We start from the raw sequence: 57,671 nt of genomic DNA on the forward strand, positions 1-57,671 counted from the left end.
ATCCACGGTTAGCTTGGAGCCGGGAGCGATGGTGCCGTCTGCCTTGATGGTGATGCTGCCGGTAACGCCGGTCGTGGTTCCGACGGCCTCATTGCTGAAGGCAACGCCGACAAACTGCTCGGTGACGCGATAGGTGGCCGAAGAGCCATCGGGGACGATGTCCAGCTTGGCGCCGGCAGTCGGCGGCGGTGGCGGCTGCTGCGGTCCGCCGGGACCGCCCGGGCCGGGCATCTGGGCATAGGCAGAGACGCTGGCAAGGGTCAGCAGACCGGCCAGCAGCAGGGTGGGCTTGCGAAACATACAACCTCCAAAAGAGGGACAGCAGATGTTTGGTGCGTGTGGAGGTATGACGGATGGAACGAAAAAAAGCCGCAGGAAAAACGGTAACTTCCCCTGCGGCTCTTCGTTGTGTGCTGCGGATTACTGTTGAGAATGTCCCTTGTAGTCCACGAACAGGTCAGGGAACTGCTGCTTGAGCGCCTCGATCTTCGGCAGGTCGCAGACCTGGATGTAGGGATTGTTCGGGTTCTTCAGGGCGTAGTCCTGGTGGTAGTCCTCGCCGGCGTAGAAGGCTTTGAGTGTAGCCACCTGGGTCACGATCTTCGCATGGAAAGCGTGCACGGCGTCGAGTTGCGCAATGTACTCGGTGGCCAGCTTATGCTGTTCCTCGTTCTGGTAGAAGATGGCAGAACGGTAGGAATAGCCGACGTCGTTACCCTGACGGTTGAGCTGCGTAGGGTCATGCGCGACCGAGAAGAAGATGCGCAGCAGCGTGCCGTAGGTGATCTTCGCGGGGTCGTAGACCACCTCGACGGACTCGGCGTGCTCGGTCGTTTCGGTGATCACCTGCTGATAGCTGGCGGTTTCTTTGGTGCCGCCGGCGTAACCGGCGGTGGTGTGCAGAACGCCTTTCAGGCGCTGGAAGACTGCCTGCGTGCCCCAGAAACATCCGCCGGCAAAGACGGCTTTCTGCTCGCCATGGGTGGAGGCCAGGGCCACATCGTGTACCGGTGCTGGAAGTGGTTGTTTGGTCACGGCTCCTCCTGAGAGTGGAAGTAGGCTCAACATCGCTGCAAACATACGCGTCATCGTGCGCATAAGGGGTCACCTTTCGAGCATAGGACGTCGGTAGAACGGCGAACGTTACAGAGCTTATGGATGCGGCAAAACCGGTACACGCGTTATTTGGTTGCTTCTTTTACGGGAAAGCTGACCGTGAACTCGGTTTTTCCGGGGGCGGAGGTAAAGCTGATCAGGCCTCCGGCCTGCTCTGCGATGCGTTGTGCGATGCCCAGGCCGAGACCTGTGCCAACGCCCATGGGCTTGGTCGTAAAGAAGGTCTCGAAGATCTTGTCTTGGTCCTCGGGGGCAATGCCCGTGCCGTTGTCGCCGATGGTGACGAAGATGCGGCTATCCTTGATGCCGGTCGTAACGGTGAGCTGTCCTCCATCGGAGGGAGCGGCATCGATGGCATTGTCCAGCAGGTTGGTCCAGATCTGATTCAGGCCGGCGGCATTGACGGCGAGAGGCGGCAGACCGCCGCCGAAGTTCTTCTTGATGCTGAGCTGTTTCTCGTAGATCTTGTGCTTCAAAAGAATGAGCGTGGCATGCACGCTCTCGTTCAGATCAATCGATTGGCCGCTCTTGCCTTCGTAGGTATAGGTCTTGACTGCTTTGACGAGGCCGGTAATGCGGGTAATGCTCTCTTCTACGGTGCCAACCAGTTGCATGGAGCTGACCATGGAGGCCAGCCACTCCAGAATGTTGCTGAGAGAGTGTTTCCCGTCCTGCAGAGCCTCAGCCTTCAGGCATTCCAGGTCAAAGGTCGTAATTCCGATGGAGGCGAGAATCGGCGCCAGCTTCCAGGCATTGGTCTGGTTGTTGCTTTCCAGCCACTCGGCCAGTTCTTCCTCGCGGTCTGCCTCTTCCAGCGAGCTCATGCACTGCGGCCGTTCGGTGGCAAAGGCACGTTCCTGCAGGGCCCAGACGCATTGCAACTCGGGCTTCTCGTTGTCTTCGCTGGAAAACGCCTTGGTGAGCTCGTGCATGCGGGCCAGGTTGGCGCGGAGCTGGCTGGCGGCGCGGCTGGCAGCTGCTCCGGGGTTATTCAGTTCATGCATCAGGCCGGCGGTCAGCGTGCCTAGAGCGGCCAGCTTCTCCTCCTGGATGTCGCGGTGCTGGGCTCCGCGCAGACGCTCATTCAACTGGCCCAGGATGAAGTTACGCATGGCGGGGCAGCGCGCCATCAAGCCCCAGAACTCTTCCTCGGTGTAGCTGAGGATCATGCAGTCTTCCACCGCTTCGGCTGTGACCGGGATCGCTTGCCGGGTCAGAAGGGCGTACTCGCCCATCACGGCACCGGCCTCGATGGTGGCCACTGTCTGTGCCTGCTTGGCGCCGTACTGGTAGAAGCTACGGACCTTGCCTTCCAGCAGAATGCCGAAGAGCGTGAGCTTCTCTCCCTGCTGGGCAAGAATCTGCCCGGCGGAGACATGAACGACAGGAGCTGAAGCGATGCACTCGAGCTCCTGGTCGGACAGCGTGGAGAAGACAGGCAGAGCACGAAGGCGCTGGGCGACTTCGGAAGGGGACAGAGAGACGGTCTGGGTTAGGTCAATCATCATCGGGACATGTTTGCTAGGTATTGGTGTACAAACTGCACTGCAATGGAGCCTTCACCTACGGCGGAGGCGCAACGTTTGACGGAACCATGACGGACATCGCCCGCCACAAAGATTCCGGGGACGCTGCTTTCCAGAAGGAACGGGTCGCGGTCCATCTTGAGCTTGCCGCGAAGGTCTGCCGGAAGATCAGGGCCGGCCAGGATGAAGCCGCGCTCGTCTTTCAACACGGTGGAGGGCAGCCAGTCCGTCTTCGGGGCAGCCCCGATAAAGATGAAGACCGACGAGGTGGAACGCTTGTGCTCGCCCTCTTTGCAGCGGACCGTGATGCTCTCCAGGTGACCATCGCCGTCAAAGCCGATGATCTCGGTGCAGGTCTCTACAACGATGTTGGGGCGGGAAGCGATCTGGTCAATCAGGTACTTGGACATCGACTTCTCAAGCCCATCGCCACGGACGATCATGCGGACCGAGGCAGCATAGTTGGAGAAGTGCATGGCCGCCTGTCCGGCGGAATTGGCTCCGCCGACGATATAGACCTCTTCGTTAGCGCAGGCCATCGCCTCGCTCATGGAAGCGCCGTAATAGACGCCGGCGCCGGTAAAGCGGTCGGCACCGGGGACTTCCAGCTTGCAATAGGAGACACCAGTGGCCACCAGGCAGACGTTGCAGGTGACTTCATTGCCGTCGGCCATGGTGATGATGTGGTAGTTGTTCTCGTTGCGCACGCAGGTGGCGCGCTGGGTCAGGAACTCCGCTCCAAGGCGGGTGGCCTGCAGGGTCGCGCGCTTGGCCAGTTCTTCGCCGGAGAGCCCCTGCGGGAAGCCGAGATAATTTTCGATGCGCGAGGAGGAACCAGCCTGTCCGCCGGGAGCGTCGGGTTCCACGATCAGGGTACGCAGCCCCTCGGAGGCGCCATAAACGCCCGCAGCCAATCCGGCCGGACCGGCACCGATAACCACCAGGTCATAAAACTGCTGCTCGGCCTGGGTGCGGAGGCCGATCTTCTGGGCCAGTTCCAGCAGGGTCGGCTGGACGAGAACGTCGCCATTGCCGAAGCAGACGACCGGAAGGTTCTTGGCGTCGAGCTTGTGATCTTCCAGCAGCTTTCCGGCTTCCGGATTCTGCTCCAGGTTAAGCCACTGATACTGCACGTGGTTACGGCCCAGGAACTCGCGAGTGGCGTGATCCTGCGGCGACCAGCGGGTGCCGATGACACGGAGGCCTTCAAAGGAAGGCTTGTAACCCTGCTGCCAGGCCATGAGAAGGTCGTCGAGGACGGGGTACAGCTTCTCCTCGGGCGGATCCCAGGGCTTGTTCAGGTAATAGTGAATTCTTGCGGAATTGATGGCCCGGATGGCGGCTTCAGTGTCCGCGTAGGCGGTCAGAAGCGCTCGCTTGGCCTCCGGGTAAAGGGGGATGACCTGTTCGAGCAGATCAACGCCGGTCATGCCGGGCATACGCTGATCCGAGAGAAAGAGGGCAACCTGTTCGCCGCGCTCCTTAAGCTGCTCAGCGGTATCGAGCGCGGCCTTGCCAGAGGCTGCGCGGAGAATGCGGTATTGCTGCCCGTAATGGCGGCGAAGATCCTGGACTACTGCTTCCAGAACGCTGGTATCGTCGTCGACTGCGAGGATAATTGGTTTGGGCATACCGTAGAGTCTAGCTTCGCGACAGCATTTTGATTCCTTCCACAGGGGCGAAGACTCAAAAATTCCTATTGCATCCCAGGTTCTGCAGGCGCAAGATGTGTGCCATTTTCAGACACTCCTCACGGAGGGCGCGAATTGCGCCGATAAACCGTGTCGAGAGAAGTTTCAGGGGTGTTGAGGTATGGTTCGCGTGATTCTTGGGGACAACGAAGCAATTTTTCGCGCGGGTATGGCGCGGGTTCTGGTACGGGACGACAATCTGCGCATCGTGGCACAGTGTGGCGACCAGCAGCGGCTGCTGGAGGCGGTCCGGGCCTACCGGTCTTCCGTTGTGCTGGCCGGCCGGTCCATGTTCACCGATCTTCCCCAATTGTTTGACGTGGTTGCCGAGGCAGGCAGCCGGCTGATCCTGGTGCTGGAAAAGGGCGAGCGGCCCACGCCGGAGGTGGCAGCCAGGCTTTTTGGGGTTGTCCATAGAAACGTAGATGGCCAGACGCTGGTGGAACGGGTCCGCCAGGTGGCTCGCGGCCAGCGCGCATCGCTCAGCACGGCGGCGGAGCCGTCAAAGCCGGAGAACATCGGTCAACGTATCCGCCAGAAGCTGACGCCCCGCGAGATGCAGGTGGTGAGCCTGATTGTGCAGGGATGCCGCAACAAGGAGATTGCCACACAGCTAGGCACCAAGGAGCAGGTGGTAAAGAACTACCTGCGCAGTGTCTATGGCAAGGTGGGCGTATCTGACCGGCTGGAGCTGGCCTTGTTCGCCATCCATCACCAGGTGGTACCGGAAGAGGCTGCTGCTTCCTAGCTTGCGATGGGGGCGGCACTGGCAGGACGAAGCAGGGTCTCGAGGATCGTTACCAGCTCCGAGGGGTCGACCGGCTTTTCCAGGTAGATATCCGCCGTGGGTTCCGACGACTGGTACGCGCGGGAGACATACCCGGAAACAACAATCACCGGAGCGTTTGAGAGCTGTTTGATCTGCTGAAGCAGGGGATGGCCGTCCTCTGCGCCAAGCTGCCAGTCCATCACAATGGCATCGAACGGCGTGGCGCGGAGGTAGGCAAGGGCTTCCCCGGTGGAGGGCGCAGGCGTCGTCAGATGCCCGGCACGGTTGAGGATGACGCACTTCAGACGCAGTGCATCCGGCTCATCATCAACGCACAGAATACGTGCCACGGACCGCCCTCCTCACTGGGGATTTTGCGTTAGACAGCGGTGAGTGTCAATGTCGCTTAGCGGACTTTTTCGGCAATCGATTTTGCCTGCGTGAAGAGTAGCAGATAGTCCGGGCCGCCAGCCTTGGAGTCTGTACCGCTCATATTGAAACCGCCAAAGGGATGTGCTCCCACCATGGCGCCAGTGCATTTGCGGTTGAAGTACAGGTTCCCCACCTGAAAATCGACACGTGCGCGATCCAGCTTGGCTGCCGAACCGGTATAGAGCGCGCCGGTCAGGCCATACTCCGTGTTGTTGGCGATTGCCAGGGCGTCGTCGAAGTTCTTCGACTTGATGACGGCCAGGACCGGTCCGAAGATCTCCTCCTGCGCGATGCGCGCGGTGGGGGCGACGTCGGCGAAGATCGTGGGCTGGATGTAGAAGCCCTTCTCCTCGTTCGGGATAGCTTCACCGCCCAACAGCAGACGGCCCTCGGTCTTGCCCACTTCTAGGTAGCCCATCACGCGGTCAAAGGCGCGCTGGCTGCTGACCGGGCCAGTGTAGATGTTCTCGGACGGATCGCCGGTCTTGATGGCCGCAACCTTCTCGCGCAACTTGTCGAGGAAGACATCGTAGATGGCTTCATTCACGATGGCGCGGGAGCAGGCCGAGCACTTCTGGCCGTTGAAGCCGAAGGCGGAGGCGATGACACCGTCGACGGCAGAGTCCAGATCAGCATCGGCCTCGACAATGATCGAGTCCTTGCCGCCGAGTTCCAGAACCGTGCGCTTGATGAACTTCTGTCCCGGCTGGGTCTTCGCGGCGCGCTCGTGGATCTCAAGACCGACCGCTTTTGATCCGGTGAAAGAGATGAAACGGGTCTGCGGATGATCCACCAGTGCGCGGCCGACCTCGGCGCCTTCGCCCTGCAGCAGGTTCACTACTCCATCGGGAACCCCGGCCTCTTCCAGAAGCTCCACAAAGCGGGCGGCGATGGTCGGAGCGTCGGCGGAAGGCTTCAGAACAACGGTGTTGCCGCAGACGATGGCGGCGCAGGTCATGCCGGCCATGATGGCCAGCGGAAAGTTCCACGGCGGAATGACAGCGCCCACGCCCAGCGGCATGTAGCGGAGCTGATTGCGCTCGCCGGTGTACTGGATGGGCGTGGTGGCCAGGTCGAGCTTCAGGGCTTCGCGCGCGTAGAACTCCAGGAAGTCAATGGTCTCGCCCACGTCGGCGTCTGCCTCGGCGAAGTTCTTGCCGACCTCCAGGGTGAGCCACGCGCAGAACTCGAACTTGCGCTCGCGTACCAGCGATGCGGCTTTGAGCAGCAGTTCGGCGCGGGTCTCGACGGAGGTTTTGGACCAGGTGGTAAAAGCAGCCTGTGCGGCCTGTATCGCCTGCTCGGCGTGTTCTTCAGTTGCCTTCTGGTGAATGCCGACCACCTGCGCGGTGCGCGCGGGGTTGGTGGAGGTGATCTTGCCGGCGGTTTTGATACGCTTGCCGCCGATGATCAGGTCATACTCTTTGCCGAGGGCGGAGCCTACCTGCTGGAGCGCCTGCTGCATGGCCTGGAGGGTGGCAGAGTCGCTGAAATTTTCAAAGGGCTCGTTCGTAAAGGGAGGCAGGGTAGAAATCGGCATATCAATTTCAAGTTTATCGCTTTTAGGGGTTTGGGAAGGAGACGGGCCAGCGCTGGGCGCCGTGCTGTACGGGGAGGATCGCTACTGCCGCCTTTTCAGTCCGGTGTGACAGCAGGTAAGAGGTTCCGGGAACAAGAAACTCACGTATTCCTGAAACGCGTCCTTCTCGTCCCATCAAGGGAAACCACGGCAGCATCTCCGCGGCTGTTTGGATACGGTGGACCTGCCCGTCGGCAGCTTGAGGACTGTGCTGCGAGATGTACTTGTGAAGAGCAGCGATGTCGAACTGAGAGCGCCGGGTCCACCGAAGCATCATCGCGAGTGAGCTTCTTGAGGAATTCTTTCATCTCGTCATGCGAGACGGTCTCCCCTGCATCTGCCTGCCGTATCCCTTCCCCGACCTTGTCGGCGTCAATTCGGAAGCTGTTGGTGCGCGTTTCCATAACTACGTCTTGGTCAACTGCTCGGTTTCGACCGACATCTGCGCCGTTCTCTCCAGCTTGTCCCAGTTGAAGGGCTTGCCGTCGATGGCCCGCTTGATGGTCTTCAGCAGCACAATGGAGAAGACCTGGCGGTAGCTGAAGCGCTGGATCCAGATGTGGGCCAGCAGCCAGGCGTCTCCCTTGCTGGCCGGGTGTTTGCGTTCCAGCGCGAAGGCCAGCGCGGAGGCGGCGAAGTCCACCACCATGAAGGTGACGAAGAACATCAGCAACTTCAGGAAACTGGCGTTCGAGGCGGCCTCAGGATGGAAGTGCTTATCCAGCAGGTAGTGCACCACGCTGGCGATGAACATCAGGTCGATGAGCGGCGACAGCAGCGGCAGAATGATCTGGAAGATGATGATATTCGGCAGCGCGAACAGACCCATGGCGCGATGACGCTTCACCGCTCCAATGTGCTTGAAGACCGCCTGCAGGATGCCGAAGGACCAGCGGAAGCGCTGCCGCATCAGTCCGCGTATATTCTCCGGAGCTTCTGTAAAGGCCAGCGCCTGGTCCTCATAGATGACCGAGTAGCCCTGCTCCAGCAGGTTCATGGTCAGGTCAGCGTCCTCGGCGACCGTGTTGGCGTGGTAGCCGCCCAGGTCTTGCACAGCGCGTGTGCGCCACGCGCCGATGGCTCCGGGAACGACCATCACAACGTCGAATAGATCCAGAGCGCGGCGCTCGAAGTTCTGGCTGGTGATGTACTCCAGCGCCTGCCAGCGGGTCCACAGGTTCACACGGTTGCCCACCTTGGCATTGCCGGCCACAGCGCCGATCTTCGGATTGGCAAAGTGCGGCACAAGGCGCGCGATTGCGTCGTGTGCAATGACGCCGTCGGCGTCGATGCCGACATAGATCTCTTCTTCGATGGTCTTCAGGGCGTAGTTCAGCGCTTCGGCCTTACCGGCGTTGGGCTTGGTCAGCAGGGTCAGGCGTCCGCTCTCCAGCTCCTTCGGGTAGGTCTCACGCACCACGGCCGCGGTGCGGTCCTTGGAGCCATCATCGATGACGACGATGTTCAGGTTCTTGTAGTTGGACATCATCACCGAGCGGATGGTGCGGGCGATGACTTTCTCCTCGTTGTAGGCGGGGATCAGCACGGCGACGCGCGGCTGATAGCTCTCAGTCGCCATGGACTTGCGCTTACGGAAACGGTCGATGACGGCGAACAGGCCGATGATGATGAGCCGTGCCGTCATCAGCACATCGCCGACAAAGAAGACCGCGACGACGAAGTGGTTGAAGAAGCCGAAGAGCGAGAACATCACCGAATCGACAAAAGCCTGCCATTTGGCGCGGAAGCCAACAATGGGTGGCATCACCTGGTCGCGCGATTTGCCCAGCAGCTGCGAAACGGGAACGATCTCATAGCCGCGCTGCAGCAGCGCCTTGATCAGGATTGGAAGGGCATCGACGGTGGGCTGGCGGTTGCCACCGCCATCGTGCATCAGGATGATGGAGCCGCGCATCCACGGCTTCTGGTCCATCAGGTTGATCTGGTCCCAAACGCTTTGCGTAATCTCTTCCGGCGTTTTGCGCGGGTGCTCGTCCCAGTCGTTGGTATCGATCTTATTGCCGACGATAACGTAGCCAAGCTCCTGCACATGCTCGACGGGAGCTGCCTGGTCGTTGGTGTCAGGCTCCTGGTCAATGGAGTAGGGCGGACGGAAGTAGAGCGGCTGCACACCTACCTTGCTGGCGAACAGGCGCGTCGTCAGCGTCATTTCCAGGTCAAGCTGGTTCCTGGAGATTTCGCTGATGTCCGGGTGGGTGAAGGTGTGGTTGCCGATCTCGTGGCCTTCGCGGTAGATGCGTTTGACCAGGCCGACATTGTCCTGCGCTTCTTCTCCGATCAGGAAGAAGGTGGCGGAGACGTGATTCTCCTTCAGGATGTCGAGAATACGCGGCGTCCAATCGGCATCCGGGCCATCATCAAAGGTGATGGCCACGCGCTTCGGGTGATAGCCATACTGTTGCACGGTGTAGGAGAGCGGATATTTCGAGAAGCTTTCTTCGGCGACGAACTTGTTGTCGTCATCCATCTTCACCAGGCGCCTGCCGTTCTGCATGCCGCGCGTGACCTTCAGCACATCGCCATCGCCTTCCGTGTCCACGGCATTTCCGGGGGGAACATCGGCCAGATCTTTTACCGGGTTGGCGCGGTTGGGCTGGTCCCAGATCTTCCACAACGACTGGTCTTCCGAGCCCAGACGCCACAGGGCAAAGGTCTGCAGACCAAGCTCACGGGCGGCTCGCATCTCGTTCAGAACAGTGACCGCGTCCAGGAACCATACCTGGTGCCGCACCTTCGCATCCTCGTCATCATAGGCAAAGTGCGGGTTCAGCGTGTCAGGGTCGAGCACGACACTTGCATCGGAGTCGACCGCAGCCTGCCAGGCCTCCTGCGTGGCCAGGTTCAGGGAGTTGACCACCTTTGGCGGCGCGGGCTTGCGATGCGGATGCCGTTTGTCCTCAGGCTCCGGCATGGTGGTGGTCCAGTCGTAGCCATAGGACCCGAGAGCGCAGATGATCTTTTCCTTGGGCACCTGCTTGAGAATCTGCTGCAGATTTTCGACAAACCAGTCCTGCGAGGCGATGGGGCCGGGGTCGCTCTCGGTCTGGTGCTCGTCATAGTTCATCAGCAGCAGGCCGTCCGAGTGGGCGGCCAGGTACGCCATGTCGAAGTCGTTATTGCCGACCGGAACATTGATATAAAGCCGCAGGTTGCGCGGATGGAAGTCGTTGTAGAGCGCGGCGACCAGGTTGCGGAAACCTGCCTGCGCGTCAGAAGGAATCTCTTCAAAGTCCAGCGAAATGCCCCGGTAGCGAGGATTGGCCGCGAGGAAGGTGTGAATCTGCCGCACCAGGTTGGCGGAGCCGTCAGGACTATTGAGAAGCTGACCGATCTCCGGTACAAAATTGCCGCGGCGCACATCGTAGTTATTCAGCAGGGGGAAGACTTCCGTATCTTCCCGGGCCTGCGTGATAGTGCGGATGACCTTGTTCTCACGGTCGACGCCGTGGACGGTACCGTTTTTGTCGACCACGGAAAACGGCCGGTTGTCGATGCTGTACGCCGACAGGGTTCCGTCGGGCGAAAGCGCATGCAGCCACTCGGGGAAGAGCAGGTCAATCTGGTGAACATGCTGCTTCAGCGAGGAGTAGCTGGCCGGGTCGTCGTCCACGTAATAGGCTGCCCGCAGACCTTCGCCGGTGTTGAAGGCGATCTCCGAGGGCTTGCGGCGGGTGCGGCGGTGGGCGTTGAGCTGGGCACGTTCCTTCGGCGACATCTCCGGGACTGGCGGGGTCGAAAGCGATTTATAGTTGCGCTTCGGCGCCTCGATCAGAAGCTGTGGCAGGGGGCGAATCCGCACCAGGCCGATGACGAAAAAAATGAGCAGGATGCTGCCCAGGACCGCACAGATATCAAAGATGCGGCGCAACCGCTTCCAGCGGCGGCGTTGCGGATCGTAAAAAACAGGTTTCGTCATCGTAAGTGAGTGCTATGTCCCATCTTAAGGCCGAACCGGGAACCTTACATCACAGTATGATGCGATTCATGGCAAAGCCAGCGGCACGCATCCTTATTTGGTCCACTGTGGCCATCTTAGCCGGGGCTCTGCTGCGGATGTACTGTATCCGGCATTACCCGCAACTGCAGGGCGACCCCCAGCTCTATTCGGAGTTCATCCGCAACTGGATGACGACCGGCGTCTACGGGTTTACCCAGGGCGCGGGAGTCCGGCCAACGTTGATCCGGTTGCCGGGGTACCCCCTCTTTCTTGGTCTTTGCTTTCGTCTGTTCGGTATGGATAACCTGCAGCCTGTGCTGTGGGTGCAGATGCTGGTGGACCTGTGCACCTGTGGTCTGCTGTCGCTGCTGGCTCGCCGTATGGCCGGACAAAGGGCAGCGCTGGTGGCGTTGTGGATGGCGGCTCTGTGCCCCTTCCTGGCGGAGTTCACAGCCGCCGGTCTGACGGAGACGCTGACCCTCTTCTGTACTGTGCTGGCCTTCTGGGCGCTGCAGCGCTGGTTGGACGACCCACACTGGCGCTGGGTGATGGTTCTGGCAGCGGCCCTGGCGTATGCCATCCTTCTGCGTCCGGACCAAGGGCTGCTGGCAGCGGCCATTCTTCCGGCTATGCTGCTGGGGAAAGGCAGAGCGGTGCGCCGATCCTTGTTTCCGGTCATTGCCTGCGCCGTCCTGGCGGTACTGCCGCTGGTCCCGTGGGCCGTGCGGAACTATCGTGTCTTTCACGTTATCCAGCCGCTGGCGCCGCGCTATGCCAATGACCCGGGGGAGCCCAATCCTTATGGCTTTCAGCGCTGGTACCGGACATGGGCCGTCGATTACGCCTCGACCGAAGAGATTTACTGGGACTACGACGGAGATCCGATGGACTTCGCCTCGCTCCCCGGGCGAGCCTTCGATTCGCCGGAGCAGTTCCGTGAGACCGCCGAAGTATTTGCACTCTACAACCAGACAACGCGGCACTCGGCTGCCGTGGACGCCCGTTTTGCGGTGATCGCGCAGCAGCGTGTGCAGGCTCACCCTTTCCGCTATTACATATGGCTGCCTGTTGCGCGTGTGGCAAACATGCTGTTGCGTCCACGGGCGGACTGGCTTCCCGGGCCGTTGCGCTGGTGGCGCTGGCGGGAGTCTTCGCCGCTGGCCTTCGGCCGTGCTCTGTTCTTCGGAGCGGTGAACCTTGCGCTGATGGCCCTGGCGGCGATGGGCCTATGGACGCTGCGTCACCAGCGGGATCTTTGTGCACTGCAGGTGGCCATGCTGGCCTATGGCCTGCTGCGCTGTGCCTTGTTGCTGACGGTCGATAACTCGGAGCCGCGCTATACGGTGGAGTTTGTGCCGCTGTGGATTGTGCTGGCTGCAATTGCCATCACCGCCCCGCCAGCGGCCTCAGACTCAGTACAGGGTTAGGTTGTCGAGCTGCAGCCAGAGCTTGGTTCCGGGGGCACAACTGCCTCCCACTTCAATTTGGGTCACGTCGTTTCCTGTCCACTCTTTCGGATGACGGCGGCCTTGCGGCTGGAGCGATGTGAAAGGAATCTCGACGGTTTTCCATGTGAAGGAAACCGTCAGCGGAGCCGTCCAGGCGCCCGTGACGCCGTTGATGGTAAGCCTGTCTGTGCACGCATTGCCACGGATATCCAGGCGCACCCCATGGAACGCACGTACATCCGCCGGTTGTACAGAGCCACGCGTGAGCGGAACCGCCACACCGGCATAGGGATCTTTCTTCGTCGCCATGCGGGCAGAGATCAGCAGGGCGTGGCCGCCCTCCTCGCGTGGCACCACTTCGCTGATTTCAACGGTGCGGTCCAGGCCGCCATCGGGCGTGTCCACGCGCAAGGTATCAAGAGAAGAGCGTCCGTCGGCGCGCTCGAAGTCATCGACCTGCGCGGCGATGGCGACCGAGGGCATAGTGGTGGCGCTGTTGGTTGCAGGGAACTGCGGCGCCTGCATGCCCCATACCGGTTTGCCGTCGATCATCGTCATGGCCAGCGTGTGGATATCCGCGATGTTCTCCCAGGGCCTGCCTTCGAACAGGTCAAGGTCCGCGCGTTTGCCCACGGCGATGGTGCCGCGGTCGTCGTCCTGCCCGATGACACGCGCGCTTTCCAGCGTGGCCGCGGTCAGGGCCTGCGAGGGGGTAAGTCCGGACTGGACCAGCAGTTCCAGCTCATGCAGGGTGGAGCTGCCATGCGGCGTCATCGGCATCCCGGCGTCGGTGCCAACGGCAATGCGCACGCCTGCGTCGTAGAGCATCTTCACGTTCTTCTCGGCGTTGGCAAACTTATTCAGCCGCTGCGCGTCCTTCGGGTCGGACGGATTCATGGGATGCTTCGGATCTTTGTTCGGGTCATAGACAGCCAGTGTTGGAATCTCCGCCATGCCGGACTTCTTAATCGCGGCCACTTCTTCTGAGGTCAACAGGCGGTCCTGCATACCGTGCGCCAGCGAGTCCACACCGGAGCGTGCGGCCAGCACGCCACGGTCGACTGTCACCGTATGTGTCACTACCTTCCAGTGCTGCTGATGCGCGGCCTCCGTCAGTGCGGAGAGAGTCCAGCCATCCATGCTGGTGTTGTCAGGCGAAGCTCCATAGCGCCAGCCATCGGTAAAGGCCTTGATGAGGTCGGGCTTGTAGCGGACAAGGTCTTCAATGGCCGCGCGTGCCAGTTCCGGTGTATTCACCCAGCGCGTTGTTGCCTGGTCAGCCCAGTCGGCTCCGTGGCCGCCGGGTGTGGAAATGCGGGCCGCGAAGTTCACATGAGGTGTAGCCAATGTGCCGAGCCACGTGCGGAGAGGTGCGAAGGCCTCCGGCGCTTCATTGAAGTCATTGACTGTTGTCACTCCGGACTTCACATACTCGGTCGCGATCTGTGGCACGGTAGCCGGCTCGCCGCCGGGTGTCCAGTGCGTATGCAGGTCATAAAGCCCCGGCGTTAGCGCTTTTCCGTGAGCATCGATGATCGTTGCCCCGGCGGGCGGCTTTACCGTTTCACCGACGGCAACAATACGGCCGTTCTGAATGAGCACCGTTTCCACCTTCGGCGCGGCACCCGTGCCATCGAAGACCATCGCGCCGGTGATGGCCGTGGTCTGCGGGGAAGGGGAAGGTGCAGACACTGCTCCAAGCGCGCCGATCGCGGCAAGCGCAACAAAAAATTGCTTTGTCATGTGAGGAGAGACTCCGTGTGCCGATCGTATCACCGCATTCGGATGCGCCAGAACGGATGGGAAGAATTGGCGTGCATTGCAGCAACAGCGAAATCAGGGATCCCCGCTTCAATCAAGGAAATGAATGACCTTATTTAGAAAACAGTAAGTAGCCGGCCTACCTATCTATAAGAGGCTTTTCTGCTTTACAGCATTTTTTACCTAACCTATGATCCATTCACCGGACAACAGGATTTTTCCTATGCGGGCCTTTTACCGCATCTCGCCATCGTGTACTTGCTGGGGCTGTATCCAGTGGTATGAATGTCAACTCACCTGAATTCTTCTCTGGCAGAAGTGCTTACTTCCATAAGTTCGTAAAACATACAGAAGCTTTTTGTAAGCACCGCAGGTTCGTAGTGAACGTCTACCTCTTTCTGTTGCCCGTCATGTGATGTTGCAGTCCAGGGATACCGCGCTGGCCGCCCGTTCTAACGGTGTGGCCTGAACCATCCCGCACGCCTTTCTTTGCCCACAATCAGTTTTTCTGGAGGAAGCATGTTGTCGCTTTTCAGGCGTATCAGTGTATCCACCCTTCTCCTGTGTCTTCTTATGCTGTATGGACCTGCCCCGAGTGCCGAAGGACAGGCCATTACCGGCACCCTCGAGGGAACCGTTACGGATGTACAGGGCGCGGCTCTCAAAGGCGCAAAGGTAACGATCCGCAACACCGGCACCGGAATTACCTATCAACTGGTCACCGATGAGGGTGGCCGCTATCACCAGGCAGAGCTTTCGCCGGGCGTGTATGACGTTACCGCGGCTGCGGAAAACTTCAGCACCGTAAACCTGACGAGCCTGAAGCTGGATATTGCGCAGGTGCGCCGCAGCGACATCAGCATGCCGGTCGGCGGTGCATCCGACTCGGTCAGCGTCGAAGCAGAGGCCTTGACCACCGAGACGGAGACATCGTCCAACGGACAGGTTATCGACAACAAGAAGGTCGTCGAGCTGCCACTGGCGAACCGCCAGTTCTACGCACTCGCGCAGCTTGCTCCGGGTGTACTTCCTCCGGCGCAGAACTCAAGCCTCGGCTTTCGCGGAGGCTTCAACGTCAACGGTGCTCCGGAGACCAACAACCAGTTCCTGGTCAATGGCACCTTCAACAATGACATGGGTACCAACCAGCCTTCGTTCCGTCCTTCGGTAGAAACCATTGCGGAGTTCAAGGTGCTCTCCGGTGTCTACTCGGCGGAGTACGGACGCTTCTCCGGCGGCCAGATCGTGATGGTCACCAAGCAGGGAACCAACCGCTTTCATGGTTCTGCGTATGAGTTCATCCGGAACGGCGCCATCGAAGCCAAAGCCTGGGGAGACACCAGCACCAAGCCGCCTGCGTTCAAGCAGAATACCTTTGGCGCAACCATCGGCGGTCCGGTCATTCGCGACAAGGCGTTCTTCTTCTTTGGATACGAGGGGCAGCGCATCCGGCAGCAGTTCGCCTTGAAGTCAACGGTGCCAACCTCGTGGGCGCAGAACGGCTGCCTGCCAACCGGCACACAGCTCTATAACCCTTACACGGGAACTGCTCTGACCATGTCGACGACCGGCGCCTGCGCCGGTGTCCCCGGCGGCGGCTATGACATTACCAGGATGACGGATGGCAGCGGTGTTGTTCTGTGGAACACACAGGCGGCAACGCTGGGCCGCCTGATGGCGAAACTTTCGTATCCGCTTCCAAACACCAACCAGCCTGTAACCAACGCTGGTGTTCCGGGCAACGACTATCTGTACACCCCGGTGCGCCGCGAAACGATGGATGAGTACAACGTTCGTGGCGATTACAAGTACTCCGAGAAAGATGCTTTCTATGGCACGTGGAACTACTTCCACGATCCTTCCTACGAGCCCTATAACAGCCTTTGCAGTTCACGCACGCTGCCGAATTTCGGTTGCTTTACGGACCAGATGTCGACACTGGCGAACGTTGGATACATTCGCACCATTCGCCCGACGGTGCTGAACGATGTGCGCCTCGGCTTCAGCCGCCTGGTGCAGCCGCGTATCCAGGAGGACAACACAACGATCGGCAGCCAGTGGCCCGGCCTGAGCGGAGCCTTCCAGGGCACGGCACCGAACAACCTGGGTCTGCCTGCGATTACGTTGCAGAACTACACCTCCACCGGTGGACAAACCAACCTGCCGCAGAACCGCTGGACAAACCACTGGCAGTTCAGTGACACCCTTACCTGGAGTCACAGGGCGCACACCTTCAAGTTCGGATATGACATGACTGACGTGAAGTCAACCGAGTACGAGATCACCACGGGCCGTGGTTCCATCTCTTTCAGCGCCAGCACTCTGAACACTATCAACGGCAGCAATCACAAAGGCACCACCAACAACGCCTTCGGAGACATGCTGCTTGGCATTCCGTCTTCCACCAGCGCGACAGACACCGCGCCCATCACCTACAACCGTTTCCACTCGTTTGATTTCTTCGCCATGGACGATTGGAAGATCACACCCTATCTCACGCTGAACCTTGGTCTGCGCTATGAGCTGAATACGCCTGTCAGCGAGAAGTACGGGCAGATTTCCAGCTTCAGCCCCGTCACGCAGACCTTCCAGGTGGCAGCGTGGAACGGCACAAAGACGGTGTACCAGACGGACCGGAACAACTTTGCGCCGCGTCTTGGCTTTGCATGGCAGCCGTTCAAGAATGACAAGACGGTGGTGAAGTCCGGCTTCGGCGTCTTCTACCAGGAGCCGATTCTGTATAACGAGTTCCTCAGCTACAGCCTGCAGTATCCCATCCGCTATCCCAAGACGTTTACACCGGCGGCGATCAGTTCTTCGACCGCTTCGGCCAACTCCAACTACACGCTGGATGCGCCGTTCGGAACGGCAAGCAACCTGCCAACTCCGGGTACGCCCTACTGCCCGGCGACTCCGGTGTCAGGATGCACCAACCTGATCTCCATCGTCAGTGGAACGTCGGTGGATCCTCACTATGCCACGCCGTACTGGGACGAGTGGTCGCTCGGAGTTCAGCGCCAGGTCTCCAAGAGCGCCGTTGCCGAAGTACTTTATTACGGCTCAAAAGGTACTCGTTTGAATGGCAACAGCGTCCTGAATTACAACTCGCGCGGCGCTGAAAGTGCGGCCACGGCAACCACGCAGGCGCATCGTGTGTATCCGCAGTGGGGGGCGATCAGCAACCATAAAACCGGTTTCAACTCTGAGTTCAATTCGCTGCAGGGAAGAATCCAGCAAAGCACCAAGGGAGGCATCACGCTGTTGCTGTCCTATACCTATGGCAAGTCGCTGGACGGACTGGCCAGTGCTCAGAATCCCAATCCTGCGTATGTCGCCAATGGAAAGCCCGGAAGCCAGTCGGGCGACAAGGAGCTTTCTGCCTTCGATGTGCGCCATCGTATTGCCTTCAGCCCGGTGGTCGCGTTGCCGTTTGGCCGCGGACACAGCTTGTTGAACTCGGGGCTTGGTTCGGCAATCGCCGGTGGATGGCAGGTCTCGGGCATCTGGCAGTGGATGACAGGCCGCCCCATCAGCATCACCGATGGCAGCGTTTCCAGCGGCAGCTACGGCGGTGGCGATCGTCCGAACCTGGTGGCCGATATCAACGCAGGCACCGACACAACCACCGGCGCAAAAACACGCACCGCGGCCGAGTGGTTCAACATCCACGCGATTGGCACACGCGCTGCCGGCACCTTTGGGAATGCCGCGCCGAATCCGATCACCGGCCCCGGCTTCAACCAGATTGACCTTACCGTGGCGCGCACCTTTGCCATTCGTGAATATGCGAAGATGCAGTTCCGTGTGGAGGGCTTCAACATCGCCAACCATCCGAACTTCATGTCGCCGTCGGCTGCCTATACCGGGACCTCGCAGTTGAATGCGGGCAGCGGCTTCGGCGCGATTACTGCAGCGAACGGCATGCGGGAGATTCAGGGCAGTATCCGCATCACCTACTAACCAGCGGGTGGCCGGGGCATACACCGCGGCCACCTCTTTCAGCCACGGCCTGACTTTATTTAAGAGATTCCCCGCAGAGGAGAAACATATCGATATCTAGAACTGATGGATCAGGCGCAGGAGACGCTGCTGGCCTCTGGCATGGCACGCAGCGTTATTCATTCCCAATATCCGCTCAAAAAACGAGGACCTACAATCGTGACGATATTGCATGCGAACCGCACCCGCCCGAGAACTCATCCGGAGAGGGTGCATCAGTTTCTTAAGACACATCTGGCGAAGGAATACTGTGACGACTGCATTGGCGAGAACGCCGGTGTCAGCCGTCACGAAGTGAATGCCATAGCCTCGACCCTGGCGTTGTTTCCGGCGGAGTTCCTGCGGCTGCAGAACTATTGCTCGCGATGCAAATCCCGCAAAAAGCTGGTGACGAAGTGCCTGGGATGATCGCAGTGCCGCAACCGGTAACGATTTCGCGGGAGTGAAGGGGCTTTTGCTTCGTCACTCCTGATCGTCAGCATGGAACCGCCCTCCCCAGCCGGAGGAGCTAACCTGTTCAGCGCCTGCGCGATCTGCGGCGTCCGTCCCTCCTGCGTGGATGGGCCAGCCGCTTGCCAGAGCCTGCGCTCGGGAATAGGCTGTTGGTATGCGTCGATGTTGCTAATACCGTCCGGGTGTTTGCTCCGACGCTGACGTGTGCCTCACATCTGCACACCAGCATCCCTTCTTCCGGCTGGATCGCTATCGCATCCTGCCTCTTATCCCCAACGACATTCGTTCAGTTGCCCCGGGACGACTTCCGTACCCGCAAAGGAGAAAAGATGGCGCGCATCGCCGCTAACATTACCGAACTGATTGGCCACACCCCCCTGGTGCGGCTCAACCGTCTCTCTGCCGGACTGCCGGCCACCGTCGTGGTGAAGCTTGAGAGCCAGAACCCCCTTGCCAGCGTGAAGGATCGCCTCGGCATCGCGCTGATTGAAGACGCCGAGAAGTCCGGCCGCATCAAGCCCGGCGAAACCGTTTTGATTGAGCCCACCAGCGGCAACACCGGTATTGCCCTGGCCTTCATCGCCGCCGTCAAGGGCTACAAACTCATTCTCACCATGCCGGAGACGATGAGCGTGGAGCGTCGTGTCCTGGTCAAGGCCTTTGGCGCGGAGATCGTTCTTACCCCCGGCCCCAATGGCATGAAGGGTGCCATCGCCAAGGCCAATGAGATTCTGGCAAAGACGCCCAACGGCGTCATTCTGCAGCAATTCGACAACCCGTCGAACCCGGCCATTCACTACGCCACCACCGGCCCTGAAATCTGGGAAGACACCGACGGCAAGGCCGATATCCTGATCAGTGGCGTCGGCACCGGCGGAACCCTGACAGGTATCGCCAAGTACATCAAGGAGCGCAAGCCGGAGTTCAAGGCCATTGCGGTGGAACCGGCGGACAGCCCGGTACTGTCCGGCGGTAAGCCTGGCCCGCATAAGATTCAGGGCATCGGCGCCGGCTTTGTTCCTTCGGTTCTTGATACGCACCTGATCGATGAGGTTGTGCAGATCTCAAACGACGAGGCCGTTGAAACCGCCCGCCGCCTGCCAAAGGAAGAAGGTCTCTTCGTCGGTATCAGCTCTGGAGCTGCTGTTGCGGCCGCTCTCAAGGTGGCAGCCCGCCCGGAGAATGCCGGTAAGCTGATCGTCGCCATCCTTCCCAGCTTCGGCGAGCGTTACCTCTCCACCGTGCTGTTTGAGTCGCTGCGTCAGGAAGCCCTGGCGCTGCCCACCGAAACCGTCACGCTGTAATAAGCCAGCTCCCGGGAGTCCGCAGGCAAAGCCCCTTCTGCAGCGGACTTCCGGGAGCTATGAGCGAAGAACCTTCACCCATGTTCGACCATATCCGTGAAGACATTGCTTCTGTCCTTGAACGCGACCCCGCCGCGCGCTCAGGGCTTGAAGTGCTGCTCTGCTATCCCGGCCTCTGGGCCGTCTGGCTCCACCGCATGGCCAACCGTCTGTGGCACGCGCATCTGCGTCTGCCTGCGCGCGTTCTATCGCAGGTGGCCCGCTTTCTCACGGGTGTGGAGATCCATCCTGCCGCGACGCTTGGCCGCCGCCTCTTCATCGACCATGCCACCGGCGTCGTCATCGGGGAAACGGCAATCGTGGGCAATGATGTAACGCTCTACCAGGGCGTAACACTTGGTGGCACCGGCAAAGGACACGGCAAGCGTCACCCCACGCTGTGTGACCGCGTTTTCGTTGGTAACAATGCGAATGTTCTCGGCAACATCACCATTGGCCAGAATTCGCGTGTGGGAGCGGGCTCGGTTGTTCTCAGCGATGTTCCGCCTAATTCCACGGTGGTTGGCGTGCCCGCACACATCGTCTATCTTGCCGGTCAGCGTGTTCTCATCACCGACCCGCACGATATCAAGGATCCTCTTTCGGACGCGCTGATTGCGCTTGCAGACCGCGTTAAGGGGCTTGAGCAGCAGCTTGGCGGACAGCGCGCGGAAGCGACTCCCTTTGCCGCCGAAGAAGCCGAGCGTTCCGCGTATCGCGAGGAGCTCGACCGCCTGCGCGACTACGTTTCCATGGGCGAAGGCATCTGAGACGGCTTGAACGTCTTAACGACGAAAGCTCCGCATAGCGCGGAGCTTTCGTCGTTTAAGGCTTACCCCTTTTACGTGGAGAGAGCCAATGGGCCATACTCTGCGATCTGGCGCGACAACGACGCAACCAGTGCTTGCTTGGAGGGATCGTGCGCCAGGTTGTGGCTTTCGCTGGGGTCCGCCTGCAGATCAAAGAGCATGCGGCCATTCTGCCCACCTTCTCCGAACTCGACATAGCGCCACTGCTCCTGGCGAATAGCGGTGCCGTGCACGGTTTTCCCATCTTCGCTCCAGATACTGAAAGCTGGATGCGTCCATGCGACCGAAGGCCTGTTGAGCAGGGGAGCGAGGCTGTTTCCCTGCAGGCCCCCAGGTGTTTCCAGCCGGCATAGCTCGGCCAGTGTCGGATAGAGATCCAGAGATTGCACCGTGTGGAAGCTGGTCTTTCCGTTTCCGTGGGCGCCCGGAGCGTGGATGATGAGCGGCACGCGTGTGCCCATCTCGAACAGTGACCCGGCCTTTGACCATTTTCCTTTTTCGCCGAGCTGGTATCCGTGATCGGCCACAAAGACGATCACGGTCTGGTCTCGCAGGCCCAGGCGGTCGAGTTCGCGGACAACCCTGCCCACGTTCCAGTCAGCCCAGGAGATGGCCGCGAGATAAGCAGCAATCACTTCCCTTGCCTCGCTTTCGCTGGCTCCACGGCCAATGAACAGGTCGGCATTCAACATACGGATCGCTGCCGGCGGAATGCCTTCGGGAACAGTTGGCCACGCTGCGAAGTCGTGCGGGAGCTTGATCTTCTTCGCGGGGTAGAGATCGAGGAATCGTTGCGGAGCCGTCGGCGGGCTATGTGGTTTTGAGAAGCCGCATCCCAGGAAGAAAGGCTGGTTCTTGTAGCGGTTCAGATACTCGATTGCCTTGTCGGCGACCTGGTAATCCGGATGTCCTTCGCCGTATCCCTCCAGCACGACGATGCGGTCAGAGTTGGGCGCCTGTTGAATGTCCAGCGGCAGCGGCGGTTTGACGTTCGCTGGCTGCGGAGGCACCGGGCCACGGCTCACCTGCTTTGTCTTCCCGGGGTTTCCGATGGACTGCAGGTTTTCATTGCCGCCTCCTTCTGTCCATGCCTTCGGATCATCGACACCGCCATGAAAAATCTTTCCCGTGCGCAGCGTGGCATACCCGTGCTCGCGAAAGAGCTGGGGAAGGCTTACGAGCTCGGGGTGGACATCGCGAAAATGCCCGCGATTGCCGAGGATTCCAGTCGAAGTAGGTTTGCGACCTGTAAGCAACGATGCCCGCGATGGGCCGCAAAGAGGGAACTGGCAGTAGTTCCGGTCGAAGCGGACACCGCGTCGTGCCAGTGCGTCGAGGTTCGGAGTCCTGGCGCCGAACTGGCTGCCGTAACTGCCAAGTTCGACGCGCATGTCGTCCGACATGAAGAAGAGAACGTTCAGTGGCTTCTTCGGTTCCAGTGCCCTGGCCGGCAGGGAGGAGCTGATAGCTCCTGTGAAGGCAGTGCTGGCTGCGTTCGACAGGAAGCTGCGCCGGGAGAGACGCCGGGTGTTTGTGTTTGGGTTAGAAGACAAAGCGGGCTCCTAACTGGAGTTGCCGGGGTGCGTAAGCCGAGGTGATGTAGCCGAAGGTCGAAGCTCCATAGCTTGCCGAAGGCGTCGTCAGGTTGGTGTGGTTAAGGATGTTGGTGGCTTCCGCGCGAAGCTGAAGCGCACGTCCTTCCGCAAAGCGAATGCTGCGAATCAGCGAGAAGTCGAAGGTTGCGAATCCCGGCCCGCGCAGGCTGTTACGACGCTGCGTCCCGAAGGTATAGATCGCAGGTTGCGCAAACGAGGCCGTGTTCAGCCACAGCTGGCGTGGTCCGCGCTGGCTCTTCGACAGGTAAGGATCTCCCACGATGTTCGCGCGCTGCGATCCGGAAGAGAAGGCGTTGGTGTTGTTCGTGTTGGTTGTGGCGGTAAAGGGAGCGCCGCTGTAAGCACGCGTTACATTGCCCACAGTCCAGCCACCGATGGCATTGCCGAGGATTCCATGGTTCAGATACTTCCGTCCCGGACCCCACGGAAGCTCATACAGGCCTGAGAAAACAAACTGGTGACGGATGTCGTTCGACGAAGGCCCATAGTCGGCCGTGCGGTCGTAGTAGTTGGAATAGGCTCCGCCGTCGGCTCCGAAGGATGATCCTCCTTCGAACGCATTGTTCAGGAACTTGGAATAGGTGTAGGTCGTGTTGATGTTGAATCCGTTCTGGAAGCGGCGGCCAACGCGCACCATGCCTGCGAAGTAGTTCGAGTCACTGTTGGTCGGCACCACGACTGATACCGTGCTGAACTGCGGGAACGGACGGTCCTTTTGCGAGCTATGGGCTGCGCTCAGAATGCTGGGGTTGATCTGGTTGATGCTCTGGGTTGCTCCGGCAAGCTTATGGGCAACGTTGCCTAGTCCTGAGACCTCCAGAACGAACTGACCGGGAAGTTGTTGCTGTACCCCCAGGTTGAACTGCGTGGTGTATCCGGTGCGCTTTTTCGGATCGAAGTAGCTGACAGCGGTCGTTGCATTCGACCCCACGGGAACCGCGCCATAGCGGTCGTTCAGGGCAGGGCTGGTCGAGGAGCCGGGAACGCCGTTCCGCAGATAGAACGGAGCGGTGATCCCGTTGTCTGGCGTTGTCAGCGAAGTGGAGAGCGCAAAGCCGATGGCTGCGGCATTCGGCTGGCCGGAGTCAAACGGATGTGCGAAGAATATGCCGGCGCCGCCACGAATGACAGTCCTGCCTGAGGAGAAGGGCTGATACGCAAAACCAACGCGAGGCGCGATGTTGTTGTAGTCCCCGTCATACGGCGTATCGCGGTAACCGTTGCGTCCCAGGAATTTGACGACACCTGGAGTTCCCGAAACCGGGTTGATCGCCGTGGCATCGAAGCTGTTCATGCGGTCGTTCTCGTCCTTGATGGGAGTATCCGTCTCCCAGCGAAGTCCAAGATTCAGAGTCAGCCGCGGTGTAATGGTCCAGTCGTCCTGCACAAAGGCAGCCAGATACCAGCTCACACGTGTCAGCGGTTCCGTTGACGCTGCGCTATACGCGGTGGGGAATCCCAGCAGCAGAGACGCCAGGCCGTTGCCGGTGGAGGCGCTGCCTGGTTGCCCGGTGGGCTGCGTTGCGAAGGTGAAGGAGCCGGATGCGGACGACAGGCTGATCTCATGGTCCATCGAGCGCCGCGCCTCCGCGCCATACTTAATGCTGTGGCGGCCAAACACCTGTGTGAAGTTGTCGACCAGCTGATAGACGGTGACGGGATACTGCTGTCTCTCCTGCGAGCTGCTTCCCAGCGGACTGAAACCAGCAGGCGCAAAGTAGGGGAAGGCATTGTCCGAAACGCCGCTCAGGCCCAGCCGCGACGGGAACCCGCCACCCACGCCGTTGGAGAACTGGTGATAGGTGCGCACGTCGTAGACAAAGCGGACATCATTCAGCAGGGAAGGCGAAAAGGTATGGGTCCACTGGGCATAGCCGATGTTGTCATCGGAGGTGTTATTCAGGGTCGGATCCGCGCCGCGCACCGGGTAGACCGAGGCGTTATCGGTCTTCCCCTTGGTGTAGATGTAACGGAAGGCAAGATGATCCGCCGGAGTCAGAACGTGATCGACACGTGCCAGGTAGAACTGCGTGTTGTTGGTGGCGAGATCGTTGGCACGGAAGTTATTCGCGCCGGAGATGTTATCCGGTGTGCGATTCGGCAAAGGATAGTAGCTCATCAACGCAACGGCGACCGGGTCCAGGCGGTTCTGTGGAACCACATTGTTCGCAAAGCGCGACCGCGTTGTCACTCCGCCCACCGTGGTGGTTGTCTGCGGATCGTATATGGGAATCAGAGCTCCCGCGGTCGTGTAGGTCTGAGAGAAGTCGCCAGCGCGCTGCGCAAGGGTGGGAACGGTCAGCGTTGTGGTCGATCCTGTTTTCTGGCGTGTTCCTTCGAATCCAAAGAAGAAGAAGGTCTTGTCACGTCGAATCGGTCCACCGATGGTGCCGCCAAAGACGTTATACCGAAGCTTGGGCTTTGTGGTTGCGAAGTATCCGGAGGCGTCCAGAGCATCATTGCGCAGAAACTCATAGGCCGTTCCGTGGAATGTATTTGTGCCTGACTTGGTAGTTTGGATCACGATGCCGCCAGCCGATCCGCCGAACTCGGCAGCATAGTTATTGCTCACCACGCCAATCTCCTGCACCGTATCGACCGGCGGGCTTACTTCCGCAGTGCCGATGCCGATACGGATGTTCTGTCCGGAGCCACCGTCCAGCCAGGTCATCGAGCTCTTGGTGCGGCCGCCCGAAAGGCTGTAGTTGGCAGAGTCAATAAAGACCGCGCCTCCGGTTAGTGCAACGATGTTCATGGATGTGCGGTTGCCCAGCGGCAGCTCCGCAACGCTCTTGGACTCAATCGTCTGGCCGATCGATGAGCTGCGTGTCTCCAGTTCAGGGGTCCGCTCACTGACGGTAACGCTCTGGTTCACAGACCCCGGCTGAAGTTGCGCATCCACGCCCAGCACCTGGTTTGTGCTCAGCACCAGGTTCTGCCGCACATAACGTTGAAATCCATCATGCTCCACTGACACGCTGTATACGCCCACGTTGAGTGCAGGCACGGTGTATTTGCCTTCAGCGTTTGTGCTTGTATGAACCGTGATCCCCGTTTCCGTGTTGGTAATCAGCACTGCCGCGTGGTCCAGCACAGCACCTTCCTTGTCAGAGACGATGCCGGTGATGGTGGCCTGGGTCGATTGTGCAATCGCCGCTGTCGTACCGGCCGTGCCCAGTGCCATCCAGAGCAGTAAAGATGCGAGAGGAATTGAGGGAGTGCGTCGATGCCAGAGTTTCAAAACGAGGTCCTTTCATGTTGAGAGAACAGCCTGCAGCCCGCCAGGAGGGCGAATGCAGAAACGTGAAATAAAACAGAAGGGAAATGGAATGCGGCCTTAACAACAACAGGCGCATGGTGGGAAGGAAGAGCTGGGAACGGTCGCGCTCATGAATGCCATAACTCTCCTCGTTGGGGTAACGGAAAAGAGTGAACCCACAAAAAAGCCCACTCCTGCGGGAGCGGGCGCATCTGGTTTTACGGCCATTCAGAGACGAGAAACGTCACGAATGCGAACAGCGCCCGGCTCGACATGTCGAGGGGCGACAACACTCCAGTACAGCTGTAAAGTGGTTTGAACGCATCGACCTCAGCGTTTCACATAAGGAACTTTTCTGTCAATGGAACCGCCGCTTCGGTAGTGCCTCAGTTTGAAATATGACTCCTCAAGTACTTGCAGAAGAACTCGTAAAGACGCTGGGCGATGCGGACTCTAACACGGCCCACACCGCCCTAAAAATAGCGGAGCTTCTTTTGAGGCACCGCGACTATGCTCTATTGGATTTCGAAAGGGATTGTGTCAGCGAGGACGGGATGCAATAGCACTCAGGTTGTTGTTTATGTTCTGAAGCATAGCCAGTTGATTATTGATGCGCGTGAGCTGTTGTGCAATTTGGTTAAGAGCTTGGATTAGTTGCTGTTCGGTTTGCGGAGTCATTGAATCCCCCATTGTTCAATGTTTTTACTGCGGGGGAATGCTCTCAGAAATCAAACTGAGAGACTACTTCTTTTTGTAAGGCCCGCGCTTTTTCGCTTCCGGTTCAGGCATCAGGGCTACCAATTCCTCAATCTCCCACACATGACCGGAGATGCCAGCTTCCATCGCCGGGGTGACACGCAGCGTCTTATGCACCCGGCAGAAGGCAGGCATGGGAGCGGAGCCTTCGCGTACAGTTGTGCGGACACGGTCAGCGCCGATGCGTCCCACAACATCGACCAGGGATGGAATGCTTGGCGGCTGGCCTGCGAGAGTGGCCTGATGGCACATCTGGCAGTTCTGGATGTAGACGATCTTACCCAGGGTCTCCGGATCGCCGGTCATCATAGTGCGAGGCGCACGGGGCGCAAGTTTCAGCATGGATGGCGCATCTTTGGAGACGACGTACAGGATGGTAGTAACAGGATCGACGGATCCAGATCCCCAGTTGGCTCCGGAAGGATGTAGCCATTGTCTGGAATGTGCGGCGGTATCCTTTGCACCAAAAAGAAAATCAGAAGATTCATATTTCTTGCTTGACTATGGAGTAAACGTTTTCTTTAATTCGTGATGCGAAATTAGTCGTCATCGGGGCAGGGTTCTATCTTGATGTCCTGCGCGCCAGGGGAGCGAAAATGAAGAAGACCATAGGTATGGGTGCTATCAGCCGGAGGGATGCCCTGCGGCTTTCCGCCACTGCCGGGTTGGGTTTGTCCTTAACCAGAGCCGTGCACGCTTCAGACAGTACAAAGACGGGAACACGCCTGGACCCTGGTCTTTGTACAACCCCCAGGAGCGCCGTCGCTAAAACGCAGTACGGTAAGGTCCGTGGCTATATCGCCGGTGATGTTTATACCTTCAAGGGCGTTCCCTATGGCGAGGACACCAGCGGAGAGAATCGCTGGCTTCCGGCGAAGCCGCCCAAACCATGGCAGGACGAATATCCTGCCCTGGTCTATGGTGCCAACTGTCCTCAGACGCTGCATAACTTCAAGTCGGCGGAGATGTCTTTTCTCTACGATTGGGACGATGGCTACATGAGCGAAGACATGCTCAGGCTGAATATATGGACGCCAGCGCTGACAGGAAACAGGCCTGTCATGGTGTACTTCCATGGCGGTGGCTTCAGCTTTGGCTCCGCGTACGAGTTGCCTTCGCATGACGGCGCGCAGATGGCCCGTAATCATGATGTGGTGCAGGTCTCGGTCAACCATCGTTTGAATGTGCTTGGTTTTCTCGACATCTCCGAGATTGGCGGGTCAGCGTATGACCTCTCCGTGAATGTGGGCATGACGGACTTGGTGGCATCACTGCGCTGGATTCAGGAGAACATCGCCAATTTCGGTGGCGATCCCAACAAGGTCATGATTTACGGCCAGTCCGGCGGCGGGTCAAAGGTAACGTGTCTGCTGGGGATGCCGTCAGCCACGGGCATGATTCGTACCGCGGCCGTTCAATCCGGCGGCGGAGGCAACAGTCCCAGCGCTGAGCAATCCCGGGAGCTCTCCCGCCAGATGATGAAAGAGCTGGGGCTAGGCGCGAATGATCTTGGCGCGCTACAAAAGATGGATTGGTCGCGCCTGTTCGCCGCTGGCAATGCAGCCATTGCCAAAATCAATCCGCCTCTCCGGGGATCTGCTGGCCCGGGTTCAGTGCCTGGGGCTGCGCCTCGGGTAGGCTGGGGGCCGACGGTCGATGGACGCACCGTGACACTCCGGTCGTTCTTTGATGCTGCTCCTGAGATCTCAAAAAATATCCCGATGATGATTGGTTCCGTGAGTGAGGAGGGAATGCAGTTCCGCCTGCAACCGACGGAATCCGAGTGGCTGGATACGTTGACCAGGTCTTACGGCAGCGAGAAAGCCACTGCGTTAATCGCCGCGATGAAGAAGGCGCATCCGGAGAAGAGTATCCGCACGTTGTCCTATGGTGTTCAGGGCGTGAGCGCAAGAAACAACGTGCAGCGTATGGTAAAGCTGAAACACGGCCAGGCAGCGGCGCCGGTATATCAGTACTGGTTTACCTGGCAGTCTCCCATGCTGGATGGACAGTGCGGCGCATGGCATACGGCGGAGTTGGCCTTCTGTTTCGATAACACGCGACGCTGTGAGCAGGGAACTGGCAACACTCCGGAGGCGCAGGCATTGGCGAAGAAGATGAGCACGGCATGGGCAAACTTCGCCCGAACCGGCAACCCCAGCCAGCCGGGACTTGCGTGGACAGCATCTGATCCCAATCGCTGCCAGACCATGGTCTTTGACAACCGCTGCAGGATGGTCGACGACCCGGATGGTGAGGTAAGGAAGATTCTGTTGAGCTAAATGGTTGAGCTGTTCCAGACGTTTCTCCCCGATGGAGGATTGGATGAAGATGCCTATGTTGGCGTGGATTGTCAGCGTCGTTTTTGTGGGGCTGTTGGCAGGCAACTCTTATGCACAAGTAAAGACGATCGTGCCTCCGGTTGTTCCCGGAGCAAGGCCCGTCCGTTTGGAGCGGATATCCATCCACGGTGTATCGCTGGAAGGCAACCTGGAAGGAGATGCCGTAGACCGCGAGGTACTGGTTTATCTTCCGCCGAGCTACGATAAGGATCCCCGGCGCCACTATCCGGTGCTTTATGCTCTGCATGGATATTCCATCGGGGCCGAGCAGTGGACAAAGGAGATTCACGTTCCCCAGACAATCGAAGGTGCCTTCGCGCAGAGCGCCAAAGAGATGATTGTAGTGTTGCCCGATGCAAAGACAGTCCATAACGGCTCCATGTACTCCAGTTCCGCAACGACGGGCGACTTCGAGCGCTTTATTGCGCAGGATGTCGTGGCCTACATCGACACGCACTATCGCACGCTGCCGAATCGCGCCAGCCGTGGCCTGGTGGGGCATTCTATGGGAGGATACGGGGCAAGCCGCATCGGCATGAAGCATGCGGACGTCTTCGGCAGTCTTTACATGATGAGCCCATGCTGCATGTCAGCAAGACGTGCTGGACCGGTCAATCCGGAGACGGAGAAGACTCTGGCAGCGGTGAAGGCTCCGGCCGATTCAGCGAATCTCCCCTTTCCGCTCCGCACGCAACTGGCTTCGGCAGCAGCGTGGTCGCCCAATCCGAAGAACCCTCCGCTATATCTCGATCTGCCGGTCAAAGATGGTGTAGCTCAGCCGGATGTGTTGGCAAAATGGGCGGCCAACGCCCCGCTTTCCTTTGTCGATCAATACACGCGCGATTTGAAGCGTTACCGGGCCATCGCTATTGATGTGGGTGACCAGGATGGACTGCGCGTGGATGCCGGCAAGCTGCATGAGCTTCTGGATCAATACGGCATCACGAATTCATTCGAGATCTATTCCGGTACGCACACCAGCGCGGTTGCAGACCGCTTCCAGAATTATGTGATGCCATTCTTTAGCAAAAATCTTTGCTTTGAGAAGGCCTGCGGAGAAAAGCTTCACTAGGTCGGACGAATCTCCACTACTGCGACCGAGTAAGGCTCGAGATCAATGGAAAACGTCTTGCTGTATTCCAGGTTACGGCTGGACACGGCAAACCGGTCCGGATGCTCCAGGGAGGCGACATCCATCAGATCTGCGCCGAGGGTGTGCAGCATTGCCGCCGCGGTCTGCGGAGCTGCTGCACCCTGTAGCCGGACTAAGATCGAGTTTCTTTGGCCCTGGTAGTTCACGGCCTTGATCACGATGCGCTTGCCGTCTTTGCTTCGCGTTGCATTGGCGTCCACGGAGCCGGGCTGCCATCCCTGGGGAATCGCAGTAGAGATCTTGTCCAGCAACAGAGTGCGATCACGGTCGCGGAAGGTTCCCGTTGCGGAAGCCAGCAACTCTTCAGCGTAGTGCTCTCGAAACAATTTGGACACAGGATAGCTTCCCCCAGGGAACCATGAGACATGATCGTGGTAGATGGCTGCCGTCCAGGATGGATCGTCCGTTGTGTTCCTCATCAGCAAGGCAGGGCAGGTCATCGTCAAGCCGGGGCTCAGCTCTTCGTACATCATCAGGCTGCCAGCGGCATGCAGTCCGGCGCGCCAGTCGTACGTGTGTTGCAGGCTCCACTCCAACACTGCAACTTCGATCTTCGGATGTTTCGACGCGCGAACATAGTCGCACAGTTTGGCAAGGTAGTCGTGTATACGCCGGACACCCAATTCAAAGTTTGCTGGTTCATATTCGTAGTTATGGCAACCCAGTACGTCGAAATTGGCGCCTGCAAGATCAATCACGGTCTGGCTCCACTCCATATCGTTAGAGCGCTTCTGCCCGCACGCGACGATCTTTATACCCGGAGAAGCAGCCCGCAGCCTTGGTCCATAGGCATTCACAACCTCTGCATAGGACTGCGCCGTAAAGCCATTGTTCATCGGCTCGTTGTCGATCTGGAAATAGCGGACGTTATACGGTTCGGGATGTCCATTCGCTGCGCGCCGCTGTCCCCACTCCGTCATTGGCGGATCGTTTACATAACGAATCCAGTCCAGCGCATACTCAATCGCTTCAGGTGATGTATCCGGGGCCGCCAAAGTGATCAGAGGCTCCGCGTTCAATTTCTTGCATAGGTTGAGAAATTCATCGGTACCGAACCCGAAGTAGTCAGAGTACCCACCCCAATAGGTGTTGGGATGATACCCGCGCGACTCATAGGGGCCGATGCCTTCCTTCCACCGGTAAGTGGAAGCAAAGGATCCGCCGGGCCAGCGGATAAATGTGGGGCGCAGACCTTCGAGTGCTTCAAACAGATCAGGACGGAACATCCCATCCCGACGAACATCAGAACGCATCATGGAGACAAAGTCGACCAGCAACGATCCATGTCCTGAAGCCGCTAGCTCAAGAGTGGCCTCGGTATCTCGTATATTGCTTCGGAAGGTGAACGGGATCCGGTGCCAGTCACCTAAAGGTACAGCTATGAGAACACTGGCTAGAATCTGACCGCTGGATGAGTGAACTTGGATGGTCAAACGAGGCGTCCCGCGTTCTCGCTTCACCCAAAGAAAGCCGTCGTATGCGACACCGTCCTCAAGAAAAAGACGCCCTTGCTGTATCTTTGCGTGGCCACCATTCACCTTCAGGCGGAGGCTTTTTGATCCATTCTGAAACTCCAGGTTGGCCACTTCAACCTGTCCACGGTCGAAATCCGGCTTCCAGTAGGTTTCAAAATCCTTGCCTTCAAATCCAGCGCCGCGAATCTGCTCGGCGAATAGGCCATCCTCGACGGAATGGTTGATGTGCTCTAGGAATTGCCCATAGATGTATGGATCGATTGTTTGGCTGGCCCGATCCATATCAACCAACAGGACCGCCACTCTCGGCTCATCGGGACGGCTGTCTTCCAGCATCTCTACCGCAATCGATGAAACGCGTGTCGAAAATGCGGTGGCGACGGAAGTGCGAAGAAAGTGTCTTCTGTTTATAGCCATACTCTCTGCCGGTCTTTAATTTGGGAGAAGAATAAAAGACCGTATCCCATGAAAGCAATCAGAGCATTCACTTTTTACAAGCATTGACATCGTCTTTACGAATGGAATGAACACTGATTCGAATGCCAGACCAGATAGGACAGGAATACCGCGGGATAGACTCAGGCGGCGCGCTTAATAAGTTCGCCAGCTCCTTACAGCCTTGCGACTTCACCAACCAAACCGCGAGGCGTACGATCCTCAACTGCTGATAACAGGGCAATGCACGTTTCCAGCCCCGTCTGCCTCAACGAGTGACTCGGTGATTTTGCCTAAATCGAAGAACTCCTTGAACCCGCAAGACCCAGCACTTCGGTCAAACTGCAACCCGATCTGGACGACGCCGTAAGCTCGCCTGAGTCACTGCGGGCGGAGTGTAGAGTGCGCCCATCGGCCCCGCGTCGGTCCCCGGCGCAACGACCTCGTCGATCCTATCCAGGATTTCGTTGCTAAGCGCAACTTCGGCACCGGCGAGCAGATCGTCCAGCTGTTGCATGGTGCGTGGACCGAGAATCGCCGATGTAACACCGGGGTGAGCCATCACAAACGCCATCGCCATGTGCGTCAACGAAATCCCGGCTCCCTCGGCGATGGGGATGAGGCGTTCGACCGCCTCCAGATTGCGCTCGTCGGACATCTGTTTGGGAAAGACCTTGACGCGCAGGCTCTCCGGCAGAGAGTGGCCCCTGCGGTAGCGCCCGGTGAGCATACCCTTCGCCAGCGGGCTCCAGACCAGCGCGCCCATCCCATACTTCTCGCAGATGGGCAGAACCTCCCGTTCGATACTGCGGTTGAGGATCGAATAAGGTGGCTGCTCGGTTCGGAAGCGAGCCAGGCCACGGTGCTCCGCCACCCATTGCGCCTCCACGATCTCGGAAGCAGGAAACGTCGATGACCCGATGGCGCGGACCTTGCCCGCGCGCATCAGGTCCGTGAGCACCGACAACGTCTCCTCGATGTCGGTATCGGGAGAGGGACGGTGGACCTGGTAAAGATCGATGTGGTCGGTCTGAAGGCGGCGCAACGACGCCTCCACGGCCTGTGTGATCCAACGGCGCGAATTACCCTGCTGATTCGGATCCTCGCCCATTGCGCCGTTCACCTTGGTGGCCAGCACGATATTTTGGCGACGACCCTTGAGCGCCTTGCCGACGATCTCCTCCGACTCTCCGTTGCTGTATCGATCGGCGGTGTCGACGAAGTTGATGCCGAAATCTAAGGCCTTGTGGATGATACGAATGCAGTCGTCGTGATCGGAGTTGGCGATGCCGCCGAACATCATCGCTCCTAAGCAATATGGGCTGACCTTGATGCCTGTTCGGCCTAGCGTGCGGTATTTCACGGCAGTTTCCTCTCTTCTCTCGGTGTGCGGCCAAAGCGGCTTTTGATGGTTCTATGGACGGAATTTCTACTTACCAGGGGATCGTTTCACCTTCCCAGTGCGTGAAGGTGCCGGTAGGACCGTCCGGTCCGAGCAGGGCGACCCGCACAACCTCACGAGAGCCGTACTCAAGCGACTCTAACCCGGCATAACCGTTGAGATTCGTTTTGGTGAAGCCTGGGGATACGAGGTTAACCTTGATTCCGCTGCCTTCCAGTTCAATCATCATGGCTAGCGTGATGGCGTTCAGAGCTGTCTTCGACGCGGCATAGCCCGGGCTGTACATCTTGCGATATTGGAAATCCGGATTCGCATTCGTAGTCAATGAACCGACGCCGCTGGAGACATTGACGATGTGTGCGTGCGCGGATTCCCGCAGTAGGGGCAGCATGGCTTGATACACGGCGAGCGCGCCGAAGACGTTCGTCTCCCAGATAGCGCGGACCTCGTCCAGAGAAATATTGCTGGCACGGGTGAGTTTGGAAAACTCCTCGAGCGAGCGGTCGCCCCTGCTTGTGTTCGAGATGGCTGCGTTGTTGACAAGCAGATCAAGGCGGCCAAGCTCCGTGCGGACACGCTCGGCCGCAGCACGGATCGAAGCCTGATCGGTGACATCGATCTGCAGCGCGATCGCACCGTTGCCGATCTCTTTCGCGGCAGCTTCGCCACGCTCCAGATTGCGCGACCCGACATAAACCGTCACCCCATTGGCGGCGAGTTCCTTCGCAACCTGGAATCCGACTCCCTGATTGGCTCCAGTCACGAGAGCTATACGTTGATTCGACATTTTGTATCCTCCTTGGGCTTGTGCTGCTATTCTTCAGGAACGACGGAACGATGTTCCGATACTACCGGAACGCTGTTCCGCGAGCAAGGTAAGCATCGTGACAACACCATCTACCCGCGCGACGAAGAAGAGCACCGCAACGAAGCTGCCGCCGGTGCGTGCGCATGCAAAGCAGAACCTCGCAGCTCTTCTAAGTGCTGCCGCCGAGGTGTTCGCGACGTCCGGCGTGGATGCTCCTGTGCGCGAGATTGCGCAACGAGCGGGCGTTGGTCTGGGAACCGTGTATCGCCATTTTCCGCAGCGCTCCGACCTTATCGTGGCGGTCATGCAGTCGCATGTGGAAGCATGCGCGGACGCAGCCGCTGTGTTCGCGAGCGAATATGAGCCGGAGGAAGCGCTGGCCCGCTGGCTCCACCGCTTGATGGATTTTGTTGGGGCGAAGCGTGGCCTGGCGGCTGCCCTGCACTCGGGCGATCCCGCCTACGCAGCCCTGCCCGGGTACGTGATGGAACGTCTGGGCGGTGCACTTCGTAAGCTGCTCGACGGCGCCATCGCCGTTAAGGCTGTCCGCAGCGATATTGACGCAGAGGAACTCTTATGGACGGTGGCTACGATGTGCCGAGGACCCCATGGAGAAAAAACCGCTTATGCGAGCAAGATGGTGGATGTCCTGATCGATGGGTTGCGTTACGGTGCGAATCCCCAGGAACAGCTCACTTCCGCGGCGGCAGAGTTTTAGTTCGTCACTAGCCGCCTTGTTGGGAGTATCGCGCTCAATAACCACTCAAATGAGAGAACAGGCCAGTTATCTTTCCGGAGGTACTTGTCCTCGAAAAGTGCACAGGCGATTTGGCGTTTGTCGAGAAGGCGAGTCGACCTGCCGCTTGGTCTGGCATCACCCGAAGACAGATGGCAAGAACAGCGTCCATCGGGACTTACCCGTCGCTGTTAGAAGGATTCGCTCACAAATTCAGCCAACGCACGTACGTCACGGCGTGGCGGGCGGCCAAACATTCGCGCATACTCGCGGCTGAACTGTGGAGCACTTTCGTAGCCTACTTCTGTTGCGACTGTCTCAACGTTCGAACCGTTTTCGAGCATGAGCCGCCGAGCCGCCAACAGGCGTAGCTCCTTTTGATATTGCAGAGGACTCATCCCTGTTGTCGCTTTGAAGTGACGATGGAAGGTTGCAGAACTCATACACGCGATTGCGGCCAGTTCATTGACCCGCACCGGTTCGGCAAAGCGTGTCTTCAGCTCGTGAATCGCGGCGATTAATCGGTTCTCGCGGCTGGACGCTACGACTGTGTGGAGGAGCTGTCCTCCGCCGGAGCCTGTTAGCAACCAATAAAGCAGCTCACGGTACAGCCCAGGATAGAGAAGCGGGATCGCTGCTGGCGTCTCAAGCATACGCATGGCTCTGCATAGGCAATCCAGCGCCTCCGCACTGAGATCGACGACGCAGACACCCGCAGGCGAGGCCGACGAAGCTTGCGTCTGGCTCTTTGGCTGCGAGGACATCTGCTCTGCGAGTTCACGCAAAACAGCGAGATCGAGAACAAGCACAAAGCCTAGAAAGGGTTCGCCGGGGTTTGCCTCAGAGACAGCGCCGCGTGACGGCATTTCAACTGTGACAACCATCGCCTGGCCGGCGTTGTACTGGTAGCGAAAGTCGCCAAAAGTGGCCCACTTGCTCCCTTGTATCGCGATGCAAAGAGCAGGCTGGAAGAGCCGGTAGCTGGGAAGCTTCGGCTGATCGGAACGAAGAACTACGAAGCCTTCGATAGCGGTCGGATAGGGGTTCGTCGTTGCGCACGAATCGGTGTAGCTGCGCACCGCCTGCGCAAGCTCGTCGAGACACTGCGATCTTCTGTTCTTCGCGACGCCCATAGAAGACCAGTGTACGTGAGAGGAATAGGCAAGAAATTGCGAAACCAGGCCATTCCGCCTCGCTCTTCGGCGGCTTAGTTTGGAAGAAGATCAGGAGGAAGCATGTCACAGGATCAACAGGGAAAGATTGCTATCGTTACTGGAGGAAGCCGAGGCATCGGTCGCAGCACGGTGGAAAGTCTCGCACGTCGCGGAGTGAACGTGATCTTTACGTATCACAGTCATCGCGAGGACGCGGATGCGGTCGTCGCTGCAGCGAGGACCTTTGGCGTCCAGGCTTCTGCTCTGCCTCTCGACACAGGGAAAGTCGGCGGGTTCGAGGCCTTCGCTCAAAGCGTGCGCGACGTGCTCGCTGATCGAGGGTCGGAGCGCTTCGACTACCTGGTCAACAACGCGGGCAACAATCATCGCAACATGCCCTTGGAGAGTGTCACTGAAGAAGAGATGGATAGCATTTACAACGTCCATTTCAAAGGCGTCTTGTTTCTGACACAAAAGCTGCTGCCGATCATGAAAGATGGTGGCCGCATCGTGAATGTTTCAACCACCCGCACGCGCCTTTCGAGTCGTGGAGGAGCAGCTTATGCCTCCATGAAGGGAGCCATAGACGTCCTTTCGCGACACATGGCGACGGAGCTCGGCCCGCGCCGCATCACGGTCAATGTCGTCGCACCCGGTGCAGTTGCAACGGACTTTAGCGGCGGCATCGTGCGCGACAATCCCGAGGTAAACAAGCTAGTCGCCAATCATACGGCTCTAGGTCGTGTGGCTGGCCCGGACGACATTGGACCAGCAATCGCTGCGTTACTGTCTGACGATAACGGCTGGGTCAATGGGCAGCGCATAGAGGTGAACGGCGGCGTGATGATGTAGCGTCTGCGCAGCGCTACGGTCTGGTAGAACCTTCATGAAGGCAGGATCGAAATGATCGGTAACGGGAACTCAGCCTGGATTACAGATTCAGATCTCGACTGGTGAGAGCAGGTCAACGCACTCATTGACAATTCAATCGGCCTTTACATTCCCAGGTAGTTCCGCGGCAACACCCAGCGCCATGTGAAACGCTATCAACCGACCGCGATAGGCAAGCAATACCTGCAAACAACTCAGGTAGCGCTCGGCGAAAGTGCAGGCTTCTGCTATGGCACAAAAGAAGTTGACTCAATCATCAAGTGGACCGAACCAGGAAGAGAACCTGCGCCAATGCGGCCGACTCTACAGTCTGAAGTCACATACACCTATAAAATCCCCCTGCCAAACGCATTTAGGCTTTGAAAACGTCTTCGGAATAATGAATTGCTAATGCCTATCTGTTCCAAATTGAGTGAAGTTTCCAGAGCCTGCCCTTCACCATCACAGACTTACCGTCGCTTTGAAAGAATTTAATTTTGTTAGTTTGAGACGGAGGATAGATGAGATTGGTCATAGCAATCGTTCCGTTTTGTGCATAAGCCTCTACGGAAGAGCGATCCACTATCAGCCTTAGATCATAAGGCCGACCTGCGACAAGCGGGGCTGTGGTTCTAGTTGGGAAATCGGCCATGACCGCTAGGCCTGAGTTCGAGCGATCAACGTAAAATTCCGCATGCTGGGTATCAAAGCCTACCTCAGTCCAATGTTGGTCGTCAGAATAAATCCGAAGCCCAGAGACCGAGCCTGAATTCACTCCAAACTCCAGTTCCAGTTCATACGGCGTTATCTGCTTATGGATATTATCGATTTCCTTGTTCGAGCCGAATGCTGCAGAAATAGGGATGCTGGTCGAACGGAGAGCAGTAACGATAGGCTCCTGCTTGAGCGCCAGTCCTGTCTCATCCCGCACGAGCGAAAGCCGTCGTGGCAGGCTCATCTGACCACGCCACGGAGAAGTTGGCAATTTCGCCGCATACTGCCAGTTACTCATCCAGCCAAGCAGTACTGGATTCTGATTCTTGGGAAGATGGTTGAAGCTGATAGCGCAGTAATCGTCCTTCCCGTAGTTCGTCCACCCGTGGGAACCGGGCTCGTTCGATTGAGCAAAGCGTTTGCCATCAAAGCTGCCGAGGAAATATTGTTCTCCCGAACCACCTTGAGGAGCGCCTGGATTGAGCCCTACTTTAAGCGCCCAGACGCCGCCATCTTTTCCATTGCTGTCGGGAACGTGAAGAAGATCAGGACATTCCCAATCGCCAGCAACGTCTCCCGCCGGTCCGAAGTCACTGAGTTGCGTCCATTCCTTCAAGTTTGGTGAGGAATAAAAACGGACGATGTGTTCCTTCGGTAGGGATACAGCCATGACCCATTGTTGTTGCTTGTCATCCCAGAAAACACTCGGGTCGCGAAAGTCAGCCAGGTGCAGGTCAAGCACTGGATTCCGGTCATAGGCGATCCAGGTACGGCCATTGTCGTGACTGTAGGCGATATTCTGTGTCTGGCGCGGACCCTGAGGTGTGTCGCCGGAACCTGTGTAGATGGCGACCATACATTCGCTCTTGGGAGCGCATAGACCGCTTGTATTGTGCAGGTCTATCACGATGCTGCCGGTGAATATCATCACGCCATCCTTCTCCGGAATGGCTACGGGAAGTTCCTTCCAGTGCAGCATGTCCTTGCTGATCGCGTGTCCCCAACTCATATGTCCCCACTCATCGCCGAATGGGTTGTACTGAAAGAAGAGGTGATACTCGCCACGAAAGAACACAAGGCCATTGGGATCGTTCGTCCAGTGTTCGCTGGGCGAAAAGTGGACCTGCGGTCGATAGGGCTGGTCGTATCCTGATGTTTGCGTCCTACCATTCCGTGCAAAGAAGGCGAGTGCGATCACGAGGACAGATCGTACGAGATTTCCGGAAAGGGATCGCGTCATACATGAGCTCCTTCAATTTTGCCGTTCGCCACGCTGGCTGTTTCGGGTGAGATCGATGCGAGTTGGAGGCATTCGTCTATTGACCATTTCGGCGTGGCACCGGGTCGGCTGGCGACGATCGACCCCAGTGCGTTGGCAAATCGTGCTGTACGCAAAAGTGGCCATTTTGCGTGATAGCCATGAAGGAAGGCGGCGGCAAATGCATCCCCTGCGCCCACCGTGTCTTCGACTGAAGTAGGAAACCCCGGAACGGTTAGTGCGGTTTCGTTTTCATACACAAGACAACCTGCCGCTCCAAGCGTGACGCAAATGCTTTCGATTTTGTAGCGAGAAGCCCAGTCGGCGCAGAAGTTCTCCAATGAAAACGAATTTGGATCCACCCCGGTAAGCGTCGCGAGTGTCTGCGCCTCAGATTCATTGAGCTTCACGATCGAAGCCAATCGGCAAAGCCGTTCCACCAAGGGCAGGTTCCAACTTCCGGGTCGAAGATTCAGATCGTAAAAACAACGTGTGCCATGCAAGGATTCCACGAGGCTGCGTGTCATCTGTTCCACTTGGGCATCTGTCTGAAACAACGTTCCGAAATATAACCAGTCGGGTTCAAGGGTCTTCAGAGACAAAAGTGCTTCTGATGACAGATTGAAGGCGTCGAACGCGGCGGGCCTTGGAATCTCAAATCGGGGTTCTCCTTCCGGGCTCGTTGTCACTCGCGCCACGCCAGTCGGCTGGCCAGTAACCGTTTGAAGAAATCTTGTATCCACGCCGAGGGTCCCGGCGCCTTCCCTGGCGCGTCGGCCCCGATCGTCGTCACCAACAGCACTGATCAATGCGACCCAGTTCCCCAGCCGGGCAGCATTCGCTGAAAAATTCAGAGGAGCGCCTCCAAGAAGCTCCCTGTCCGGGAAAACATCCCACAATATCTCGCCGATACTGAGTATCCGCATTTTCGCTCCGTTTGCACTTATAGAAGTCCCCTAAATGTATATGCAAGTCATGGCTTACTTGTCTAGTATTGATCACACAATGAGGTGGCCTTCTTGACTAAGCGTACCGACGCCGAGGATGGTAATGCTGTATGACCGAGCGGATGAGTGATATCAAGACTGAAAAAGCCGAAACCCCAAAACGATCCAAGTACCTTTCGATCGTGGAGAGCCTGAGAAGAGATATCGCATCGGGTCGATACCGTCCCGGAGCCCGGCTGCCGAGCGAGGCGGAATTAGTCCGCAGGTTCAGTGTGAGCCGAATGACAGTCGTCAAGGCCATCCAACAGCTCCAGCAGGATGGCCTTCTTGTCCGTCGAGCCGGGTCGGGGACCTATGCTGCCGGTCAAGCCGCGACTGAAGGATTGTCCTTCGGGTTGCTTATTCCTGATCTCGGCCAGACAGAGATTTTCGAGCCGATCTGCCGTGGAATGATGCGATCACCCTCGGTGAAGGGCCATTCGCTCGCGTGGGGGCATGCTTTGTCTACGGCCCACAAGGAAGAAGAAGCAGAACATCTTTGCCGGAGCTTCATCGAACAGGGAGTCGCCGGTATTTTTTTTGCTCCAGTCGAATTCACCAGCCGTGAAGATGTGAATAGCCGGATCCTACGAGCGTTGGATAAGGCCCACATCCCGGTGATTTTGCTTGATCGGGATGTGGTCCCGTATCCGGAGCGCAGCAGCTACGATCTTGTGGGGCTGGATAATCGCCGCGCCGGATATATCGTGACCGACCACCTGATTCGGCAGGGAGCCACACGTATAGCGTTTTTCGCCAGGGAGCACTCTGCAGAGACTGTGGACTCCCGCATTGCAGGATATCGCGAAGCTCTGCACACTCATGACCTATCGCCTGCCCCGGACCTCCTGCTAAGGGGAGAAGCGGGGGATAAGACATTCGTGGAGATGGCACTTCGCAAAAGCAAGGCAGACGCGGTCATGTGTGCCAACGATCACACTGCGGCCAATCTCATGCAAACCATCCTTTCGCTTGGCCTCAGAATCCCGGAGGACATACGAATTGCAGGAGTTGATGATGTGAAGTACGCCAGTTTGCTGCCCATTCCACTAACTACGTTCCACCAGCCCTGTGCGGACATAGGAGCAGCAGGTATGTCGGCGATGCTGGAACGCATCAGCAACCCTCATTTGCCTCCCCGATCGATACGGCTGAATGGGCACCTCGTTGTCCGACGCTCATGCGGCAGGAAAGAAAATCCATGACCCGAAACTTGACTAGACAGGTTTAAGTGTTTTCTATAGTCAGAATGATTGACAACTGTATAGGTAGCAGCCTAAAACTTCCTTTCGTCGCAGTGTGTGGAGGCTTGTATGGCTGTCATGTATCAAGGGAAAAGAAGTTCCCTCCGTTTTCTCTCCTGGATCGTATTCACAATCGTGCTCGGGATGGGAGTTCGCTCAGCTCACGCTCAGTTCAACAGTTCAATCGATGGGTCAGTAAAAGACTCTACGGGGGCGGTCGTTCCCGGTGCAGATGTGGCGTTGAAGGACACCCGGACCGGGGTAGAGCAACACTTCAGAACGAATGATCAGGGATATTACAACTTCGCGTCGTTAGCACCGAGCACCTACGTCGTAACAATTACGAAGGAAGGATTCAAGATCACCAGCTCGGCGCCGTTCGTTCTGGAGCCGATGCGAGTCCAAACCGTTCCCATCACGATGGAAATTGGGGGATCAACCGAAACGATCACTGTCGAAGGCGCGGCGCCTTTGGTTCAACTCGCTGATCCAACGATATCGAACACTATTGACCAGCGGAGTGTTCAGGAACTTCCGTTACAAGGACGAAACGTACTGCAAGCTGCTGCCATGACGCCGGGGGTGCAGGGGCAGGGGCTTACTGGTACCAATGCTGACATCTTCAATATCGACACCTTCGTCGGCATGACGGCCAATGGCGCGCCGAACTCCGGAAATGTCTACTTCATTGACGGGACCTCAAATCTCGATAACGTTTCTGGCGGCGGTGCACGCCTGGTTCCTAACCCGGATTCGGTCGGCGAGATGAGCGTCTCAGTGAACAATTACTCCGCGCAGTATGGCCGCGGCAATGGTGTTGTGACGGAGATCAACACTCGTTCCGGTGAGAATAAGTTTCATGGATCGCTATTCGAGTACCACTCAGATAACGCGATGACCGCCAGGACACATTTTCAAAATACTCCGGATCCCACGGGAAGGTTGTTGCCGGTATTCCGTCGCAATGAATTTGGCGGTTCGATCGGTGGTCCGATCTGGAAGAACCATACCTTCTTCTTTTTCACCATCGACAAGCTTCTCTCAACCAATGCCAACGCAAACCTTGTCAACGTCGAGACTCCGGCTTTCCTGCAGTACATGAAGCAGAATCGGCCGAACAGCCTTGCGACCCAAATTCTGACAGCCTACCCGAGCACTGTAGGACCCGTCATCGCAGGAACACAGCAGCCTGTGAGCAATTTCGTTCCGGGTTGTGCGGGAACAACGACTTCGGGCTTGCCCTGCAATCTTCAAATCGTCGGAGAGGCGATCAACTCGTATACCCTCGCTCACAATGGTCAGCAGTTGAGCATCCGCATCGATCAGGATTTCGCTAAGGATCGTTTTTATGGCAGCTTCTATCGAAGCCCCTATACCCAGGGAGAGAACAACACGCGCTCGGCTTTCGGTAGAGTGATTCCTGAAGCGATCGACTACGGAAACTTTAACTACACCCATACTTTCTCGCCTAGTATGCTGAACGAGTTCGCCGTCGGTGGTACGAGGTCTTACTTCAAGGTGCCGTGCCCTCAATGCCAGGTTCCCATCATTGGCGTCACGAGCCTGGCAGGATTCGGAGCCGGATTTGCGCCGGTCGTGGGCGTGGGCAACGATTTTGTCGTTCGGGATTCCGTTATCATGAACCGCGGAACCCACAATATCCGCGCAGGGATAGAGTTCTATCGAGATCAAGACAATAGTACCCTGACAGACATCGGGATTAGACCCTCGATTAACTTCCTGAACCCTGTCCGTTTCGCCGACAGCAGCCCACACGATGAGGGCTACACCGTTAATCCTCAGACCGGCGGGATTGGCAACAACAACCGCTACTACCGTTCGGCGACGTTCGGCGTTTACGCTCAGGATCAGTGGAAGATCAGACCGAATTTTTCCTTGAGCTACGGACTGCGCTGGGATTTCAACACGAACCCAACAGAAGCGCATAATCAGCTTGCAGTGCTTCGCTTCAATAGTGGAAGTAATCTTCAGCAGCAAATAACCAGCGGATACGTTACTCCCTCGTCGCGTGTTTATTCAGACAATCGGATCGCGTACTTCGCTCCTCGTCTTGCCTTTGCATGGGATCTGTTCGGCGATGGGAAGACTTCCGTTCGAGGTGGCTTCGGTATCTTCTTCAACCGCAGCGGCAACTTCATCTGGAGTGATGTAAATCGCAGCAATCCACCGTTGCTTGCCAACATCAACGCAAATGTAGATAACTCTAGCGGCCCGCAGCCCGTCTTCGCTCTTTGTGCGAGCGCGACCTATCCGTACAACTGTTCAACACCATCGGTCACGCCAGGGCTCAATCCTCGTGGCGGTCCCGCAAATGCCCTGGCTGGGATTGGCGGTACGGATCAAAGCCTGAAACAGGCATATTCAGAGAACTGGTTCCTCGGAATACAACGTAGCATCGCAGGTGGAATCGTGCTTGAGGTGGACTACTCGGGTGCGAATGGGCGCCATTTGTATTCGATTTTTGACCGGAATCGTTTTGCCGGCGACAAGCAGTTGCACGGGGGCACCCTGACCCGGTTGAATCCATACTTCGCATCAATCAACTACGCGGATAACAGCAACGTCTCCTCCTTCAATGGGTTGGCCGTTGCTGTAAAGAAGAACTTCAGTCATGGGTTGAATCTCTCTGCGTCTTACGACTTCAGCAAGACGATCGACTTGATGAGTGCGGCGCCCGGCGCGAACAAGGGGGCAGAGAATGCCGCTGTCTTTGACGCATGGAACCTTGCTGCTCAACGTGGCCGTTCTTCACAAGATCTTCCGCAAAAATTTGCGTTCAACACCGTTTGGGAGATTCCAGTGACGGGCAGTTCGCATCTTATGCGCAGTGTTCTAGGCGGATGGCAGATCTCCGGCCTAGGTATCCTTCAGTCCGGGCTGCCATCGACGATCTACTCCAGCGCCCAGGACTACAACGGCGATGGCTACTTCTATGACAGTCCCAATGCTTCTGGCAAAGTCAAGACGGGGTTGAGTCGTAGTGACTATCTGAATGGCTCTGCCTTTTCAGGTATTACGTTCTCGGCACCCACGGCAGGAACGAACGGGAATGCTGGACGAAATACGGCCAGAGGCCCCGGCTTCGCCCAAGTAGATGGAAGCCTCGCCAAATCCTTCTCCACGCCGTTCCTATTCGGTGAAAGCGGGCGCTGGCAGATTCGAGGCGACTTCTTCAATCTGTTCAACCGCGTCAATCTGAGTAACTTCGACACCAATATAGATAGTGGGACCTTCGGCAGAGCAACTGGAGCTTTCCAAGCTCGTACCATCCAGGTCGCAGCGAAGCTCAATTTCTGATCTGCCACATCTCCTCGCCGGGTCGTTGAATCCTTCCAACGACCCGGCATATCCATTTCTTATTTTGAACATCTTGCACCTGGTATCGGAGCAACCACGGCATAGACCGGGAGGATCGTCCCACGATGAAGTTGAATTTCTATATTCTGAAGAGCTCTCTCGTTGGAGCTCTTGGTGGTCTGCTCTTTGGTTTTGACACAGCGGTAATCGCAGGCACGACCCAAGCACTTACTCAGACTTTTCATCTCACGCCTGCGCAGCTTGGTCTCACTGTTTCGATCGCGCTATGGGGGACAGTCCTCGGTGCAATGACATCCGGCGTTCTTGGGGATCGAATTGGATCTCGTAAGGCACTGCGAATTATGGCAGCTCTCTATGTCGTCTCTGCACTTGGTTGCGGCTTGGCTTGGAGCTGGCCCTCGCTCTTACTCTTCCGATTCATAGGTGGCATTGGGGTAGGCGGATCATCCGTCCTCGGGCCGGTATACATCGCGGAGTTGGCTCCTGCGAAGCTGCGTGGAAGGCTCGTCGGGATGTTCCAGTTCAACGTAGTCTTGGGAATTCTTCTCGCATATTTCTCTAATTACATTATCTCCGGGCTTCACCTTGGCGTAGCGGAATGGCGATGGGAGTTTGCTGTAGCGGCTGTTCCCGCACTGCTGTTCGGAATCTTCCTCTTTACTGTTCCCAGCAGCTCACGGTGGTTGGTAACGCAGAATCGAGTCGACGAAGCACGTCAGGTGCTCCAAATGCTCGGCTCTCCCTCTGCTGAAGAAGAGCTGAACGAGATTGTCGCTTCTATACATTCCGATCGCCAGGCAAAGCACGAATCGGTGTTCCAACGACGCTACCTTTTGCCCCTGCTTCTCGCCATCACGCTCGGCGCCTTCAATCAACTCTCCGGCATCAATGCCATCCTCTATTACCTCAACGATATCTTCGCCGCAGCGGGATTCAGTCAGGTCTCCAGCAATGTACAGGCAGTCATCATCGGCCTTATGAATCTGCTCGCTACGAGTCTCGCCATGTCTGTCATTGATAAGGTTGGCCGTAAGACGTTGTTGTTGATCGGATCCGTTGGCACTGCCGCAGCTTTGGGTGGTGTGGCATACAAGTTCCATACGGGGCAGGCGTCATCATCTTTGCTTTGGCTTCTCATCGCCTTCATCTTTTTCTTTGCGATCTCCCAGGGATCAGTTGTTTGGGTATACATCAGCGAGATCTTCCCCAATCGCGTTCGCTCCAAAGGACAAGGCGTAGGGTCATCTTCTCACTGGATTATGAATGCAGTCATCGCCGCGCTGTTCCCGATGATTGCTGCACATTCGAAGGCGGCGCCGTTCGCCTTCTTTGCAGCCATGATGGCAATCCAGTTCGTACTCGTTCTCCTCTTCTTCCCGGAGACGAAAGGAAAGTCGCTCGAACAGATCCAGGCAAAGCTGGGTATCAGCTGAACTGCAACTTACCAACTCAGCCCGAGGGCAGAGCTGTTGAATCGAAACATGGGGGATGCATGCAGTCGTCAATCTTTAATGTCACTCGAAGAAGCTTCGTGATCGCTTCGTGCGGGCTCTTGATTCCTCGTCTTGGTTGGGCCGCGATTACTTCTCAGCCGGTTCTGTACTGGCCCTTGAATGATCCGAAAGCCGCTGGCCGTGAGAGCACAACGGGATCTCAGGCGACTATTGTGGATGGAACGGGACGGTTGGAATGGATAAAGAATGGGGACACCGAGATTCCACGGCTCGATGGATATTCGGTCTGGGTAGAACATCGACTCGATGCTCCAGTAAGGCTTCGGCGGGAAGTCACAGTCAGCGCTTGGATGGCTCTTGAGTCGTTCCCTGTAAACACAGCTTCGATCATCGAATGGAACAAGGAATCTTCGATCGTTCGTCTTGCCATTGACCGGTTGGGCTTCCTCCTGTTTTCGATTGAAGTCGAGGGTCAAAAGTTTGAATGCCGAACTGAACATTCGATTTCACTCGGAAACTGGCATCACGCAGCAGCGACTCTCGCGCATGACGGCACAATCACGCTATTCCTCGACGGCAAGAAAGTCTCCCGATCTCCGGGAAGAACACCTATCGCTACTCTGGGAGATATTTCGACCGTTTTTCTAGGACGAGCGGTCGCAGGAGAGATCGTCGCAAAGGTCTTCCCGACGAGTGTATTGAATGGTCTGCTACGTGAGGTACGCGTGTACGATACAGCCATTGCGGATCGGGATATCAATGCGCTGAGCCAGGAATTTCAGCCGTCCATAGCCTCACTTTCGCCGGACGGCTCGTGGTTTTCCAATGATCCACAGCGGCCGCAATACCATGCGATGCCTCCACGAGCGTGGACGAATGAGCCCCATGGCCTAGTTCATTTTCGAGGCCAATATCATCTCTTCTATCAGAAGAATGCAAACGGCCCGTACTGGGGACACATCCACTGGGGACATATGACCAGTCCCGACCTCCTGCAGTGGACCGAACAGCCAATGGCCTTGATCCCCTCGCCCGGACCGGACTCGGAAGGCTGCTGGTCGGGCAGCGCGTTGGTTGATAACGGAAAGATCGTACTTATCTACACCGGAGGCGATGGTAAACGAGCCAGCATCTGCATGGCATCAAGCGAGGACGGGGTCCACTTCACAAAGTACGCTGGCAATCCAATCATCGAGGCGCCACCCTCTGGCGTCAATGCGAAGGAATTTCGCGATCCGTTCATCTGGAAAGAGGGGGCGGAGTATCGCATGATTATCGGCTCCGGTATTACGGATGTCGGCGGAACTGCCCTGCTCTATCGTTCACAAAACCTGACGTCGTGGACCTATCTCAAACCTCTCCTTATTGGCGACAAAGCGAACTCGGGTGTCTTCTGGGAGATGCCGGTGTTCGTCAAGATCGGCGATCGCCACGTCCTCATTGTGTGTGAAGTTCCGGGGCGTGCGTCCTATTGGGTAGGAACATGGGAGCATGACGAGTTTCACGTGCTCTCGAAAGAACCCCAAAGGCTCGATCTCTTCAATCACTTCCTTAGCCCAACGCCGTACATCGACGAAAAGGGGAGAGCGATCACAATCGGAATCGTTCCGGATAGCCGGGCTCCTATAGAAGCATGGCAGGCTGGGTGGGCTCATCTCTATGGCCTGCCGCGAGAACTGACGCTCAGCCCTGAAGTGCGGCTGCAACAACAGCCGATAGAGGAGTTGGCAAATAGATTCGCGCTTCTCGCTTCTTCAGAACAGAAGCGGCCACTAGGGCAGAATTGGACACTCCTCGACGGCACAGGTACATGTGTCCACCTCAAGGCTCAAGTCGAACGAGGTGCTTCGGATTCCATAACAATCGCCTTGCGCCGTTCACCCGACAGGCAGGAAGAGACCCTTCTACGATACGACTGGCGCAGCTCTCAATTGACGCTCGATCGAACCAAATCCAGTTTGGATACGCACACAAGGCGAGATCGCCAAGAGGTATCTTATGCACCTCGCGTGTCCGGCAAGCTCGACTTGGAGCTCTTTGTCGATCAGTCGGTAATCGAGGTCTTCATCGACAAGCGGAGCTGTTTCGCAACGCGTGCCTATCCTGTTCTGCCGGAAAGTGTGGGCATCACCGCATGCTGCGAGGGAGGGGAGGCCTACCTCACCAGTTTGCGGGTAAGCGTCCTAAGGGTGTGACGGAGTCCCGACATCGCCTATCAAAGGACCAAATTATGAAGAAGCTTCGACAATATTTCAGTATCATGCTTTTCTCTATCTCTGGCATGCATATGAATGCACAGGAATCAGGACCGTTGGCGCATATCGCCGACTTAAGAAACAGCGTCACATCTCATCGCGCTTCAAGTTTCGACAAGAGTGGAGGCAATGCTGACGCCATTCGAATCAAAGCTGGAGAAACAGCAGCACTCGCTGACATCGCCGGTGCTGGCTCGATTCGCCACATCTGGATCACCATCAATTCACCAAGTGAGTTTCATCTTCGAGAGCTCGTGCTGCGAATGTATTGGGATGGAGACTCAGAACCCAGCGTGGAGGTGCCGATCGGTGACTTCTTCGGCACGGGGTTTGAGTACGAAGCTATCCCCGGAGGACATACTGGACAGCGATATCAATCCTGGCAATCGATGCCTTTGACGGTGCGTGGACGCGCTCTGAGTTCGTACTTCGAGATGCCCTTCTCCAAAGGAGCACGCATCACGGTGACGAACCAGGGTGTAACTGACGTGCCCAGCTTCTATTACCAGATCGATTATCAGAGCTATGCGGACACAAATCCTACCTCAAAACAAGGCCGCTTCCATGCTCAATGGCGGAGCGAGATTACTCGTGCCGTTCCGCTTTCGGAGAGCAATGGCGTCAATCTCGACGGCAAGAATAACTATCTGTTTATGCATGCCAAAGGGCAGGGACAGCTTGTGGGAGTCATCCTTGCCATTCAGGGACTTTCCTCTGGCTGGTGGGGTGAAGGAGACGATATGTTCTTCATCGATGGAGCCACGTCTCCATCAACGATCAACGGTACTGGTATAGAAGACGCCTTTGGAAGTGCGTGGCAGTTTGCCGACGAATTCAACTATCCCTTCGTGGGATATTCGTCCAAAGGCAATCGGGACTGGAGTGGCGCGCATGTGATGTACCGTTTCTTTCTTGAAGATCCCATCTATTTCTCGAAGTCGATCATCGCAGGCATCGAACACGGGCACGCTAACGATCGGCGCGACCTCTATACGAGCGTTACCTTCTGGTACCAGAAAGGCCACCAGACGTTAGACCCGCTTCCACCGCTGAAAGAGCGGTTGCCCCGCCCCTTCTATCGCCAGGAGATGCTGGATCGTGATCTTCCGAACTAAGACCCAGAATTCAGAAACACATTTGGGAAAGGAACCATATGGACCGACGTGCTTTCTTAGTTTCATCTACGATGAGTTCCTTACATTTAGCAACTCATCGAGGATTGAGTCAGACGTTTAAGGCAGCGTTAGCTACACCTGACGAAGAACTCAGAATGAGACTCGCTCATGATCCCTTGCGCCCGCAGTATCATCTTTTGCCGCAAGCTGGGTCCCTCGGCGATCCCTGCGCCCCGCGCTTTTATCGCGGCCAGCACCACGCCTTTTTCCATGGAAATTTTGGCGGTCGCGGATGGCATCACGCCATCAGTTCAGACCTCGTTCACTGGCGACATCTGCCGATTGCACTCTCCCCTACGGAGAACTCCTATGACTCATATGGAACCTTTACCGGAAGTGTTTTGCCGGACGATGACGCCGCAAGCATCATCTATACCGGCGTGACGAAGGTACCGAGGGAGCAAGAGACAATTCGTAACGAAGGACTCAAGGAGGTTCAATGCGTCGCTACTTCAAATGATCCTGAGTTGCGAACATGGCAGCAACTGGACAAACCAATCATTGAGGCGCCCCCTACCGGAAAGAAAATTACGGGGTTTCGTGATCCTTTCTCATGGAAAGAAGGCGATATCTGGTATGTGGGGGTTGGCTCAGGATTCGAACATGAAGGAGGCGCAGTCCTGCTTTATCGCTCAAAAGATGCTCGACACTGGGAGTACCTGCATCCGCTCGCACAGGGAAAGTGGAATGGAAAGATTTTCAGTAATCCTGTCCCAAGCGGAGAGATGTGGGAATGCCCTGACTTCTTCGCTCTTGGTAAAAAGCATGTCCTGCTCTACTCCACTGAGAACGAGACTCGGTGGGAAGTTGGTACATTCGATCGCCAGGAGCTGCGCTTCCATAGCGAATCGAAAGGAAAGCTCGACCATGGCGCCTTCTATGCACCCAAGAGCATGGTGGACGGAGGAGGCAGGCGCATTTTGTTCGGTTGGATACAGGAAACCCGATCGCAGGAAGAGATTAAAGCTGCGGGATGGGCGGGTGCCATGTCATTGCCACGGGTGCTGACCATCAGTTCCGGAAATGAACTCCAGATGGAGGTAGCTTCCGAACTCGCGAAACTTCGCGAAGATACCGTTGCAATTACACACGCAAAAAACCTGAATGAACTCAATAATCGGTTGGCGAAGGCGATCATCCGCAATCGCTCGGGAGAGGTGTCTTGTTCGTTCAAGGTGGGTGATCGTTCCTGTGGGCTGGAACTGCGAATCGGGCCGACGAGCGATAGCAAGCCTATGTTGGCTCTGTCTTATGCCTCAAATCATGCGCCGCCGGACTCGATCATGATCGGAGACAAGACTGTTCCTCTTCATCCGAATCGAGAAAAGGTATCAAATATTCGTATCTGGATCGATGGATCGATTATGGAAGTATTTATCGACTCCAGCCAGGTATTGACGGTGCGAAACTACTTCGATGCAGGACAGTCGCCTGAGATAAGGGCTGTATGCCTGGGGGATGTGGAGGCATTCAGAGGTCTTACTGTGGCTAACATGATGCCCATATCGCAAGACCGCCTTACCACTTCAATCGCCTAAATGCAGTCAGGAAATGACACAGTATTTAGAGGAGCCAGCAGTGGAAATGGATAGTTTACTAGGAGATATTGCATGAAGATTGGCATCAGCGCGTTCGCATGGACATCGTGTTTAGAACGCAAACATCTCGATCTGTTGCCGTGGATCAAATCCTTGGGCATAGACGGTGTCGAAGTTCCAATGTTCGAGCCGGATGCATTGCCGATCAAGAAGATCAGAGATGCGTTTGAAGCCCATGACCTGGAGTGCACTGTCTGCGCCATTCTGCCCAAAACAGTCAATCCCATCAGTCCCCACCAGGAGCAAAGACGACGGGCCATTGAACATCTGATTCGATGCGTTGAAGCCTCGGCAGCGATGGGCAGCAAAGTATTAGGTGGTCCACTTTTCGCTCCTATCGGATATTTGCCTGAACATCGCCCAACGAAGGACGAATGGTCGTGGGCTGTTGAAGCGTTCCAGTCCCTTGAAAGCACTCTTGATAAGACTGATATGACTCTCTCGATCGAACCGGTGAACCGCTCAGAAACCTTCTTTCTGCGGACCGCCGCCGACACGAAACAGTTGTGCGAGTCGATCGGAAATCCTCGAATTGGAGTTACTATCGATACCTTTCATGCCAACATCGAAGAACAAAGTATCCCGAAAGCGATTTTATCTTTGGGATCTCATCTTAAACATGTCCACGCCAGCGAAAACGATCGAGGGCCTTTGGGATATGGGCACGTGCCCTTTGGGGATATCGTCCTCTCCCTCAAAGAGATTGGATATGACGGATATCTGATGATTGAGGGCTTTGGCTACAGTCCCAAAGAAAAGAGTGCTCCTGGCAAACTGTGGGCATATACCGACGTTTCACCAGAAGACCTCACGAAAGGCGGAGTGCGATTCCTTAAAGCATTGATGTAGTGGGCTACTGTTGCACAGGATGGGAGATCGGATTCTGGGGAGGATGACTCCGGTGGTGCGTTCGCAATTGCTAGATCGAGCACGCCTGCCGCCTCTCATTGCTTTTCGCCCTAAAAAGCGCAGGAAGGCAAGCCGCTTTTGAGACGGTGACGAAGATTCCGAGGAGCTAGCGTTTATCGTCGGATATTTTCTTGCCGGCATTCACATCGGCGTAGTCGCGCCAGGCCACGATGTGATCGCCTTCCACCTCGAATATCCCCATTACCTTGATTGCCGCGATTTCGCTTCCGTCCGAGCGTAAGAAACGGTCCAGCCGTTCTGTCAGCACGCGATTTCCGTCTGCGGCGATAGCAAGCATGTCAAAATGGACGGCCGCGATGCTCGGCGACCTGTTGGGTCGTTCTAAGAACGCAATCGCTTCTTCAATGCCAGTAGTTCTCGAAACACCTTCATTAACCCAAACCGTTTTGGAGGTGAAATAGCGCCGGATAGCGATCTTGCCACCGTCCTCAGGGAAAGCAGCGGAGAAGGCGGTGACAATTTCAATTGGCGTTGGCATTCTACTGGCCTCGATCTTGACGGATGGCTTCTTGACAGACGTCTTGGGCGGCTGACACCAAGCAACGGCGGAGAACATTACAGCGAACAAGGTAACGAACGCAGACCTCATCTAAACAGCCTCCAATTCTCAATCTATGAAATTGACTTCAACGGAAAGGTCTGCGTGTCGAGGTTTGTTGGAAGCAACGGGAGTGAAGATTTATCTTCGATTGTGGCCTTAGGCTTGTCATCAAGAGTTGAATGCAGCGCGTTGCTGACTGCCAAAACAATCATCTCGGCCCATTGCATCGCTCGCGAGTTAACGCCTCAATCTGCGGCAAATTTCTGTACGGCGTTGACGTCGAAGTAGTCCCTCCACTCGATAATCTTGTCGCCTTCGATCTCGAAGATGCCCATGACCATCGCGCGTCCGATTTCACTGCCGTCCGCACGCTCGAACCGGTCAAGCCTCTCGGTGAGAACTCGAGATCCGTCGGCGGCAATCGCGAGGATGTCGATACGAACCGTCGCGATGCCCATCGACGCCCCAAGTCCGTCGATCAGGGCGATGGCCTCTTCGACGCCCTTGGTGACCGCAAGACCTTCGTTAACCCAACGGGTGTTGGGTGTGAACCAGCGACGGACGGCTGGCCTTCCGCCGTCTTCAAAGAACGTCGCGCAGAAATCTGAAACAGTTTCGATTGGGGTGGGCATAGCAGCTTCCTCCTGAATGTTGGAAGCCGTCGCGGCCTCCCTGATAAGCCTGAAGATAGGCTTTCAACTGTTTCGCCACAATGCCGGATCTTCCGCCACGATTGCCTGATTTTCCTGATTGCTTGATAATTCTAGGCAATGAAGCCTGGGTTGGCCGCAATGAGCGAACTCGACAAAATCCGCGCGATGACGGTACGCCACGCAGGTCGTCAGAGTCCTCAACTGCCGAGACTGATCGCTTACACCCTCGACCATACAACCGAGGTTGACCCACTGATCTACGATCCTGCCGTGTCCCTGGTGATTCAGGGAACTCAGCGCATGTTTATCGGCGACAAGATGTTTGAGTACGGCCCTGGCCAAAGCATGATTGTTGCGGCTGAGATCGCTGCGTTGGGTCAGATCTGTGAGGCGTCAGAGGATCAACCGTTTGTCGCAGTCGGACTGTTTCTGGACCCGGCTCTGCTGTCGGATCTCGTACTTGAGATGGCCACGATGCCAGAGCTGCGGATTGAGTCGGGATACGGCGTTAGCACCGCGAGCGAATCGCTCCTGGGCGCTTGGAGAAGACTACTGGAGCTACTTGATCGGCCAGCCGAAATCCCGTTCATGGCTCAGTCCCTGGAGCACGAACTCATGTTTCGGCTGCTGATGGGACCGCATGGCGGCCTGCTCCGTCAGATTGCCGGATCTGACTCGCGCCTGATGCACATCCGAAAGGCCATGGCTTGGATCCGCGACCACTACACCGAGCGCCTCAATTTCAAGGCCGTCGCTGCACTCGCGGGCATGAGCGTATCCGTTTTTTACGACCGTTTTAAAGCCGTCGCCGCCGTCAGCCCGCTTCAGTATCAGAAGTATATCCGGCTCCATGAGGCCCGCCGTCGTATGATCGCAAACCAGGCAAGTGCAGCCGAAGTAGGGTTCGCAGTCGGCTATGAAAGCGCATCGCAGTTCAGCCGTGAGTACAAGCGTCTCTTCGGAGCGCCGCCGGGACAGGATACCGAGAGAGCGAAGGCAGGCTTGGGGGCATCAATCCGTTAGGATCGCTTGGTGTTGTCGTTTGAACCGGCGACCTCAGCCCCGATCCATGGCCGCGACGACGTTCGCTCGTGATGCCAAAGCCTCACGCCATAGCGACACACGTGGTGTTCTCTTATCACCTGTACGCACCCCGGGGTTTGAGCGCGACTCTGCCCTCGATGTCTTCAATCGTCTTGAGGGATTAGGAGCTCTACATTCGTACTCATGTGATCTTGCAAGAATTATGTGATGATTCAGATCGGCGCGATTACCCGGTTTTGCACGCCACTGAGGAGGGTATCGACAACCTCCTCTGCGTATGACTCACGGCTGGCGAACGGAAATTTCGTTGCCGTGATCAGCAGCGCCGCCGCCCCATGCGCGCCTGTCCATAACACGGTAGTTACGGCGAATGGGTCCCCTTGAAGCACACCCGCCTTGATGCACGCCTCTACCAACTTGAAGAGAGGTCCAAAGGCTGGATTTCGCTCCTGCAAGTCCTCTCGGGTTAACTCTAGCTCTCCAAGCGTTTCAATCGACATGAACAGGATTCTGTACTCAAAAGGATTCTCCTCGGCATACGCGATGTAATCGAGCAGTATCTTCCTGATAGCCGATAGCGGATCTCGACCAGTAGTGGAATCGAATCGTTTGGCCACCTTTTCAAAGCCCTCCAGTGCGAGAGCAATGAGTAGAGCCTGCTTGTCGGCGAAGTACGAGTAGAGAGCCATCGGCGAACAATCCATCCGACTGGCGAGCTTGCGGATGGTCAACCCCTCATAGCCTTCCTTCTTAATGAGCTCTCGGGCCGTCGTCAGAGTCTCGGCACGCAGTTCAGCGCGATAACGTTCTCTTCGCTTTGGCAGAGTCATTTTCCTCGAAACCTTTGAATCCTTCTCTTTCTGTATAGCATATTATACGTGTACGTTATTTTATTCACGTAAGGAATGCTTATGTTGCCCTCAACTGGCTCACCCGCCGCGCGGACGTTCATTGTAAAAATGAGCTTTCTTATTGCATTAAGCGCGAGCGTCACCGGCTGTTCCGTGGGGCCCAAATATCGTCGCCCGACGGTGAACTTGCAGCCGTTTCACAACGCCCCGTCCATCGAAGCACGAACTGCTTCCATGCCGTCCGCGCCCCTCGACCAGTGGTGGACCGGCTTTCATGATCTCGTTCTAACCAGAGTTGTGATGCGGGCACTGGACCAGAATCTTGATCTCGCGGTTGCCATGACGCGGGTCGAGCAGGCGCGTGCGGCGGCCCGAGGGGCGGGAGCGCGACGGCTGCCGTCTGCAGCTCTCAGTGCTTCGACGACTTCGATTTATCAGTCCACCGAAAGCATGACCGGCCGCATCGGTCGGTACCTGCCCGGCTACGATCGCAGCCAGAACTATTACGATCTCGGAATCAGCGCAAGCTGGGAAGCGGATCTGTTTGGCGGTCTGAAGAAGGGCGCTGAAGCCGCGACCGCCGAAGCCCAGGCGGCGGAGGCTCTTCACACAGGAACCCGCATTACCGTTGTCGCAGAAGCCGCTGATGCTTACATACAGGTACGTGGTGCGCAGGCACGCCTAATCTTTGCCCAAGAGCAGATCTCGACGGACACCCATCTCGTCGAGTTGGTGCAGCAGCGCAGAGACGCAGGCGTCGCCTCCGACCGTGAACTCGCCCAGGCCCAGGCTGTGTTATCGCAAGCCAAGGCGACGGTTCCGCTCATCAAAGTCTCTCTGGAGGCACAGCTGAACCGGCTGGATGTTCTTATGGGCGCCCAGCCCGGAACGTACGCAGCCGAGCTGACGCCGGTGGTCGACATACCCGAAGTGCCTGCAATCTCCGACTTCGGCACGCCTACGGATCTATTGCGCAGGAGACCTGACATCATCGCTGCCGAGCGAATGGTGGCTGCGTCGAACGCTCGCATTGGTGCAGCTCTCGCGGAATATTATCCAAAGCTTTCGCTGTCGGGCGTCCTTGGATCGCAAGCGCTCGCGCCCGCACACCTCTTCCAACAGCAGGGATTTCAACCTGCCGGTGTCGTGGGTCTGCGTTGGAGACTCTTCGATTTCGGCAGAGTTGCCGCGGAAGTGAAACAAGCGCGCGGCGCTGAGGCCGGGGCCTTGCTCCAGTATCGAAGTTCTGTCCTGCATGCGGCCGAGGATGTGGAAGATGCCTTCAGTCTCCTCGTCCAGTCAGAGAATCGTCGCAACGAAATCCTGCGTGAAATCGAGGAGCTGCAGCGCGTACGCGACCGCTCCGAAGAGTCTTACACCGCCGGTGTCATCGGCCTAACTGACGTACTCGATGCCGATCGTCAATTGCTTGCGGCCAAGGACGACTTGGCCGTGGCACGAGAGAGTGCGGCGCGTGCAGCCATAGGCTCTTATCGCGCTCTCGGCGGCGGCTGGCTTCAGTAATCGAAATCCAAAACATAAGAAGGTGTGCGACCTATGAAGAAGATCAATTTCAATTATTCTGCGCTGCTCGTCACAGGCGTCATCGTCGGCGTGGCCGGTTGCAGTCAAAAGCAGGAAGCAGACCCAAGAACGAAGCCGGAACTGGTTCGCATCGTGGAGGTAGGCTCGTCCTCTGTAGCAGGTCGCGCATTCACGGGCGTGATCTCAGCGCGTGTCCAGAGTGATCTGGGCTTCCGGATTCCTGGAAAGATCACGAAACGCCTGGTCGATACAGGACAGTTTGTCCGTGCGGGGCAACCGCTCCTGACGATCGATCGAACAGACTATGGTCACGCGATTACGGCACGAACGGAGACCGTCACTGCGGCAAAGGCGAAAGCTGTTCAAGCTGCTGCCGATGAAGCCCGATATCGCGGCTTGGTCAAGAGCGGCGCGGTTTCGGCTTCTATCTATGATCAGATCAAGGCCGCATCGGACGCGGCACAAGCTGACCTCGCTGCCGCTAAAGCACAAGAGCTGGTCGCGAGAGATGAGGACGCCTACTCACAACTTGTTGCGGATGCGGACGGTGTTGTGATCGAGACCTTAGCCGAACCGGGGCAGGTCGTAGCGGCAGGGCAAACGGTTGTGAAACTCGCCCGCTCCGGCCCGAGAGAAGCCGCTGTCAATCTGCCCGAGACGTTGAGGCCTGCGCTTGGATCGAGGGCATATGCCACGCTCTACGGCAGCGCGACCATGGTGCCAGTGCGACTGCGACAACTCTCCAATGCTGCTGACCCGCAGACCCGTACCTATGAAGCGCGCTACGTTCTCGAAGGCGCTGCCGCGAACGCGCCTCTTGGCGCAACCGTCACAGTCCACCTCTCTGGTCCTGTAGGCACCGATTCGTTGCAGGTACCGGTCTCATCCATCCTCGATCAAGGGAAAGGGACTGGCGTCTGGATACTCAATCCGGCTACGTCTACTGTCACATTTCAGCTAGTGCAAGTTCGCCAACTGGGTGAAGAGCTGGCGACCATCAGCGGAAACGTACACCCAGGACAACAGATCGTGGCCCTTGGAGTTCACCTCCTTCACGATGGTGAACACGTGCGTCCAGAGACAAAGGGAGGAGTTCGATGAGCCAGCACGAAGCCCAAGATAACTTCCGGAAGTCCCTGGAAACCGGCCCTTCCGGACCGGAGTTTCGCAAGTCCGCGGAAAGACAGTTTCTGA

General features: G+C 57.2%; 41 protein-coding genes and 2 pseudogenes (2 of these 43 running past the window's edge). 21 read left to right on the forward strand and 22 right to left on the reverse strand.

Annotated features, from left to right (window positions below; genetic code table 11):
* The 4 genes from OHL13_RS01290 to OHL13_RS01305 form a co-directional block, all read right to left on the reverse strand.
* Positions 1 to 300, reverse strand: the beginning of a protein-coding gene (locus tag OHL13_RS01290) for a YceI family protein (RefSeq protein ID WP_263408304.1). The gene continues 372 nt to the left of window position 1, outside the view; only the first 300 of its 672 coding nucleotides appear in the window; it begins with the start codon at positions 298 to 300; its stop codon lies beyond the left edge, outside the window.
* A gap of 120 nt (positions 301 to 420) precedes the next feature.
* Positions 421 to 1,068: a peptide-methionine (S)-S-oxide reductase MsrA gene (gene msrA, locus OHL13_RS01295; protein ID WP_399255268.1), complete on the reverse strand. Its 648-nt coding sequence runs from the start codon at positions 1,066 to 1,068 to the stop codon at positions 421 to 423.
* A gap of 113 nt (positions 1,069 to 1,181) precedes the next feature.
* A complete protein-coding gene (locus OHL13_RS01300; protein ID WP_263408305.1) occupies positions 1,182 to 2,624 on the reverse strand; it encodes an ATP-binding protein in 1,443 nt (480 codons plus the stop codon).
* The gene (locus OHL13_RS01305) at positions 2,621 to 4,273 is read right to left on the reverse strand and encodes a response regulator (protein ID WP_263408306.1); all 1,653 of its coding nucleotides are present in this window, start codon (positions 4,271 to 4,273) and stop codon (positions 2,621 to 2,623) included. Before OHL13_RS01305 ends, OHL13_RS01300 begins: the two co-directional genes overlap by 4 nt.
* 181 nt (positions 4,274 to 4,454) lie before the next feature.
* On the opposite strand from OHL13_RS01305, the gene OHL13_RS01310 reads away from it, so the two are divergent.
* Positions 4,455 to 5,081: a response regulator transcription factor gene (locus tag OHL13_RS01310; RefSeq protein ID WP_263408307.1), complete on the forward strand. Its 627-nt coding sequence runs from the start codon at positions 4,455 to 4,457 to the stop codon at positions 5,079 to 5,081.
* Here OHL13_RS01310 and OHL13_RS01315 read toward each other — a convergent pair.
* From OHL13_RS01315 to OHL13_RS01325, 4 genes are all read right to left on the reverse strand, one after another.
* On the reverse strand, positions 5,078 to 5,452 hold the full coding sequence (locus OHL13_RS01315; RefSeq protein ID WP_263408308.1) for a response regulator: 375 nt from the start codon (positions 5,450 to 5,452) through the stop codon (positions 5,078 to 5,080). The genes OHL13_RS01310 and OHL13_RS01315 overlap by 4 nt on opposite strands.
* A gap of 56 nt (positions 5,453 to 5,508) precedes the next feature.
* A complete protein-coding gene (gene pruA, locus OHL13_RS01320) occupies positions 5,509 to 7,074 on the reverse strand; it encodes an L-glutamate gamma-semialdehyde dehydrogenase (RefSeq protein ID WP_263408309.1) in 1,566 nt (521 codons plus the stop codon).
* A 22-nt stretch (positions 7,075 to 7,096) separates the two neighbouring features.
* Entirely contained in the window at positions 7,097 to 7,390 is a 294-nt protein-coding gene (locus OHL13_RS18645; RefSeq protein WP_399255009.1) for a type II toxin-antitoxin system RelE/ParE family toxin, read from the reverse strand.
* Between the two features lie 129 nt (positions 7,391 to 7,519).
* The gene (locus tag OHL13_RS01325) at positions 7,520 to 11,050 is read right to left on the reverse strand and encodes a glycosyltransferase (RefSeq protein WP_263408310.1); all 3,531 of its coding nucleotides are present in this window, start codon (positions 11,048 to 11,050) and stop codon (positions 7,520 to 7,522) included.
* A 68-nt stretch (positions 11,051 to 11,118) separates the two neighbouring features.
* Between OHL13_RS01325 and OHL13_RS01330 the strand changes: the two genes are divergently transcribed.
* Positions 11,119 to 12,498, forward strand: coding sequence for a glycosyltransferase family 39 protein (locus OHL13_RS01330; RefSeq protein ID WP_263408311.1), 1,380 nt, complete (start codon positions 11,119 to 11,121; stop codon positions 12,496 to 12,498).
* Here the strand turns inward: OHL13_RS01330 and OHL13_RS01335 are convergent.
* Positions 12,484 to 14,262 (reverse strand): amidohydrolase family protein, encoded by a 1,779-nt coding sequence (locus OHL13_RS01335; protein WP_263408312.1) that lies wholly within the window; start codon positions 14,260 to 14,262, stop codon positions 12,484 to 12,486. The genes OHL13_RS01330 and OHL13_RS01335 overlap by 15 nt on opposite strands.
* 591 nt (positions 14,263 to 14,853) lie before the next feature.
* On the opposite strand from OHL13_RS01335, the gene OHL13_RS01340 reads away from it, so the two are divergent.
* From OHL13_RS01340 to cysE, 4 genes are all read left to right on the forward strand, one after another.
* On the forward strand, positions 14,854 to 18,240 hold the full coding sequence (locus OHL13_RS01340) for a TonB-dependent receptor (RefSeq protein ID WP_263408313.1): 3,387 nt from the start codon (positions 14,854 to 14,856) through the stop codon (positions 18,238 to 18,240).
* Between the two features lie 105 nt (positions 18,241 to 18,345).
* On the forward strand, positions 18,346 to 18,687 hold the full coding sequence (locus OHL13_RS01345; RefSeq protein WP_263408314.1) for a hypothetical protein: 342 nt from the start codon (positions 18,346 to 18,348) through the stop codon (positions 18,685 to 18,687).
* Positions 18,688 to 19,061: 374 nt separating this feature from the next.
* Positions 19,062 to 20,036 (forward strand): cysteine synthase A, encoded by a 975-nt coding sequence (gene cysK / locus OHL13_RS01350; RefSeq protein WP_263408315.1) that lies wholly within the window; start codon positions 19,062 to 19,064, stop codon positions 20,034 to 20,036.
* Between the two features lie 59 nt (positions 20,037 to 20,095).
* Positions 20,096 to 20,845, forward strand: coding sequence for a serine O-acetyltransferase (gene cysE, locus OHL13_RS01355; protein ID WP_449649495.1), 750 nt, complete (start codon positions 20,096 to 20,098; stop codon positions 20,843 to 20,845).
* A gap of 71 nt (positions 20,846 to 20,916) precedes the next feature.
* On the opposite strand, the gene OHL13_RS01360 is transcribed toward cysE, so the two are convergent.
* The 4 genes and pseudogenes from OHL13_RS01360 to OHL13_RS18650 all read right to left on the reverse strand — a co-directional run.
* Complete coding sequence (locus OHL13_RS01360) at positions 20,917 to 22,437, reverse strand: sulfatase (protein WP_263408316.1); 1,521 nt, start codon at positions 22,435 to 22,437, stop codon at positions 20,917 to 20,919.
* Positions 22,427 to 25,684 carry a TonB-dependent receptor gene (locus OHL13_RS01365; RefSeq protein ID WP_263408317.1) on the reverse strand — a complete coding sequence of 1,086 codons (3,258 nt, stop codon included), beginning with the start codon at positions 25,682 to 25,684 and terminating at the stop codon, positions 22,427 to 22,429. Before OHL13_RS01365 ends, OHL13_RS01360 begins: the two co-directional genes overlap by 11 nt.
* Positions 25,685 to 26,500: 816 nt before the next feature.
* Positions 26,501 to 26,641 (reverse strand): annotated as a pseudogene (locus OHL13_RS18755) (IS1 family transposase); the annotation flags it as partial.
* Between the two features lie 9 nt (positions 26,642 to 26,650).
* Positions 26,651 to 26,857, reverse strand: a pseudogene (locus tag OHL13_RS18650) (c-type cytochrome); the annotation flags it as partial.
* A gap of 347 nt (positions 26,858 to 27,204) precedes the next feature.
* Here OHL13_RS18650 and OHL13_RS01375 point away from each other — a divergent pair.
* On the forward strand, positions 27,205 to 28,797 hold the full coding sequence (locus OHL13_RS01375; RefSeq protein WP_263408318.1) for a carboxylesterase/lipase family protein: 1,593 nt from the start codon (positions 27,205 to 27,207) through the stop codon (positions 28,795 to 28,797).
* A gap of 43 nt (positions 28,798 to 28,840) precedes the next feature.
* The gene (locus OHL13_RS01380; RefSeq protein WP_263408319.1) at positions 28,841 to 29,929 is read left to right on the forward strand and encodes an alpha/beta hydrolase; all 1,089 of its coding nucleotides are present in this window, start codon (positions 28,841 to 28,843) and stop codon (positions 29,927 to 29,929) included.
* On the opposite strand, the gene OHL13_RS01385 is transcribed toward OHL13_RS01380, so the two are convergent.
* The 3 genes from OHL13_RS01385 to OHL13_RS01395 all read right to left on the reverse strand — a co-directional run bounded on the left by OHL13_RS01385 (position 29,926) and on the right by OHL13_RS01395 (position 34,109).
* On the reverse strand, positions 29,926 to 31,821 hold the full coding sequence (locus OHL13_RS01385; RefSeq protein WP_263408320.1) for an alpha-L-arabinofuranosidase C-terminal domain-containing protein: 1,896 nt from the start codon (positions 31,819 to 31,821) through the stop codon (positions 29,926 to 29,928). The two genes, OHL13_RS01380 and OHL13_RS01385, sit on opposite strands and share 4 nt — an antisense overlap.
* Positions 31,822 to 32,257: 436 nt before the next feature.
* Positions 32,258 to 33,283, reverse strand: coding sequence for an aldo/keto reductase (locus OHL13_RS01390; protein WP_263408321.1), 1,026 nt, complete (start codon positions 33,281 to 33,283; stop codon positions 32,258 to 32,260).
* Positions 33,284 to 33,353: 70 nt separating this feature from the next.
* Positions 33,354 to 34,109 carry an SDR family NAD(P)-dependent oxidoreductase gene (locus OHL13_RS01395; protein WP_263408322.1) on the reverse strand — a complete coding sequence of 252 codons (756 nt, stop codon included), beginning with the start codon at positions 34,107 to 34,109 and terminating at the stop codon, positions 33,354 to 33,356.
* Positions 34,110 to 34,206: 97 nt separating this feature from the next.
* Between OHL13_RS01395 and OHL13_RS01400 the strand changes: the two genes are divergently transcribed.
* Positions 34,207 to 34,848, forward strand: coding sequence for a TetR/AcrR family transcriptional regulator (locus tag OHL13_RS01400; RefSeq protein WP_263408323.1), 642 nt, complete (start codon positions 34,207 to 34,209; stop codon positions 34,846 to 34,848).
* A 209-nt stretch (positions 34,849 to 35,057) separates the two neighbouring features.
* On the opposite strand, the gene OHL13_RS01405 is transcribed toward OHL13_RS01400, so the two are convergent.
* Positions 35,058 to 35,999 carry an AraC family transcriptional regulator gene (locus OHL13_RS01405; protein WP_263408324.1) on the reverse strand — a complete coding sequence of 314 codons (942 nt, stop codon included), beginning with the start codon at positions 35,997 to 35,999 and terminating at the stop codon, positions 35,058 to 35,060.
* A 102-nt stretch (positions 36,000 to 36,101) separates the two neighbouring features.
* Here OHL13_RS01405 and OHL13_RS01410 point away from each other — a divergent pair, with 102 nt between their 5' ends.
* Positions 36,102 to 36,872: an SDR family NAD(P)-dependent oxidoreductase gene (locus tag OHL13_RS01410; RefSeq protein WP_263408325.1), complete on the forward strand. Its 771-nt coding sequence runs from the start codon at positions 36,102 to 36,104 to the stop codon at positions 36,870 to 36,872.
* A 433-nt stretch (positions 36,873 to 37,305) separates the two neighbouring features.
* Here OHL13_RS01410 and OHL13_RS01415 read toward each other — a convergent pair whose 3' ends face one another.
* Together OHL13_RS01415 and OHL13_RS01420 are read right to left on the reverse strand one after the other, a co-directional pair.
* Complete coding sequence (locus OHL13_RS01415) at positions 37,306 to 38,844, reverse strand: glycoside hydrolase family 32 protein (protein WP_263408326.1); 1,539 nt, start codon at positions 38,842 to 38,844, stop codon at positions 37,306 to 37,308.
* The gene (locus tag OHL13_RS01420; RefSeq protein ID WP_263408327.1) at positions 38,841 to 39,788 is read right to left on the reverse strand and encodes a PfkB family carbohydrate kinase; all 948 of its coding nucleotides are present in this window, start codon (positions 39,786 to 39,788) and stop codon (positions 38,841 to 38,843) included. The genes OHL13_RS01415 and OHL13_RS01420 overlap by 4 nt, the downstream gene beginning before the upstream one ends.
* A gap of 131 nt (positions 39,789 to 39,919) precedes the next feature.
* On the opposite strand from OHL13_RS01420, the gene OHL13_RS01425 reads away from it, so the two are divergent.
* The 7 genes from OHL13_RS01425 (at position 39,920) to OHL13_RS01455 (ending at position 51,762) form a co-directional block, all read left to right on the forward strand.
* A complete protein-coding gene (locus tag OHL13_RS01425) occupies positions 39,920 to 41,053 on the forward strand; it encodes a GntR family transcriptional regulator (protein WP_263408328.1) in 1,134 nt (377 codons plus the stop codon).
* A gap of 108 nt (positions 41,054 to 41,161) precedes the next feature.
* The gene (locus OHL13_RS01430; RefSeq protein WP_263408329.1) at positions 41,162 to 44,410 is read left to right on the forward strand and encodes a TonB-dependent receptor; all 3,249 of its coding nucleotides are present in this window, start codon (positions 41,162 to 41,164) and stop codon (positions 44,408 to 44,410) included.
* Positions 44,411 to 44,535: 125 nt separating this feature from the next.
* Positions 44,536 to 45,864 carry a sugar porter family MFS transporter gene (locus OHL13_RS01435; RefSeq protein WP_263408330.1) on the forward strand — a complete coding sequence of 443 codons (1,329 nt, stop codon included), beginning with the start codon at positions 44,536 to 44,538 and terminating at the stop codon, positions 45,862 to 45,864.
* A 59-nt stretch (positions 45,865 to 45,923) separates the two neighbouring features.
* A complete protein-coding gene (locus tag OHL13_RS01440) occupies positions 45,924 to 48,080 on the forward strand; it encodes a GH32 C-terminal domain-containing protein (RefSeq protein ID WP_263408331.1) in 2,157 nt (718 codons plus the stop codon).
* A gap of 35 nt (positions 48,081 to 48,115) precedes the next feature.
* Entirely contained in the window at positions 48,116 to 49,255 is a 1,140-nt protein-coding gene (locus OHL13_RS01445; RefSeq protein ID WP_263408332.1) for a glycoside hydrolase family 172 protein, read from the forward strand.
* Positions 49,256 to 49,410: 155 nt separating this feature from the next.
* A complete protein-coding gene (locus OHL13_RS01450; protein ID WP_263408333.1) occupies positions 49,411 to 50,853 on the forward strand; it encodes a glycoside hydrolase family 32 protein in 1,443 nt (480 codons plus the stop codon).
* A 72-nt stretch (positions 50,854 to 50,925) separates the two neighbouring features.
* The gene (locus tag OHL13_RS01455; protein ID WP_263408334.1) at positions 50,926 to 51,762 is read left to right on the forward strand and encodes a sugar phosphate isomerase/epimerase family protein; all 837 of its coding nucleotides are present in this window, start codon (positions 50,926 to 50,928) and stop codon (positions 51,760 to 51,762) included.
* 166 nt (positions 51,763 to 51,928) lie between these two features.
* Here the strand turns inward: OHL13_RS01455 and OHL13_RS01460 are convergent, their stop codons facing one another.
* Together OHL13_RS01460 and OHL13_RS01465 are read right to left on the reverse strand one after the other, a co-directional pair.
* Positions 51,929 to 52,321: a limonene-1,2-epoxide hydrolase gene (locus OHL13_RS01460; protein ID WP_263408335.1), complete on the reverse strand. Its 393-nt coding sequence runs from the start codon at positions 52,319 to 52,321 to the stop codon at positions 51,929 to 51,931.
* 308 nt (positions 52,322 to 52,629) lie between these two features.
* Complete coding sequence (locus tag OHL13_RS01465; protein ID WP_263408336.1) at positions 52,630 to 53,016, reverse strand: limonene-1,2-epoxide hydrolase family protein; 387 nt, start codon at positions 53,014 to 53,016, stop codon at positions 52,630 to 52,632.
* A gap of 159 nt (positions 53,017 to 53,175) precedes the next feature.
* On the opposite strand from OHL13_RS01465, the gene OHL13_RS01470 reads away from it, so the two are divergent.
* A complete protein-coding gene (locus OHL13_RS01470; protein WP_263408337.1) occupies positions 53,176 to 54,060 on the forward strand; it encodes an AraC family transcriptional regulator in 885 nt (294 codons plus the stop codon).
* A gap of 233 nt (positions 54,061 to 54,293) precedes the next feature.
* Here OHL13_RS01470 and OHL13_RS01475 read toward each other — a convergent pair whose 3' ends face one another.
* Entirely contained in the window at positions 54,294 to 54,911 is a 618-nt protein-coding gene (locus OHL13_RS01475; protein ID WP_263408338.1) for a TetR/AcrR family transcriptional regulator, read from the reverse strand.
* An 81-nt stretch (positions 54,912 to 54,992) separates the two neighbouring features.
* Here OHL13_RS01475 and OHL13_RS01480 point away from each other — a divergent pair, with 81 nt between their 5' ends.
* The 3 genes in view from OHL13_RS01480 to OHL13_RS01490 are tightly spaced (at most 33 nt apart) and all read left to right on the forward strand, a layout consistent with a single transcriptional unit that may run on beyond the window.
* On the forward strand, positions 54,993 to 56,456 hold the full coding sequence (locus OHL13_RS01480) for an efflux transporter outer membrane subunit (RefSeq protein WP_263408339.1): 1,464 nt from the start codon (positions 54,993 to 54,995) through the stop codon (positions 56,454 to 56,456).
* A gap of 33 nt (positions 56,457 to 56,489) precedes the next feature.
* Positions 56,490 to 57,578, forward strand: a complete 1,089-nt coding sequence (locus OHL13_RS01485; protein ID WP_263408340.1) for an efflux RND transporter periplasmic adaptor subunit — start codon at positions 56,490 to 56,492, stop codon at positions 57,576 to 57,578.
* Positions 57,575 to 57,671 carry the beginning of an efflux RND transporter permease subunit gene (locus OHL13_RS01490; protein WP_263408341.1) on the forward strand. 3,080 nt of this gene lie beyond the right edge of the window, so 97 of the gene's 3,177 nt are visible here — the first part of the coding sequence; its start codon is at positions 57,575 to 57,577; its stop codon lies beyond the right edge, outside the window. The genes OHL13_RS01485 and OHL13_RS01490 overlap by 4 nt, the downstream gene beginning before the upstream one ends.

Origin of the sequence: Terriglobus tenax (assembly GCF_025685395.1) — a bacterium.
In the GTDB taxonomy this organism is placed as follows: Bacteria; Acidobacteriota; Terriglobia; order Terriglobales; family Acidobacteriaceae; genus Terriglobus; species Terriglobus tenax.

Bases quoted from the DNA above. Each gene is read 5' to 3' on its own strand.
- OHL13_RS01310 (WP_263408307.1), top strand. From the start codon at position 4,455: ATGGTTCGCGTGATTCTTGGGGACAACGAAGCAATTTTTCGCGCGGGT.
- OHL13_RS01445 (WP_263408332.1), top strand. From the start codon at position 48,116: ATGAAGAAGCTTCGACAATATTTCAGTATCATGCTTTTCTCTATCTCT.
- OHL13_RS01410 (WP_263408325.1), top strand. From the start codon at position 36,102: ATGTCACAGGATCAACAGGGAAAGATTGCTATCGTTACTGGAGGAAGC.
- OHL13_RS01405 (WP_263408324.1), bottom strand. From the start codon at position 35,999: ATGGGCGTCGCGAAGAACAGAAGATCGCAGTGTCTCGACGAGCTTGCG.
- OHL13_RS01455 (WP_263408334.1), top strand. From the start codon at position 50,926: ATGAAGATTGGCATCAGCGCGTTCGCATGGACATCGTGTTTAGAACGC.
- OHL13_RS01335 (WP_263408312.1), bottom strand. From the start codon at position 14,262: ATGACAAAGCAATTTTTTGTTGCGCTTGCCGCGATCGGCGCGCTTGGA.
- OHL13_RS01325 (WP_263408310.1), bottom strand. From the start codon at position 11,050: ATGACGAAACCTGTTTTTTACGATCCGCAACGCCGCCGCTGGAAGCGG.
- OHL13_RS01470 (WP_263408337.1), top strand. From the start codon at position 53,176: ATGAGCGAACTCGACAAAATCCGCGCGATGACGGTACGCCACGCAGGT.
- OHL13_RS01475 (WP_263408338.1), bottom strand. From the start codon at position 54,911: ATGACTCTGCCAAAGCGAAGAGAACGTTATCGCGCTGAACTGCGTGCC.
- OHL13_RS01450 (WP_263408333.1), top strand. From the start codon at position 49,411: ATGAGACTCGCTCATGATCCCTTGCGCCCGCAGTATCATCTTTTGCCG.
- msrA (WP_399255268.1), bottom strand. From the start codon at position 1,068: ATGTTGAGCCTACTTCCACTCTCAGGAGGAGCCGTGACCAAACAACCA.
- OHL13_RS01380 (WP_263408319.1), top strand. From the start codon at position 28,841: ATGAAGATGCCTATGTTGGCGTGGATTGTCAGCGTCGTTTTTGTGGGG.
- OHL13_RS01345 (WP_263408314.1), top strand. From the start codon at position 18,346: ATGGATCAGGCGCAGGAGACGCTGCTGGCCTCTGGCATGGCACGCAGC.
- OHL13_RS01465 (WP_263408336.1), bottom strand. From the start codon at position 53,016: ATGCCCACCCCAATCGAAACTGTTTCAGATTTCTGCGCGACGTTCTTT.
- OHL13_RS01425 (WP_263408328.1), top strand. From the start codon at position 39,920: ATGACCGAGCGGATGAGTGATATCAAGACTGAAAAAGCCGAAACCCCA.
- OHL13_RS01385 (WP_263408320.1), bottom strand. From the start codon at position 31,821: ATGCTGGAAGACAGCCGTCCCGATGAGCCGAGAGTGGCGGTCCTGTTG.
- OHL13_RS01430 (WP_263408329.1), top strand. From the start codon at position 41,162: ATGGCTGTCATGTATCAAGGGAAAAGAAGTTCCCTCCGTTTTCTCTCC.
- OHL13_RS01340 (WP_263408313.1), top strand. From the start codon at position 14,854: ATGCTGTATGGACCTGCCCCGAGTGCCGAAGGACAGGCCATTACCGGC.
- OHL13_RS01440 (WP_263408331.1), top strand. From the start codon at position 45,924: ATGCAGTCGTCAATCTTTAATGTCACTCGAAGAAGCTTCGTGATCGCT.
- OHL13_RS01460 (WP_263408335.1), bottom strand. From the start codon at position 52,321: ATGCCAACGCCAATTGAAATTGTCACCGCCTTCTCCGCTGCTTTCCCT.
- OHL13_RS01365 (WP_263408317.1), bottom strand. From the start codon at position 25,684: ATGGCACTGGGCACGGCCGGTACGACAGCGGCGATTGCACAATCGACC.
- OHL13_RS01420 (WP_263408327.1), bottom strand. From the start codon at position 39,788: ATGCGGATACTCAGTATCGGCGAGATATTGTGGGATGTTTTCCCGGAC.
- OHL13_RS01300 (WP_263408305.1), bottom strand. From the start codon at position 2,624: ATGATGATTGACCTAACCCAGACCGTCTCTCTGTCCCCTTCCGAAGTC.
- OHL13_RS01395 (WP_263408322.1), bottom strand. From the start codon at position 34,109: ATGTCGAATCAACGTATAGCTCTCGTGACTGGAGCCAATCAGGGAGTC.
- cysE (WP_449649495.1), top strand. From the start codon at position 20,096: ATGAGCGAAGAACCTTCACCCATGTTCGACCATATCCGTGAAGACATT.
- OHL13_RS01415 (WP_263408326.1), bottom strand. From the start codon at position 38,844: ATGACGCGATCCCTTTCCGGAAATCTCGTACGATCTGTCCTCGTGATC.
- OHL13_RS01435 (WP_263408330.1), top strand. From the start codon at position 44,536: ATGAAGTTGAATTTCTATATTCTGAAGAGCTCTCTCGTTGGAGCTCTT.
- OHL13_RS01305 (WP_263408306.1), bottom strand. From the start codon at position 4,273: ATGCCCAAACCAATTATCCTCGCAGTCGACGACGATACCAGCGTTCTG.
- cysK (WP_263408315.1), top strand. From the start codon at position 19,062: ATGGCGCGCATCGCCGCTAACATTACCGAACTGATTGGCCACACCCCC.
- OHL13_RS18645 (WP_399255009.1), bottom strand. From the start codon at position 7,390: ATGATGCTTCGGTGGACCCGGCGCTCTCAGTTCGACATCGCTGCTCTT.
- OHL13_RS01480 (WP_263408339.1), top strand. From the start codon at position 54,993: ATGTTGCCCTCAACTGGCTCACCCGCCGCGCGGACGTTCATTGTAAAA.
- OHL13_RS01330 (WP_263408311.1), top strand. From the start codon at position 11,119: ATGGCAAAGCCAGCGGCACGCATCCTTATTTGGTCCACTGTGGCCATC.
- pruA (WP_263408309.1), bottom strand. From the start codon at position 7,074: ATGCCGATTTCTACCCTGCCTCCCTTTACGAACGAGCCCTTTGAAAAT.
- OHL13_RS01485 (WP_263408340.1), top strand. From the start codon at position 56,490: ATGAAGAAGATCAATTTCAATTATTCTGCGCTGCTCGTCACAGGCGTC.